This is a genomic window from Streptomyces sp. NBC_01622 (genome assembly GCF_045209635.1).
In the GTDB taxonomy this organism is placed as follows: Bacteria; Actinomycetota; Actinomycetes; order Streptomycetales; family Streptomycetaceae; genus Streptomyces.
The window spans coordinates 10462172-10519531 of sequence record NZ_CP109293.1; the positions used below are offsets into that span (position 1 = coordinate 10462172).

Consider the following 57360-nt stretch of genomic DNA (forward strand, 5'->3'; position numbering starts at 1 on the left):
AGCGGTAGTCCTGGACGACCTTCACGAACTGGTTGAGCCCGGTGAACTGGCCCCGGTCGTTGGTGAGCGACAGATAGAACGCGTACCCGGTGGGGAAGACGCCGAACGCGAGCAGCAGCAGCGCGTACCCGGCGACGAAGAGATAGCCCGCGCGACCGCGGCCCGTGCGCCGCGGCGTGGTGCCGCGGCGCACGGGGGAGACGGCGACGCGCTCGGTCTCCAGCAAGGTCACTGATCGACCACCTTGTAGCCCTGGGTCTTGGCCTCGCCGGCGATCTCCTGCTGCCAGGCCGGCAGCGTCCCGGTCAGGCTCTTTCCGGCGGTCAGCGCCGGCAGGACGACGCTGGACCAGGCGGTGGAGTCCGAGAACCTGGTGTTCGACCAGCCGGTCCACACCTCGTTCGCGGCCTGCTCGAACGGCCCGCTCACATCATTGGCGAAGTAGTCCTTGTTGGCCGGGTTCGCCAGCCACGCCTTCGCGGCCTGGGTGTAGGCCGGGTAGGTGGGCGCGGTCGCCTGGTTCGCGTCGGAGGTGGTCAGCCAGGTGACCAGATCCGAGGACGCCTTGAGGTTGGCGCTGTGCGAGGACACCATCCACACGCCGCCGCCTACGTTGCCCGTGGCGGTCGTGCTCTCTCCCTCCCAGGCGAGCGGGGGTGCCGCGGCGATCTGCTTGGCCGGGGTCTTGAAGCCGGCCTTGAACAGGTACTGGCCGTACCACGAAGGGCCGTACGCCATCAGGACCTTGCCGCCGCTGTTCTTGGCGAAGCCCTGGCTGAAGAAGCCCTGGGTGGCGACGGCCTTGGCGCTGATCAGGTTGTCCAGCAGTGTTGCCATCCGGGTGCACTTCGGGTCCTGGAGGTCCGTGCGCAGGGTGTCCGGCTTCACCAGGTCGAACGCGGGGCACTGGCCCGACCAGAAGTACGACTCGTGGGAGTTGGTGTCGCCGACCGAGCCGACCAGATAGCCCGGGTGCTCCTTGGCGACCTTCTTGCCGAGGGCCTCGTACTCCTGCCATGTCGTGGGGACCTGGTAACCCCACTTGTCCATAAGGGACTTGTTGTACCAGAGGAGGACCTGCGCGATGTCATTGCGCATGCAGTAGGTGTGGCCGCCGAACTGACAGGGCGTCAGGGATCCCTTGGCGAACCCGTCCAGAGTGCTCTGCGGTACGAGCTTCTCGTCCAGGGGCGCGGCGAAGGGCCGTGCGCCGGGCTTGGTGGCCTCCGACGCCCAGGTCACGTCGGTCGGATTGCCGAACACCACGTCCGGCCAGCCGCTGCCGGTCCGGTCGAACAACTGCACCTTCGACTGCAGATACGTCGATCCGTCGGCGCCGCCGTCGTACGTGACGATCTTCATCTTCACGTCGGGGTGCGACTTCTGGTACGCCTGCACCGACGGCAGCCTGGTCGAGTCGGCCCACACCGTTATCTGCGAACCCGCCTTCTGTGCGACCGGCTTGAACGCCGACGTGCCGGAGGCGGAAGGGGTGGTGGTGTCGGCGCCGGCGCAACCGGTCAGGGCGGCCGCGGTGGCCAGGGACAGCGTGATGGCCGCCGCGCGGAGCAGCGAGTGCCGCCGGCCGGTTCTCGGAGATCGGGAAGACTCCATCGTCTTGCCTTGCCTTTCTGTTCTTGCGCCGCTCAGCGCCGTTGCTCGACGAACGGCAGGAGTTGGCCGCCGTAGCCGAAATCGAGGGGGAGGGCGATGCCGGGCCCCGTGGGGGCGTGCACCAGGCCCTGGTCGTCCACATGGCGTTCTCGGACGACGTTCACCGAGGTCACCAGGGACTCGTAGTAGGTGGTGTTGGAGATGGCCATGCACAGGTGGTGGTTGGGAATGTCCGAACCGTGCACCTCCGCCCGCAGCCGATAGGCGTCGGCGAGATGCGCGGTGCGCATGGCGCCGGTGATGCCGCCCCGGAGGGTGGTACCGGCCCGGACACCGAAGGTGGCGGCACCGGCCCGGATGAAGTCCGCCGCGTTCATGTGCGCGCCGTCGGAGGTCTCCGCCACCAGCAGCGGTACGTCGACGGTCTCGGCGAGCCGCTGGTAGGCCGAGATGCTGAACTCGCGGATCGGCTCCTCGTACCAGAGATAGTCGGCCTCGGAGAGCGCCCGCCCCAGCCGGATCGCGTCGGGCAGGTCGAAGCCCGCCGAACCGTCGTACATCAGAGGGACGTCGGGACCGACGTGCTCGCGCAGGGCCAGGCACAGTTCCGCGTCACGGCGGGCGTCGCCCCAGGCGTGCAGTTTGATACCGCGATATCCGAGGGCCAGACACTGGTCCGCCACGTCGAGGAACTCCGCGACGCCGGCGAACGTCGAGGTGGAGGCGTAGGCGGGGATGGCGTCCCGGAAACCGCCGAGCAGACGCCAGACCGGTTCGCCGTGGTAGCGGCCGGCCAGGTCCCACAGGGCGATGTCGATCAACCCCAGGGTGGGGAGCGGGAGTTCGTGGATACGGTCCAGCTCCCACACCCGGTGCCACAGCCATTCGCGTTGGAACGGATCGGCTCCGACCAGTTCCGCGCGGAAGACCCGGTCCACCAGGTCCCGCAGGACGAGGTGGGCGCCGGGGCGGGCGAACAACGCGACGCCCTCGGCCCCCTCGTCCGTCCCGATGTGCAGGACCGCGCCGTCGCCCACCGGAGCGCTGCCGCTCAGCCCGTCGCGCCAGCGGAAGGGCGGACTGGCTGCCGGAACATCGATCCGGTGTACTTCGACATGGGTGATCTTCATCCTGGCTTTCGTCTTCTGTAGGGAGATCTGTACGGAGAAAGGTTTCGGCTCGGAAGCGGAGTACTCGGCAGCGGGATGCTCAGAAGCCGCCGTACGCCTGGAGCGCGTAGATGCTGCCGCCGTTGCCGCTGGAGCCGGTGACGGTCAGGCGCAGGTAGCGCGCGGTGACAGGGGTGTCGGCGAAGGCATAGTTGGTCCGCGCGGTGGTGTTCGCGGCGGTGTGGTCCTCGAACGTCGACCAGTTCTGGCCGTCGGTGGAGTACTCCAGGCGGTACCTGTAGCCGCTCGTCAACTCGAAGGTGGTGACCACGGCGGAGACGGCGGTGTCCTTGCCGAGGTCGACCTGGAGCCAGGACGGGTCGGGCAGTCCCAAGCCCTGCGCCCAGCGGGTCGACAGATCGCCGTCGACCGCCTTCGCCGGGGCGTAGCCGTCCGACTCGGAGGACGCGGTCGCCGTCCTGTCCAGGGCCAGGTCGTTGTCCGCCGGGGTGGTCACCTCCTCCGCCGCGCTGGACGCGGAGGCGTTGAGCGCCTCGTCGCGCGCTACGACGGTGAACGAGTACTGCGTGTCGGCGGTCAGGCCGGAGACCCGCAGGGTCGTGGCGTCGGTGACACCGATCCGCTTGCCGTCCTGGTAGACGACGTAACTGGTCACGCCGGTGTCATCGGTGGCCGCGGGCCAGCTGACGTCCACCAGGCTGGGCAGCAGCGGCTTGACCGTGGGCCGGCCGGGGGCGGTCGGGGCTGTGTGGTCCGTGACGGTCCTGGGGGTGCCGTAGACCTGGAAGTCGTAGCTGCTGCCGCCGTTCCAGTTGGAGCCGGTGACGGTCAGCCGTACGAAGCGGCCCGCGACCGGGGTGTCCGTGTGGACGTAGTCGGTCGCCGCCGTGGTGTTCGCGGCGGTGCGGTCCGCGAGGGTCTTCCAGTGGACCTCGTCGGGGGAGACCTCGATGCGGTACTTGTAGCCGCTGGCCTTCTCGAAGGTCGTGATTGCGCCGTTCACGTCGTACGACGCCCCGAGGTCGACCTGGATCCAGGACGGGTCGGGCAGGCCCAGGCCCTGCGCCCAGCGGGTGGAGAGGTCTCCGTCCACCGCCTTGGCCGGGGTGTTGTCCTCCGAGTACGACGAGGCGGTGACCGGCTTCTTCAGCGCGAGGTCGGAGCCGGACGGCATGGTGACCTTGAGCGCCTGGCTGGGCTGGGACTCGTTGCCGGCGGCGTCGCGGGCGGTGATCTTGAAGGTGTACGTCTTTCCGGCGGTCAGGCCCGGAAGGCGCACCGAGGTGCTGCCCGTGGCGCTGATCAGCTTGTCGTCGCCGTAGACGGAGTAGCCGGTGACGGCGGTGTCGTCGGTGGACGCGGCCCAGGTGAGGTCCGCGATCGTCGGGAAGTCGGTGACCGCGCTCGGCGTGCCGGGCCTGCTGGGCGCCTGGTGGTCGGTGACGGCGGGGCCCGGGTCGAGGTGGCGGTAACTCGCTTGCAGGCCCGCGTTGTTGACGATGGAGGCCGGCAACTGGGCGCAGGAACCCACGGTGGTGTTGCCGCTGATGGTGCTGCCCGTGCTGTTGGCCTGGGTGGAGAAGGCGGGCTGGGTGGTGAAATTGCCGGTGGCGTCGATGTCCATGCCGTGGTTGAGGAACAGCCACTGGTAGGCGACGTCGCACAGGGCGTTGCCGGTGTTCGTCCAGTACCTGCTGCCCTCGTCGTGGTAGATCGCGCCGTAGGCGGGCGGTGGCGTGCCGTGGATGTAGTTGCCGGACACCACACCGCCGGGGTCGGAGCTCAGCGTGTAGATGGCGCCGCCGTCGGCCTGCGACTTCATGATGTCGTAGATCTCGTTGTCCGTGACCTTGGTGTCGCGGCTGGTCGTGGGGGTGTCCCAGACCGGAACGCCCAGATTTCCCGGGTAGTTGGTGTCGCCGCCCTGGTCGGTGAGGCCCCAGCCCCAGCCGACGGAGATGCCGGTGTAGGGCAGGTCGTAGACCTTGTTGTGGGTGATGGTGGTGTGGTCGGTGTAGCCGGCCAGGATGCCGATGGAGCCGTTGTACTGGTCGGCGACCTTGGTGACCACGTTGTTGGCGACCTGGGTGTCCTTGGTGATGTCCCGGGGGTCGTCGGGGTGGGCGTCGATCACGTCGACCCCGCCGATCTGGATGCCGGTGGCGGCGATCTGACGGAAGACGTTGCCCGTGATGTCGGTGCCCTGCGTACCGGTGTTCAAGTTCAGCCCGACCGCGCCGAGATGGGTGAAGGTGTTGCCCTCGAAGCCGATGCCGTGGCCGTAGTTGACGTTGACGGCACCCGGCGTTTTCTGCCACTTCAGGCGGGTCGCGTCGAAGTCCGGGTCGTTGCCGACCATCCGGAAACCGGCCTGGCCCTCGATGAGACCCTCGGACGAACTGGGCGCGAGCCAGGTGGAGTAGGAGAAGACGATGCCCTGGAAGGACACGTTGCTGACCGGAGCGGTCCTGGTGCCGTTGAGGTCCACCAGGTCCTGCACGAGCGGCACGGTGACGTTCGCGGTGGACAGGTCCTGGCCGGCCCTGGGCATGTAGTAGATCTCGCCCGCGCCCTTGTCCAGGTACCACTCACCGGGTGTGTCCAGCAGCTCGCGGGCGTTCTCCAGCCAGGTCGGGTTCTGGATCTCCTGGCCCTGCTGGAGATGCGCGTTGTGCCAACAGGGCTGCTGCATGGTCATCTTGAAGTCGGAGATCGACTGCACGGGGCAGCGCATCAGCTTCCAGCCCCAGGAGCTGACGACCTCCAGGTCCGAGGGACGCTTGTAGGCGTTGAGACTGGAGTCCGTGAAGGCATAGCCGGTGGACGTCTGGCTGAAGCCGGCGGGGTTCTTGCCGCTGCGCGCCCGGGTCTCCAACTCGCCGTCCACATACAGCTGTCGGGTGTCGAAGTCGCCGACCTTGGCCTTGTAGACCTGTCCCGCGCTGTCGGCCGGAACCCAGCCGGATATGCGTTGGCCTCCGCTGACCACGGGATGCGCGCCGGGGGCGGCCTCGTAGAAGATCCTGTGCCCGTTGGTGCCGGAGTCCCGGGCGGTCAGGGCGAACGTACGGCTGAGTTGGTAGGTGCCGGACAGGAGCCGGACGTGGATGTCGCCCTTGGCCTTCTGCTTGACGCCGCGTACGTAGTCCCGCGCGTGGTCGAGGGTCTTGAAGGGGTGTGCGGCGCTGCCCGAGCCTGTGTCCCGGCCGGTCGGGGAGACATAGACATTCAGGTCCGGCGGCGGGGGAGCCGCGTGGGCCGGCCCGGCGTTCAGCAGGGCCGCGGCCACCGCGGCCACCGAGAAGGCGGCCGTGAAACTTCTTCGCAGCGGCGTGAAGGCGCCCCTGCGCGCAGACGGATGAGACACACGTATCCAATCGCCTGAGGGAGGTTGATACCTGCAAGTCCCGGTCGTCCACCGGGACTTGAGGGCGTCGGGCGGCCCGATCACTGTGCCGCGGCACACGCGGGGTCGGCCGGTTCTACGAGGCCGGTGCCTCCGGGGCGCCGGGCGGTTGAGCCCCGGGACTGAACAGCCGGTCGCGAATCTTGTTCTCGAACTGGCTCTGGGTGGTGCCGATGTGCTCCACCATCAGCCGCTCGGCGAGATCGGCCGCCCCCGCGGCGACCGCCTCCGCTATGGCCACATGCTGATGCGCGGCGACTTCCAGCGATCCGGGCACGTCACCGTGGAAGAGCAGTACGTCGGACTGGGACGCCAGGCGCCGTACGCCGGCGACGCTCGCCCTCAGGAACACGTTGTGCGAGGCGGCGCCGACCGCGTCGTGGAACGCCGCGTCCGCCTTGGCGAAGGTGTCCACGTCGTTCATCGTGGCCGCCGTCAGGGAGCTCTCCGCGCTCTCCCGTATGGCCCGGACCTCGATCGGGGTGGCGTGGGAGGCGGCACGGCGCGCCGTCTCCGACTCGATCACCTTGCGGTAGTCCAGGAGCATGCGGACGTCTTCCATGCCGGTCGGCCGGAAGTGCGAGAGCTCGTCGTCCAGCAGCCCGCCGACCGAGGCGGCGACGAAGATGCCCGCACCGCGCCGCACTTGGAGCCGGCCGATCGCGGCCAGGACCTTCACGGCCTCCCGGGTGACATTGCGGGATGCTCCCAGGATCTGGGCCAGGCCCTGTTCGGTGGGGAGGCGGTCGCCGGGCCGCAGGTTCTGCTGGGCGATGTACTCCAGCAGTTGCTCCGCGACCAGTTCATATCCCGGACGGTAGGCCGGTGTTGAGTCGCCCAAGGCAGGTCCCCTCTTGCGCCACGAATGAATCAGGTTCATTTTCCGTGGCCAATATCGCACTGCCGTTGTGAGTTGGGAAGAGATCGGACAGATCTCGATCCGAAGCCCCGTAGAGACCATGATGAAACACCACGAACCACGCATATCCATCAGTGTGTTGCGTGAAATGGATCCCATCCTTAAGGTCCTGCCTGCCAGATGAAGCAGATCCTTCTCTATGCGGCGAGGGCCGTGGAAGCGGGAACCTCGTGAGGGCACGCCCACTCGGCCGTACGCGCGCCCGGGTCAGCACGCTGGGATTCGGTGCCGCCCCCCTCGGCAACCTCCACAGTCCGGTCGACGACGGCCAGGCACGGGCCACCCTTGAGGCAGCCTGGGAAGTCGGGGTGCGCTACTACGACACCGCCCCGCACTACGGCCTCGGACTGTCCGAACGGCGGCTCGGCGACGCCCTCGCCCACCGTCCACGCACGGAGTTCATCGTCTCCACCAAGGTCGGCCGACTGCTGGAACCCCACCCGGCACCCACCGGATCCGACCTGACGGCAGGAGGCTTCGCCGTACCCGACACGCTGCTCCGCCGCCCCGACTACTCACGGGACGGCGTACTGCGAAGCCTGGAAAGCAGCCTGGACCGCCTGCGCCTGGACCATGTGGACATCGTCTACGTCCATGATCCCGACGATCACCTGGACGTCGCCCTCGACCATGCCCTGCCCGCGTTGGCGGCCCTGCGCGACCAAGGAGTCATCGGTGCCGTCGGCGTCGGCATGAACACGGTCGCCCCGCTGCTGCGCGTCGTCGAGGAGGCGGAGATCGACGCCGTGATGGTCGCCGGGCGGTGGACCCTGCTCGACCGCACCGCCCGCCCCTTGCTGGACGCGTGCGCCGGACGCGGGGTCGCGGTGGTCGCCGCCGCACCGTTCAACTCCGGTCTGCTCAGCCGCACTTACCCCGCGGGCGACGCCACCTTCGACTACGGTCCCGCCCCGGAATCGGCGCTGCGCCGCGCCCGGCTCCTCGCCGAGGTGTCCGCGCGACACGGCACCGCACTCCCGCACGCCGCCCTGCGCTTTCCGCTGCGCGACCCCGGTGTGGCCTGCGTGGTCGCGGGCTTCCGTACCCCGGAGGAGGTCGTGTCCGCTGCCCGCTGGACCGCCGCCGATCTGACCGCGGAGGCATGGCGGGACCTCGACACGGCAGCGGAGAGCGGAGCGGCGGAGTGGGCTTGAACAGTCGTTTGTTTCGCCGCAGTTGATGTATGAGTACGCTCGCGGCACCCACGGTGTTCGTGTGAAGGGGGCTGCGATGGACGACGAGGAAACAGCCGTACCCGCTCACGGAACCGTCGTGCTGTCACGGGTGCGGGGCGGCTATCGCGACATGCTCCGCGGCTACGACGTTCTCATCGACGACACCCGAGTGGGCAGCATCCAGCGAGGTAAGACGGTCCGCTTCCAAGTGCCACCGGGAGAACACCGACTTCAGCTGAAGATCGCCTGGTGCAGCAGCCGGCCCCGCACTGTCCTGGTCGAAGAGGGCGGGACGGTTGGCTTCATGTGCGCTCCGGGCGGCGACGCGTCCGACGCGCTCGCTGCCGTCAGCGTCGACAAGGATGACTACATCAGCCTGCGACAGACGTCGTGGCCGGCAGTCCCCTGAGGTCCTTGCGGAGGATCTTCCCCGACGCCGACTTCGGGATGGCGTCGACGAACTCGACGAGCCGGACCTTCTTGTGCGGGGCGACGCGTTCGGCGACGTACGACATGATCTCGTTCGCGGTCGGGGCGGTGCCGTCCTGGAGGACGACGAACGCGCGGGGGATTTCGCCGCCCTCCTCGTCGGGATGGGCGACGACCGCCGCGTCCGCGATCGAGGGATGGGTCAGCAGCACGGCTTCGAGTTCGGCCGGCGGGACCTGGTAACCCTTGTACTTGATGAGTTCCTTGAGCCGGTCGACCACGTAGACCTCGCCCTTGGCACCGATCTCGATGATGTCCCCGGTGTGCAGGAACCCGTCCGGATCGATGGTGGCCGCGGTCGCCGCGGGGTTGCCGAGGTAGCCCCGCATGACGTTCGGGCCGCGCACGAGCATCTCGCCGGCGGAGCTGCGCCGGCCCGGTGTCCAGGGGATGTCCTGGCCGGTCGCCGGGTCGACTGCCCTGAATTCCAGGTTCGGCACAGCCACACCGATCGAGCCGACGGACATGTCCGGGTCGTCGAGCGGGGTGAGATGCGAGACGGGGCTGAGCTCGGTCATGCCGAAGCCCTGCATCAGCCGGACGCCCAGTCGTGCCACGAGGCGGTTGCCGAGCGCCTCGTCCAGCGATGCCGCGCCGCTGACCACCATCCGGAGGCTCGACAGGTCGTACTGCTCGACCACCGGGTGCTTGGCCAGGGCGACCGCCACCGGCGGGGCGATGTAGAGGAAGGTGCAGCGGTGCTCCTGGACCCTGGTCAGGAATTCCGTCAGGTCGAAGCGGGGCATCGTGACCAGCGTGCCGCGTGCTCTGAGGGTCAGGTTCAGCAGGACGTTCATGCCGTAGATGTGGAAGAACGGCAGCACCGCGAGCACCGTGTCGCGCTCGGTCACCCGCAACATCGGTTCGCACTGGGCGATGTTGGCGACAAGGTTGGTGTGGGTGAGCATGACGCCTTTGGCGAGGCCGGTCGTGCCCGAGGAGTACGGCAGCACCGCGAGGTGGGTGGCCGGGTCGACGGCGATGTCCGGTGCGGGCGCGTCCTGGCCGAGCAGGTCGGGCAACGACGGGTAGCCCTCGGTCGGGTCCAGCACGATGAACGCGTCCCGGCCGAGCCCCGCCTCTTCGGCGCCCGCGAGCGCGCCCGGCAGGAGCGACGAGACCGTGACCTACGTCGACGCGCCGGAATCGCGCAGCTGGTTGGCGATCTCGTGCGGGGCGTACATCGCGTTGAGCGCCGTGGCGGTGGCTCCGGCGCGCAGGATCCCGTGGAAGGCGATCGCGAAACCGGAACCATTGGGCGCGTGCAGCCCCACGACGTCGCCCGGCGCGACCCCGCGAGCGGCGAGCGCGCCCGCGAACCGGTCCACCGCCTGTCTGGGTTCGCCATAGGTCAGCGTGCGGTCGCCGTCGACGACCGCCGTCCGACCGAGGTCGGTCTCGCTCAGCGAGCCGAATATGTAGTCGTAGACGCTGATCGACGGGATCTCCACGTCGGGATACGTGCTCTTGATGCTGGTCACGGAGGGCTCCTTCGCCGGTTGTCCGGGTGCGGAGAGTCAGCCGCGGAACGCGTCGGCGAAGATTCCGGGGAGCTTGAGCCAGCCGGGCTTCGCCGCGAACGCGGACAACTTGGCCCCACTGCGGTGGGCCGTCCTGGCCGTCACGAACCACGGCGGTCGCTTGAACAGCGAGTTCTCGCCGTGCAGCACCGAGCGCGGGAAGGTGCGGAAGGGGCCGTGGACGACCGAGCGTTCGGTGTTGTCGATGAGGTGGGCGTTGTGGACGACCCCGATGCCGGAGCCCACCTGCTCCAAGGTGTTGCCGGGGAACGCGCCCCAGGTGAAGGGGGCGCCCAGGAACGCCACCGCGCTCCAGGCGTTGACTCCGATGGAGCCATAGCGGAGGCCGGCGAGGATGTCGTCGAAGTCCTTGATCGCCCGCTTGTCCTTCGGGGCTACGGCGATGCTCGCGCCGAGAGTGCCGTCGAGCTCGGTGTTGGCGAACTCCACCGCGGCCCGGAAGAACTCCGCGCCCGTTCCGGGGAGGGAGGTGTGGCCGAGGACGGGTGAGAAGTACTCGGTAGCGAAGAGGTCTCTGCTCGTGGCGTCGGACACCTCGACCAGCAGGCGCCCGGAGTGGTCCTCGGCTTCGGGGTAGGAACTGCGGGCGGCGTCCATCTTGTGGTCGGAGCCGGGGTACCACGGCTCGCGTGGGGGCAGGCGGTCGAAGACGCGGCGCAGCTCGGCGAGGAACTCGTCCTTCTGCTGCCACTCCGCGGACAGGATCAGCGTCTGGGTGGCGATGCAGTTGTGCCCGGAGTTCTGCAGTCGCTGGGTGGCGATCTGCTCGGCCTGGAACCTGAGGTCGGCCCTGCTCCACTTGCCGGGGATGACGATGGTCGGCGAGACGCCCCCGAGCTCGGAGCTGATCGGCTTGTCCAGGACGGGTGTGCCGGCCGCGCGGTTCGCCGAGGCGGTGTCGCCGGTACCCCACACGATCGCGTCGTGGGTCACGGCCGAACCGGTGATGTGCACGTGCGCGATGTCCGGATGCCGGGTGAGGTAACCGCCCACCTTTGCCGCGCCGTTGACGATCCGCAGCAGGTTCGCGTCGATCAGCGGCTTGAACGCCGCGTTGTAGGCCTCGGTGAGTCCTGCGAACGTCGGGTTCAGCTTGAGTACGGACGCCCGGTTGAAGGCGACCATTTCGTAGAGTACGTCCAGCGGCCCGATCGAGGCGATGTTGCCGGCGCCGAGCACGAGCCCGACGCCACCGTTCTCTCCGATACGCAGCGCTCCGAGACCGGCCTCTCGCCGTGCCTGATCCTCCGTGACGCCCGGCTTGAGCCAGACCTCGCCCGTGAAGCCGTGGAGGAGGGTGTGTTCGAGCAGGTTCGACGGCAACACCTTGAACCGGATCCGGCCGCCGGGTGCGGGCCGGGCCTTCACACCGCTGAGCGGTGACTCGCCCTTCGCCATCAGGGTCAGGCTGTGCGCGACGCGACCGAAGCCGGCCAGCGACGCGTACGGCCCGGAGATCCACTCCTCCCCTTCCATCGGGCCCGCGTGGGTTTCCTTGGCCGCGACCGCCGCCGCGACCCAGTCGTTCGCGTGCCGGGCGATCGACGCCTGCGTCTCCGCGATCAGGGCGGCCCGTCGGTCCAGACCGAGCCCCGACCAGGCCTCTGCCCCCACGGTGAGATCCGCTATCGCCCTGTCGAGGTTCGCTCGGACTTCCTCGGTGATCTCGTCGTCGACAGGGGGTATCCGGGTCGCGCTCATCTCTGGTTCTCCTCGGGCGGGTTGACGCGGCGGCGTCGGCGAATCGGGGGCTGGTCGTGCCGGTGGCGGGCCTTCTCGTCTCAGGCTTGCTGCGGAGCGGAGATGTACAGGGCGGTCGACGCGACCTCGAACCCTGCCGCGTGCTTTCCGGCCTCTGTGAACTCGGCGGACTGCATCGCTGTGGCCACGGCGTCCTCGTCGGCGAAGGACATCTCGACCAGCAGATACGGCGTCACACCCCTGAGCCCGCGCGGGTGGGAGAGCTGGAAGTCGACGAGGCCGGGGATGGCCTTCACCAGCGCGACATGCTCATCGCGGTACCGGGCGTCGAAGGCCTCGGGGTCGGCGGGGTCGAAGTACTGGACGACGAGGCGGTGCATGGGTGTCTCCTTGGCTCGGTTCAGTAGCCGTCGTTCGGTCTCGTAGATGTCGTTCTGTCTAGTAGCCCTCGCGGACGACAAGGGGTTTGCGCAGGCCCTGGGCCAGGGCGGTCGGGGCGTCCTCGAAGCTCACGACGTCGGAGAACACCGGGAGCGGGTCGACGGTGCCGTCGGCGATGAGGGCGAGTACGTCGGGGATGACCGGGCCGACGTTGGGTCGGCCCGTCGTGAACGTCACGCCCTGCATGTACATCGAGAGCACGGGCACGGCGACGTCCTGCCAGTAGATGCCGAAGCTGTGACAAGTGCCGTTCCGGGCAACCGCGTTGAGGGCCGCGTACAGCCCGTCGGGACGGCCGGACGCGTCGAACGTCACCTGGAACTCGCGGCCACGGGGCACTTCGTCGAGGATCTCGGCGCCCAGTCCGCGGGCGAGTTCGACGCACTCGGGGTCGAAGGTGTCGACGTAGCAGACTGAGGAGGCGCCGAGTGCCTTGGCGAAGCCGACGGCGAAGACTCCGACCGAGCCGGTTCCTCCGATGACGAGGACGTCGGCGCCCGGCGCGTTGCGCAGCGCCGGGGCGACCGCGCTGTAGGTGTCGGAGAGGTTGTCGCCCACGGATGCCGCCGCACGGGCGCTGACACCTTCGGGCAGCGGCGCCAGCCCGTAGCCGGCGAACGGAACGCGGACCGCCTCGGAGAAGAAGCCGCCGAAGTCACCGCCGGTGGGCAGGCCGAACATCGCGTTCCGCGGCACGGTCGTACAACCGGTGGGGCGACCGGACGCACACGCGGCGCAGGTGCCGCACGCGACATGCCAGGCGGGGACGACCAGTTGACCGGGCTGCACGTGCGTGACGTTGTCGCCGACTTCGAGGACCTTGGCCACGGTCTCGTGCCCGAGGGCGAACGGGCCCTCGAATGGCGCCAGTCCCGCGATCATGAAGCGGTCCAGGTCGCAGGTGGTCGATACGACCGGCTGGACGATCGCGTCGTCGTCGGACTGGAGCACCGGCATCGGAACGTCGACGTATCGCAGCTCGCGCTTCTTGACGTACTCGAATCTCTGCATGGGTAGCCCTCCTCAGGACTCGGTAGTGCGGGACCGGAAACCGACGCGTGTCGGTCGGGGGCTCCGGGTTGGTGAACGCGTCGCGGCTCCTGGAGGCGATACGCGTCAGTCGATGTGCGGCGTACGGCCGGGAGCGGGGTCGGCGTCGGGGCGGTTGCCCAGCGCGAGGACCAGCAGGTCGTGGATCTCGGCGGCGACCGCCTCGATCGGGGCGCTGCTCTGCTGGGCCCGGGACACGACAACCGCTCCCTCCTCCGCGGCGACGATGAGCGCGGCTAGCCGACGGCTTCGGTCCTCGGCCAGGCCGTGCCGCCGCAACATGGCTGCCAACGCCTCCTGCCAGCCGGCGAAGACCGCGCCTGCGGAGCGGGCGAGGTGGGGGGCTTCGTCGTTGGTCTCGACGGCCACCGCCACGATCGGGCAGCCGGCCCGGAAGCGGCTCTTCACGAGCTGGTCGCGCCACACGGTGAAGAACTTGTCGATGGCCGCCACCGGATCGTCGGCCTGCATGGCGGCCTCGATCACACCGGCCATGAAGTCACCGGCCAGCGCCACCGCCTCTTCGACCAACTGCGTCCGCCCGCCGGGGAAGTGGTGGTACACCGAGCCGCGCGGTGCGCCGCTGTGGGCCAGCACCCGGTCGATGCTGGTCGCGCTCGCGCCGTACTCGCGCAGCAGGGCCACGGTGCTGTTGACCATCCGCTCGCGGCTGTCGCTCTTACGAGGGCTCACGAAACCACCACCTCAGTTGCTTGTCCAAGCCGAAATTAATCTATGGTCTATGGCATAGAACATGCAATGAGGCTGGTGCGCTCCTCCGGTTTCCCGCCACCGCCACCGTCATCGCCGTATGCCTCCGTACGCCTTCGTACGACAGACAGGAACCGATTCACATGCCCACGCAGCTCAACGTCAATGTCTTCACCGCCCCGGAGAAGCCGATGGTGGGAGAACGGCCCCGGCCCTTCGGGGCGCCGCTGGCCTGGGACCCGATGACCTCGACCCTCATCCACGGCGAGCGCGACGCCGTCCTGGTCGATCCGCTCACCACCGAAGTCGAGGCCGAGGCACTGGCCGACTGGGTCGCGCTGCACCACCGCAACCTGACCACGATCTACATCACCCATGGCCACCTCGACCACTTCGGCGGCCTCGGCGTGCTGCTCCGGCGCTACCCCGGGGCCCGCGCCATCGCGACACCGGGCTCGATCGAACTGGCACGCGAGCACGGCCGGGCGCTGCCGGCCTTCCGCAAGTGGTTCCCGGGACAGATGTCGGCCGCGCTCACCCTGCCGCAGCCCTACGAGGAGGAGACCTTCACCCTGGAGGGCCACGAGCTGCGGATCATCGAGCAGGGCCACACCGACGGCAAGAACACCACCTCGTTGTACGTCCCGTCGATCGACCTCGTCGTCGGAGGTGACGTCCTGTACAACCAGTGCCACGCCTACGTCGCCGACACCACCCCCAAGATCCGCGAGAACTGGATCGCCGCGCTGGACCGCCTGGCGGCACTGAACCCCAAGACAGCCGTGGCCGGCCACAAGAAGCCCGGCGCCCCGGACACCGCCGACTGCATCGAGTCGACGAGGCGCTACCTCACCGACTTCGGACGCCTCCAGGAAAAGGCCTCCGCCGACCGCGAGTTGTTCGACGCCATGCACACCCTCTACCCCGACTTCGCCGCCAAGCAGGCGTGGCTGATGTTCGGTCTGTCCTGACGGGGCGGCCGCGTCATCCGCCGGACGGGCCATGGCGCAGTGCGGTGGCCATCCACTCGCGGACTGCCGCCGCCCGCTCCCGGTCCGGCTTGGGGGTGCCGTTGATCGTCGCGACCAGGGAGTGGTACTTGGTCAGCAGCCGCAGGCCGGTCGACTTGGCCAGTGTCTGTGCCGACCTGCCGCTGCGGTCGAAGTCGACGATGCCGCGCCGGGCCTTCTCGACATCGTGTCCGTGGTCACCGGTCATCGCGGTGACGAGCCTTGCCGAGTCGGCGGCCACACGCTCGGCGATGTCCCGGGCCTGCGGCGAGTCCGCGGGTACGCCCGCCTGTTGGGAAGTCTGCGCCTCCAGAAGGAGCTGCCGATGCCTCTCGATGTGGGCCATCATCTCCGGCGACGCGATCAGCCTGCCCTGCTCGGTGCCGAAGGTGCGGTGGAAGAAGTCCCGCAGCGCCGTGCGGAACTCCAAGTCCCGTACGATCTCGGCGAGTTCGATCCAGGCCTCCAACTGCTCGGTGGACGGCTCCTCGGGCAGCTGCGGCCGTCTGCTGCGCAGTTGCTCGATGTAGGCGGGATGGACGTCCAGACCCTCGGTCACGTGGTCCCAGAACTCGCCGATGAGTCGGTCGCGATCGTCGTCGGACATCGACACCAACTTGTGCATCAGGCTCACCTGTTCCGTCGTGGTGTGCTGCCGCACGATGGTCCGCAGTACGGCCGAGCGCGCCCGGAACTGCCGTAACTGGTCCTCGACCAGCCGCAGATGAGTGACCGCCAGGTCGTGCAGGGTGGTCTCGGCCCCGAGTACCCGGCGGATGTCGTCCAGGCCGGCACCCAGGTCGCGCAGGGTCCGCACGAGTTCGAGCCGGGCGATGGCGTGCACGTCGTACTGCCGGAAGCCGCCCCCGGTGAGGCCGGTCGGCGTGACGACGCCCGCGTCGGCGTAGAACCGGATCGCGCTCACGCTCAGGCCGGTGCGGCGGGCGACGTCTCCGATGGAGTAGAGCTCGTTCATGCCGATCACTATGGGATCTCAAGGGACTTGAGAGTCAAGGGGGAACGGGCGGAGCGCGCGGCTACGTGGATGGATAGATGGGCCGCTGGAATTTGCATATAATGCTTGGACTGGCTGTCTAGGTTCGAGAGAGGGGGGAAGCGTGGACAGCGACCCTGCCCTGGACGCCCAACGGGACGCGATCATCGGTGCGTTGGGGTCCGTCGTCGAGGGGATCGCGGCGACCTTCGGGCCGGTGTGTGAGGTGGTGTTGCACGACTATCGGCACCCGGAGAAGTCCGTGGTCGCCGTCGCCGGAGCTGTCACCGGGCGCTCGGTGGGCGGTGCGATGAGCGAGATCGGGCTGCGGGTGCTGGCGCAAGGGGACGAGGCCGGCGACGAGTTGAACTACCTCACCCGGACCAAGGGCGGCCAACTGCTCAAGTCGTCCACGATGGTGCTGCGGGACTCGACGGGCACGGTGTTCGGCGCGCTGTGCGTCAACGTCGACGTCACCGCCGTACAGCAGGCGCAGGCCGTGCTCACCGGAATCGGCGGGGGAGTCGGGACCGGGACGGGTGAGGCGTCGGGTACGACCACCTTCGGCAACGACATCGACTCCGTGGTCGAGGCCATCGTCGACGCCCATCAGCTGCGGCAGAGCAGGACCTGGGTCCAACTCGGCCGCGCCCAGCGGCTGGAACTGTTCCGCAGCCTCGACGAGCACGGAGTCTTCGCCGTGCGCCGGGCCGTCGAGCAGGTCGCCGCCCGGCTGGGCATCTCCCGCGCCTCCGCCTACAACTACCTCTCCCAGGCCCGGACGGCGACGGGCACACCTACCGATGCCGGTTCCGCTTCCACCGGAGGAGACGAGTGACGACCACCACCCCGCCCATCACCCTCGACGACGTCCGTGACGCCGCCGCGCAGCTCAAGGGCATCGCCCACCGCACACCGGTGCTGCGCTCGCGCACCCTCGACGAACTCGTCGGCGCCGAGGTGTTCCTCAAGTGCGAGAACTTCCAGCGGATCGGCGCCTTCAAGTTCCGCGGCGCCTACAACGCGGCCTCCCGGCTGACCCCGGAGCAACTGGCCCGGGGCATCGCCGCCTACTCGTCCGGCAACCACGCCCAGGCCGTCGCCCTCGCCGCCCGCGAACTCGGCACCACCGCGGTGATCGTCATGCCCGAGGACACCCCGGCCTCGAAGCTGGCGGCCACCGCGGGGTACGGCGCCGAGATCGTCACGTACGACCGCTACACCGGCGACCGGGTGGCCATCGGAGAGGCCCTGGCCGCCGAGCGCGGGCTCTCCCTCATCCCGCCCTACGAGCATCCGCACGTCATGGCGGGGCAGGGCACGGCGGCACTCGAACTCACCGAGGAAGTGGGGGAGTTGGACGCCGTGCTGACGCCCGTGGGCGGCGGCGGACTGATCGCCGGGACGGCCACCGCCGTCAAGGGGCTGCACCCGGGCACCCGGGTGATCGGCGTCGAACCGGAGGCCGGGGACGACACCAAGCGGTCCCTTGAGGCGGGCCGGCGCGTGTCCGTCCCGGTGCCGCGCACCATCGCCGACGGGCAGGCGGCCGAGACGCCCGGTGAGCTCACCTTCTCCGTGAACCGGCGGCTGGTCGACGAGATCGCGCTGGTGAGTGACGAGGAGATCAAGGACGCGATGCGGTTCGCCTTCGAGCGGCTGAAGATCGTCGTCGAGCCGAGCGGCGCCACCCCACTGGCCGCACTCCTCGCCGGGCGCGCGGGCCGGGTCACCGGCCGGGTGGGGATGATCGTCTCGGGCGGCAACATCGGCGCCGAGCGGTTCGCGCAGCTGTGCGACAGCGGTTCGTCATAGCCCTGGCCCCGTAGTCGTTCCCCCGAATGGCGCTCCCGGGTGGACAGGAAGACGATGGAGTGGTGGGGCGCGGCCCCCGCCGGAGCGCCGGTGCCGTCCGTGGCCGCCGGGAGGCGGAGACCGGCCCCGGCCGTGCTGTGCGCGGCCGGAATGGAGGCAGCCGTCATGCTGGAAGTGAAGACGGTCGAGAAGCCGGACGAGCGGCGTGACTTTCCCCGTGGCCACCTCGAAGCGGTCCACCTGACCGGACTCGACTTCGCGGTGGGCACGTTCGAGCCGGGCTGGCGCTGGTCCGAGTCCGTGGCCCCGATCGCGGGCACCAAGAGCTGCGAGATCCATCACAACGGATATGTGGTCAAGGGGCGGATGCATCTCCTCATGGACGACGGCGGCGAGGGCGAAGTGGGCCCCGGAGACGTCTTCGTGTGTCCGCCGGGACATGACGCATGGGTCGTCGGCGACGAGCAGGTGATCGTGTACGACTTCGCCGGCGCCATGGCCACGGACTACGCGAAGGCTCCGTAGCCCTCCGGACGTACGCGCCCCGCGGCACCGTACCCGCCGGGCGCGTATGTCATGCCCGGTACTCGACGACCTGCCCCTCCGCGTACGCGACGCCCTCCCCGTGTCCGAACAGGCCGGGCAGCCCGCCCGTGTGCACGAACACGGTCCGCTCGCCCGGCCTGATGTCACCGTCCCGGACGGCCGCGATCAGACCGGCCATGGCCCGTCCCGTGTACGTCGGGTCGAGGACGAGCCCCGCGGTACGGGCGGCCAGGGTGAGCGCTTCGGCGGTCGGCGCGGTGAGCGAGGCGTAGCCGTCGCCGACCTGGTCGCGTCGGATCCGCAGTCCCTCCGGTGTGGTCAGACCGGTGAACTCGCTTACGGCGGCGGCCGGTTCGGGCAGTGCTCCGACGTCGACGCCGAGCACCGACGCGGCCCCGAGAGAGGTCACCAGCCCCGCCATCGTGCCGCCCGAGCCGAGCGCGACCACTGCGGTACGGAGGTCGGGGAGCTGCCCGCGCAACTCCTCGCCGCAGCGCGCGTAGCCGCGTGCGCCGAGCGCGCTGGAACCGCCGAACGGGATCAGCGCGGGCTGGGCACCTCCCTTGCGCAGCTGCTCGCACACCTCGGCCGCCGCCCGGTCCAGTCCGGCCTGGTCCACCTCGCCCGCCCAGGCGATGCGGGCGCCGAACAGCCCGTCGAGGGCGAGGTTCCCCGAGCGCGACACACCCGGCGATCCGCGCAGCACCAGTACCACGGAAAGTCCCAGCCGGGCTCCGGCGGCGGCCGTCAGGCGGGCGTGGTTGCTCTGCGGGGCGCCCGTGGTGACGAGGGTGTCCGCGCCCTCGGCCAGTGCCGCGCCCACGGTCCACTCCAGCTTGCGGATCTTGTTGCCGCCGCCTCCGAGGCCGGTCAGGTCGTCGCGTTTGATCCACAGGTCGTCCGGGCCGAGCCCGATCGCGGTGGCCAGCCGGGGCGCCGGTTCGACGGGGGTGGGGAAGGTGGCCAGTTCCACGCGGGGGTCGCTCATGCCGTACATCATCGCGTGCTTCGGAGGCACGCCCGCTTGTGGGCCGGCCTGCGGGCTTGCTCATGGAAACCGATCGGTTTACTGTGGTCGAGACAGGTAAACCGATCGGTTTCCACCGCGCTCCATGCCGCGTCCCACGCGGCTGCTCCCAGCTCCAGGAGATTTCCATGACAAGCATCGAAGGTTCCGTCGTCCTCGTCACCGGCGGCAGCCGTGGTATCGGCCGCGCACTGGTGGAGGCCCTGTACGAGCGCGGTGCCAAGAAGGTGTACGCCACCGCCCGCGACCCGAAGACCGTCACCCACCCGGACGCCGTACCGCTGGCGCTGGAGGTCAGCGACCCCGCGTCCGTCGCGGCGGCGGCCGCGCAGGCGCAGGACGTCACGATCCTGATCAACAACGCGGGCGCGGCCGTGAGCGCGAACTTCCTGGACTCGCCCATCGAGGACATCCGCCGCGAGTTCGAGACCAATTTCTACGGCCCGCTGCTCGTCACGCGCGCTTTCGTGCCGATCATCGAGCGCAACGGCGGGGGCCACATCCTGAACTTCCACTCGGTACTGTCCTGGGTCGGCATCGCCGGCTCCTACAGCGCCTCCAAGGCCGCCTTCTGGTCGCAGACCAACTCCCTGCGCCTGGACTTGAAGCCGCGCGGCATCGAGGTCACCGGACTGCACGTCGGCTACGTCGACACCGACATGGCCGCGCATGTCGACGGACCGAAGTCCACTCCCGAGAGTGTGGCGGCACAGGCCCTCGACGGCATCGAGTCCGGCGCCTTCGAGGTGCTGGCCGACGACCTGACCCGCCAGGTCAAGGCAGGGCTGTCCGCCGAAGGCGGCGCGCTCTACCCGCAGTTGGCGACCGCCTAGTCAGATCGGCAGCAACCGGCCCACCAGCGCGCTGAGTTGCTTCGCGTTCCGGCACTCGTGCATCTCGACCAGTTCCGCGTAGCCCGGCGCGGCCGAGTCGCCGGTGCCCCACTGGGAGCGCTGCTCGGGGTTCAACCAGTAGACACGGCGGGCCCGTTGGGCGATGTGCCGGACGGCCGGGAGATTCGGGTCGCTCATGTTGGTGCGGGCGTCGCCGAGGACGAACACGGTCGTGCGCGGGCCGACCGCGTCGCCGTAGCGCTCCGCGAACTCGCCCAGGGCAACGCCGTAGTCGCTGCTTCCGTGCCAGCCGGTGAGGGTCGCCTCGGCGCGGATGCGGGCGCCCAGGCCCTCGGGGTCGGCCGTGCCGTGCGCGAGCAGCGGGGTCACCTCGTCGAGGCGGTTGACGAAGGCGAACACGCGGACCTTGCTGAACTGGTCGTGCAGCGCCTGCACCAGCAGCATCGTGAAGTCGGAGAAGCCCGACACCGAGCCCGACACATCGCACAGCAGCACCAGTTCGGGCCGGACCGGCCGACGCCTGCGCAGCACCGGCCGCATTGGCACCCCGCCCGTGGACAGCGAACCGCGCAGGGTGCGGCGCAGGTCGATGGTACCCCGGGAGGCGCGGCGCCGGCGGGCGGCGAGGCGGGTGGCCAGCTTCCGGGCCAGCGGCTGAACAGCCCTGCGCAGTTCGGCCAGTTGGGCCCGTCCGGCGAACAGGAAGTCGACGCGGTCGGCCGTCGGCGCCACCGCCCGCCGGGCGATCTCGTCCCGGCCGCGCCGCTCGGCGACCCGGCGCCGCGCCTCCCCGGCGACCTGCCGCCGGAAGCCCTCGATGCGCTGCCGGATCTCGTCGTCCAGCAGCCGGCCGGTGAATCCGGTGTCCCCGCCCCGCGCCCGGATGCTCGTCCGCACCCGGGCCAGCAGTGTCTGCGGGCGCAGCCACTCCAGGGTCTGGTGCGAGGACCAGCCGTCCGACGTGGGGGAGTTGCCGTAGCCGCCGAAACCGTCGACGGCCTCCGCCGCCAACTGCCCCATCAAAGCCTGGTCGTTGGCGGCCAGCGCCGCCGCGAGCCGGTCGCGGAGGTCGTCGCGGCCGGTGGGCTCGCCCCGCGGTGCTCCGATGCCGCGCGGGAAGTAGAGATCGAAGACCGGGTCGAACACCGGGCGTTGGGACGTGCCGTGCAGCAGTGTCGCGGCCAGTCCCTCGCGCAGCAGCTCCCGGTCCGTGAACCCGAGCGCCTCCATCGCCAGCGCCGCGTCGACGGTCTCGCCGGTCCCGATCCGCAGACCGTGCCCGCGCAGCGCCGCGACGAGACCCGTCAGCCGTTCGGCGACACCGGCGGCACTCACACCGCGTCCAGATCGAGCTTCGCCGCCGCCCTGAGGATGTCGTCCTGGTGCTTGAGGAGCACGCCGAGGGTCACCCGTACGACCGTCTCGTCGAGCGTGTCTGCGCCGAGGGCCAGGAGGGTGCGGGCCCAGTCGATGGTCTCGGCCACCGAAGGCACCTTCCGCAGCTCCATCTCCCGCAGCGCCCCGACCACCCGGACCACCGACTCGGCCAGCGTCTCGCCGAGCCCCGGTACCTTCAGCCGTACGATCCGGCGCTCCAACTCCTCGTCGGGGAAGCCGATATGGAGGAACAGGCAGCGGCGGCGCAGCGCCTCGGAGAGTTCGCGGCTCGCGTTGGAGGTGAGGACCACGAAGGGGCGGCGGGTCGCGGTGATGGTCCCCAACTCCGGGACGGTGACCTGGAAGTCGCTGAGCACCTCCAGCAACAGGCCCTCCACCTCGACGTCCGCCTTGTCGGTCTCGTCGATCAGCAGGACCTTCGGGTCGTCGCCGCGGATCGCCGTGAGCAGCGGGCGGGGGAGCAGGAACTCCTCGCTGAAGATGTCGGTGCGGGTCTCGTCCCAGCTCTCGTCGCGGCCCGCGCTGATGCGCAGCAGCTGCTTGGCGTGGTTCCACTCGTACAAGGCCCGGGACTCGTCGACGCCCTCGTAGCACTGGAGCCGGACCAGCTCCGCCCCGGCGACCTCGGCGACGGCCTTGGCCAGCTCCGTCTTGCCGACGCCGGCCGGGCCCTCGACGAGCAGCGGCTTGCCGAGGCGGTCGGCGAGGAAGACGGTCGTGGCGACCGCGGGCGAGGCCAGGTAGCCGGTCTCGGCGAGGCGCGCGGCGACTTCGTCGACGGAACGGAACAACGGGGCCTCCGGCGGATCGAGGGCGGTGCATCGAGGACGGCGCATCGACATCCAGCTCATCCCGCTACATGTCTAAGCGCTTGTTCACCTCCACTGTCACCCGCGAGCGGGTCGCCGCGCAAGCCTGTACACCGATCGGTTTCCTCTCGGCTTCCAGCGCGGTAACCTCGCAGTATGGCCACGAAAGACAAGGCGTCCCCCCGAGACCGGCTGCTCGACGCGGCGGCCGAGCTCTTCTACCGCGACGGCGTCTCCATCGGCGTCGAGGCGCTGTGCCGGTCCGCCGGGGTCTCGAAGCGGTCGATGTACCAGCTCTTCGACAGCAAGGACGAGGTCCTGGCCGCGAGCCTGGAGCGGCGTGCCCCCGGCTACGCGGCGCGGCTCATGCCGGGCCCGGACGACGCCGGTACGCCACGCGAACGGATCCTGTACGTCTTCGAGCAGGCGGAGAAGGCCTCGACCCAGCCCGAGTACATGGGCTGCCCCTTTCTCGCCGCACTGGTCGAGCTGAAGGATCCCGAGCACCCGGCGAGCGTCGTCGCCCGCGCCGCCAAGGAGACCTTGCAGGACGCCTTCCGCGCCCAGGCCGAGCTGGGCGGCGCACACGATCCCGCCCTGCTGGCCCGCCAGTTGATGCTGATCTTCGACGGCGCGAGCGCCCGCGCCGGAGCGAAGGTGGAGACACTTGACGACGGGCTGATGACACAGACCGTGGCGATCCTGCTGGACGCGGCGGGCGTGAAGTAGACGTGCGGCAGGGGCAGCCACCGTAGCGACTGCCCCTCACCCGTCCGGCAGGACTCACGCGGCCAGTGCCACCGACTCCACCGCCGGTGTACGCAATACCCGCCGTGCCGTCAGCAGGCTCGTCCCCAGTGTCACCGTCGCAGCCACCGCGACGACCGCCAGCCAGCTGCCGAGGCCCTGGTGGGGCAGCACCGAGTCCGTGCGGACCATGGTGAAGGGAATGATTCCCGCCAGCGCGGCCACCGTGCCGGACAGCACTCCGGTGACCGTGAGGATCGCCGTCTCGGTGCCCACCGTGCGCAGCACCTGCCCCGGAGTCGCGCCCGCCAGGCGCTGCCCGCCGAACTCCCGGGCGCGGTAAGTCGTCGCCGCGTACAGCGAGTTGACCAGCATCACGCAGACGAAGACGACGATGATGCCGACCACTGTGAAGTTGAGCGTCTCCAGGTTCTTCGCGTCCACCGACTTCCTCAGCCCCGAAGCCTGCACCGCGTCGCTCTCCACCGCCTGCATGTAGAGCGTCGCCGTGGACACCGCCGTGAACAGGATCAGCGACATCAGGATCCCGGCCGGCTGGTCGGCCCGCTCGCGCAGATTGCGGACGGCCAACCAGCCGCTCGCGCCCGCCAGTTGGAGCCGATCGAGCAGGCCCTTCAGCAGCCGCGGGGCCAGCAGCGCCAGCCCCACCGAGAGCAGGATCGCCCCGTACGCCGGTGCCGCCATCAGCGCCGCGGCCGTCGCGGAGAACGCGAAGGTCGCCGATACCGACACCACACCCGCGGCCAGCGCGCCGTACGCGAGCAACGTCCGTGCCCGGCCCGGCTGTCGGCGTCCGCGCGTCGCCCGCCGTACGGCCAGGAACGCGGCGCCCGCCGAGGCGAGCAGGGTGATGCCGAGGCCGGACTGGAGGGCGTAGGGACCGAAGGAGTAGTCGACGGACCGCGCCACCTGACCGCTGTCCTGGAACACCCCGAGCAGTGCCCGTCCGCCGAGCATCGCCGGACCGACGGCGAGGATCGCGCCCAGCAGGGCGACCGCCACGGCCTCACCCACGACCATCCGCTTGAGCTGTGCCGGGGTCGCCCCCGAGCAGCGCAGCGTCTCCAACTCCCTCGACCGTTGCCGCACGTTGACAGTGAGCGTGGAGGCGACGGCGAAGAACACCAGCAGGGTGCCATAGCCGCCGACGACACTCGCCGACGTGGACAGCGTCTCGGCGCTCACCGAGTCGATGCCGTGCTGTGCCGCCGTGTCGTGCAGCGAGTTGAACGTCATGATGATCGCCGCGCCCAGGAACGCGGCCAGCAGGGTCGCCAGGAACCGCCCCGGCCGCTGCCGGATCGAACGCATCGCCAGTACGAACATCGCTCACACCCCCACCGTCACGTCGTCGCCCAGGTGCGCCAGCCGCTCGGCGACCGCGTCGACGGTCGGCGCGTGCATCCGGCCGGCGAGCCTGCCGTCCGCGAGGAAAACCACCGAGTCGGCGTACGAGGCCGCGACCGGGTCGTGCGTCACCATCACCACCGTCCGGCCGTGCACCCGCACCGCCTCCCGCAACAGCAGCAGCACGTCCCGCGCGCTGCGCGTGTCCAGGGCGCCGGTCGGCTCGTCCGCGAAGATCACCCGGGGTTCGGTGACCAGCGCCCGGGCGATCGCGACCCGCTGCCGCTGACCGCCGGAGAGCTGGTCGGGACGGTGGCCGAGCCGGTCCCCGAGACCGACCGCGGTCAGCACCTCCCAGGCCCGCTCACGGTCGACGCGGCGGCCGGCCAGCTTCAGCGGCAGCACGGTGTTCTGCGCCACGGTGAGCGTGTCGAGGAGGTTGTACTGCTGGAACACGAACCCGATCCGCCCGCGCCGGAACCTCGTCAGCTCCGCCTCGCTCCCGCCCGTCATCTCGACGCCGTCGACCATCACGATCCCGCTGTCCGGCCGGTCAAGACCCGCCGCGCACTGCAACAGCGTCGACTTGCCGGACCCCGAAGGCCCCATCACCGCCGTGAAGGTGCCGCGCTCCAGGCTCAGCGTGACCCCGTCCAGCGCGGTCACCGCGCTGTCGTCGTGGCCGTAGGTCCTGCTCACCTTGACCAGCCGCAGCGCCTCGGCGGCGGGTCCCTTGTCGTGCGTCCGTCGTGCGGTGCGAAACATCGCCATCACCCTCCGTGCGGCACGCCCTGTGCCTCGACCACGACGCTACGGAGAGGGCGCGCGGCGCACATTGCGCGCAGAACCCGTATCGAGGGGTGTACTCAGCGACACCCCGTACGGGTCACCAGAACGGGCCGCCCCACGGCCCACCCGATGCAATGGTGACGTGACCGCGCCCCCGGACGAGTGGGGCGAGGGGCCCACGGTCGTCGCCCTCGTCCTGTTCGCCGTACCACCGCTGCTCACCAACGCGTACGTCGGCATGCGCGAGGTCGACCGCGATGTGGTGCGGGCCGCGCGAGGCATGGGGATGACGGACCGTCAGATGCTGTTCCGCGTCGAACTGCCGCTCTCGCTCCCACTGTTGATGAACGGCGTGCGGATCGCGGCCGTCCAACTCGTCGCGACCGCCACGATCGCCGCACTGGCGGGCGGCGGCGGACTCGGCCGCATCATCACCGCCGGCTTCAACCTCGCCAACACCGCACAGGTGGTCGCCGGAGCGGTCCTCGTCGCTGTGTTCGCGCTGCTCGTCGAGGGCGTCTTCGAGGTCGCCGAGCGACTGGCGCCCCGCTGGGCGAGGGGAGCGCGATGAGGCGGCACATCGTCGCGGTACTGCTCCTGGCAGCCACCGGCTGCTCGACCGGACCCTCCCTGGAGAACAAGGGCGCCGTCACCGCACCGCCCGGCGACAGCCACCACCTCACCATCGGCTCGGCCGGATTCACCGAGAGCGACCTGCTCGCCCAGATGTACGCGCTGCTCCTGAAGCAGGCCGGCTACAAGACCTCCCTGCTCACCGTCGCCAACCGCGAACTCTACGAGCCCGCCCTGGAATCCGGGCAGATCGACGTCGTACCCGAGTACGCGGCCACCTTCGCCGACTGGCTCAACGCCAAGACCAACGGCCCCGCCGCTCCGGCCGTCGGCTCACCCGACCTCGCCACCACGATGAAGGCACTGCGCCAACTCGCCACCCCACGTGGGCTGACCGTCCTCGACCCCGGAAAGGCCGTCGACCAGAACGCCTTCGCGGTGGCCCGCTCGTACGCCCGCGAGCACCACCTCAAGACCCTCAGCGACCTCGGCGCCTCGGGACTGAAGGTGCCGCTCGCGGCGGGCGACGAGTGCGTTCAACGGCCGTACTGCGAACCGGGGTTGGAGAAGACCTACGGCATCGACATCACCGCCGTCGACCCCAAAGGTGTCGGCACGACCCAGGCCAAGAGCGCGGTGCAGAGCGGTCAGGACCAGATGATGCTGACCACGACCACCGACGCCACCCTCGACGAGTTCGGCCTGGTCCTCCTCGCCGACGACAAGCACCTCCAGAACGCCGACTACGTCGTCCCGGTCGTCAACCGCTCCCGTGCGGGGAGCCCCGGCGTGACCAAGGCGCTGGGGAAACTCGACGACGTCCTCACCACGGCCGACCTGGCATCGATGAATCAACAGGTCGACAGCTGGCGGCGGTTGGCGCAGGACGTGGCGCGGACGTATCTGAGGGACAAGGGTCTGTTGACGTGAGGTTCGGGGGATTGTCAGTGGTGGCTTGTACCGTTCGGGCATGGGTGTCTATCTGATCGATGTCGATGCGGGAGAGTGGCTGCGTGAGGACACGGGGGAAGGGGGAATGGGGGCGATCGCCAAGGGGCTCGACGCGGAGCTGGCCCGGCGCGGGCTGCCGCCGTACGTACCCGCGCCGGAGCGGGACGGTGCCCTGGGCTTCGAGGAGAAACTGAGCCCTTCCATGAAGGGTTTCGACGCGCTGTGCCGTGCTCGACTGACGCCTGGGGAGCGTGAGTTGATCGGCGACTGGTCGGTACTGGTGCCGTTCGCGCTCGACGCGGAGATACGTCTGCCGATCGGCTCCGCGTACACGGACGAGACCGTGATCGCGGGGGCACCCGAGGTGCTCGCCCTCGCCGAACGCCTGGCGGCGGCCCTGGAGCTGCCCGCCGAGATACCGGAGGCGACCGAGAACCTCGCGCTCACCTTCTGGTTCCTGGAGGGCGAGGCGGAGGAACTGGCCGCCACCCGCCCCGGCCGCTGGAGCGAGGACCTGGACACGGCCTTCTACGTGGCCCTGTACCTGCGCGCCGCCCAGCACTCACTGCGACAGGGCTGCCCCATCACCTATTCCTGAGCCGCGAAGCGACCCTCACGCGTCCGCCACCGAGTCGAAGTCCACCTGCCCGCGCGGCACTCCGAGCGCGTCCGCGTCCACGGACCGCCGCAACGCCTCGTGCAGCTTCGCCGGAGTCAGCACACCGAGGAAGCGCGCCCCGTCCAGCACGGCGACCCACCCGGCGTCGTGCTGGAGCATCACACCGAACGCCTGCTTCAGCGGGGCGCCCACCGGCACCCACGCGTTCATCCGGTGCGCGAGTTCACCGACCGTGCCGCCGGCCGTGAGTTCGTCGGCCTTGACCCACCCCTGCGGTTCACCCTGCGAGTCGAGGACCACGGCCCACCGCGCGCCCTCGACCCGTAGCCGCTCGGACGCAGGCTGGGCAGGTTCGTCGGCCCGGGCCACCGGCGGCTGCTCCAGGTCGTCGGGCTCGATCACGGTGACGGACAGCCGTTTCAGACCCCGGTCCGCGCCCACGAACGACGCGACATACGGCGTCGCCGGCTTGCCGAGCACCGCGCCCGGTGTCGTACTGCTCGATCCGCCCCTGCCCGTACACGGCGATACGGTCACCGAGCCGTACCGCCTCCTCGATGTCGTGCGTGACCAGCAGCACCGTCTTGCGCACGGCGGCCTGCATCCGCAGGAACTCGTCCTGCAACTGCTCCCGCACCACGGGGTCGACGGCGCGAACGGCTCGTCCATCAGCAGCACCGGTGGATCGGCGGCCGGCGCCCGCGCCACCCCGACCCGCTGCCGCTGACCGCCCGACAACTGCTCCGGATAGCGCGACCCGTACGTCTTCGGGTCCAGGCCCACCAGATCCAGCAGTTCGGCGGCCCGTGCCCGCGCCTTCGCCCGCTTCCAGCCGACCAGGGACGGCACGGTCGCCGTGTTGTCGAGCACCGTGCGGTGCGGGAAGAGCCCCACCTGCTGGATGACGTATCCGATACGGCGGCGCAGCTGCACCGGCATGGTCGTCGTCTTGCCGCAGCCGGAGGGGCCCACGAGCGTGACGAGTTCGCCCTCGGACACCTCGAAGGACAGCCCGTCCACGGCCGTCGTACCGTCCGGATACCGCTTGCTGACCTGCTCGAACCGGATCAAGACCTCACGCTGACGGCGTCCGTCGGACACCGCCCATCAACGGGGGCCCACTGGCTGGTGAGGTACCCGTTCCGGTTTTGAAATGTTTCAAATCCTGTGCTGTCCAGGAGGTGGACACACACCTTTAACCCCACTATTTTCGACCATCGGGCGGACTGAACCGATACAACTCCACCTCTCGGCGGGCCGAAGGGACAGGGCATGAACGACGGAGTCGCCGTTTCCGGCACCACGGTGTCGGGCCTCACGGTGGAGCACCGCGCCGATCCGCTCGGCGTGGACGCGGAACACCCGAGGTTCGGGTGGCGCATGGCATCCGCGGAGCGTGGCCGGCGTCAGACGGCGTACCGCATCCAGGTCGCCTCCTCCCCCGCGCACCTGGCCGACGACCGGACCGACGTCTGGGACAGCGGTCGTGTCGACTCGACGGACTCGGTCGCGATCCGCTACGCGGGCCCCGGACTCCAGGCCTCGACCCGCTACCACTGGACGGTGACGGTGTGGGACGAACACGGCCGAGCCACCCCCGCCACCGCCTACTTCGAGACCGGCCTGCTCAGCACCGACGGAGTCACCGGCTGGGACGGCGCGCGGTGGATCGGCATGGCCGGCAAGCGGACGAACGGCGCGGGCGCGCCGCTTCTGCGCCGCCAGACCGCGCTGACCGGCGAGCGGGTGAGCGAAGCCCGGCTGTATGTGTCCGCACTCGGCGTGTACGAGGCCTACGTCAACGGCCGACGGGTCGCGGTGCCGCACGGCGACGGCACGACCCACGAACTCCTGACCCCCGGCTGGACCAACTACGAGACCACCGTCGACTACTTCACCTATGACGTCACCGACCTGCTGACGGACCCGTCACAGGTCACCCTCGCGGCCGTGCTCGGCAATGGCTGGTACAACAGCCGCATCTCCGAGAACAGCCCCTGCTACGCGGCCGAGGGCAACCCCCTGGCCCTCAGGGCCAAACTCCTCGTCCGCTACACGGACGGCTCGACCCAGACGATCGTCACCGCACCCGACGAGGGCTGGCGAGCCACCGACACCGGCCCCTACCGCGCCGACGACATCTACGACGGCCAGACCTACGACGCCCGCCAGGAACTCCCGGGCTGGACGGCGAACGGGTTCGACGCCACCACCTGGGCCGCCGTCGAGGAGCACAACCACCCTTTCCCCGAAGCCCGGCTGGTCGCCCATTCCGGTGAGAGCGCCCGCCTGGTGCCGAGTTGGGACCGCAAGCCATGCTCGGTCACCGTCTACACCGGTGTGACCGACGAGGAGGGCAGCGCGAACGGCAGGGGCCGGATCGTCGTCGACCCCGTCCGCACGGTCACCGAGCCCGGCCCGGCGGCCACCGCCTCCGTCACCCTGCACCCCGGTGACACCGCCGTCATCGACCTCGGCCAGAACCTGGTCGGTGTGCCCCGCTACAGCGTGCGCGGCCCGGCGGGCGCCCAAGTGGTCTGCGAACCGGGGGAGATGCTCAACGACGACAGCGCGGGCGCCGACGGACCCGTCGGCTCGGTCTACCGCGCCAACCTGCGTACCGCACAGGCCACCAGCACCTACATCCTCAAGGGCGACCCGGCCGGCGAGACCCATCAGGACTCACTGACCTTCTACGGCTTCCGCTATGTCTCCGTCACCACGACCGACACCGTCACCCTCTCCGGACTCACGGGCCGGGTCGCCACCTCCGCACTCCGCGACATCGGTGGCGTCACCACCGACGACGCCGACGTCAACCAGCTGATCAGCAACGTTCGTTGGGGCCAGCGCGGCAACTACCTCTGGATCCCCACAGACTGCCCCCAGCGCGACGAACGCCTCGGCTGGACCGGCGACACCCAGCTCTTCGCCAACACCGGCCTCTACAACGCGGATTCGGTCACCTTCCTCAGCCACTTCCAGGACACCCTGATCGACTCACAGCGCCGCTACGGCGCGGACGGCGCCCAGTTCCCCTGGGTCGCCCCCGGCCACCGCTACAGCCAGCCGCTTCCGGCGAGCGGCTGGGCGGACTGCGGAGTGGTCGTGCCCTGGACGGTGTGGCAGATGACCGGCGACACCACGATCATCGACCGCAGTTGGGCGGCGATGACCAAGTACGTCGACTGGATCCGGCAGCGCACCGACGACACCTACACCGGCCAGGGCGCGGTCTTCGGCGACTGGCTCGCCTTCCAGATCACCAGCACTCAGCTCATCAGCGACGTCTACTACGGCTACAGCGCCCGTCTCATGGCCGACATGGCCCACGCCACCGGCCGCACCGCCGAAGCCGCCACCCACGAAGAACTCTTCACCCGCATCAAACGGGCCTTCATCACCAAGTACCTTGCCACCGACGCCGGTTCGGGCCGCATCACCGTCCGCTCCAGCCTCGGCGACCCACCGCCGTACACACCCGGCAACAGTGCGGGCAAGACCGAGGACGACACCCAGACCGCCCTGCTCTGGATCCTCAAACTCGGCTTCTACGACACGGAGGACCAGCACCGCCAACTGGTCACCCTGCTCGCCGACAACATCGGCAACAACGAGGCCTACAAGGCGGCCCACCCCGACAGCACCCGCGTGCAGTACGCCGAGAACACCCTCTCCGTCGGCTTCCTCGGCGTGAACGTCATCGCGCCCGTCCTCACCGACGAGGGCCGCGCCGACCTCGCGTACCGGCTCCTCCACCAGAACGCGATGCCGTCCTGGCTCTACTCGGTGGCGAACGGCGCCACAACCGTCTGGGAGCGCTGGAACTCGTACTCCGAGGAGGACGGCTTCGGCCCGGTCGACATGAACTCCTTCAACCACTACTCCTACGGCGCGATCATGGAGTGGATGTACGAGAGCATGGCCGGCATCGCCAAGGACCCGGCCCACCCGGGCTTCCGTCACTTCTTCCTCCGGCCGCACCTCGACCCCACCGGCAGGATCACCCGGGTGACCGGATCGCATCTCTCGCCCTACGGCGAGATCGTCAGCGAATGGACCGTGCGGGAAGGGGAGTTGACGTACCGGACGGTCGTTCCCGCCAACAGCACCGCGACCCTGCGCATCCCCGCCGCCGATCCGTCCACCGTCCGCGAGCACGGGACACCCCTCGCCGAGGCAGAGGGTGTTCAGTTCCTCGGTTTCGCGGACGGCACCGCCTCTTTCGAACTCCCCTCGGGGCGCTACAAGTTGACCTCCGAGCTCGGCTGATCGCTCACCAGCACCACCTCCAGGGTGCGCGGACCGTGCACCCCCTCGACCCGGTCCAACTCGATGTCACTGGTCGCCGACGGACCGGAGATCCAGGTCAACGGGCGAGTGGGATCGAGGCGTTGGAGCGCCTGGGGCACCGAGGAGACCACCTGGTCCGGCACCCGTACGACACAGATGTGGTGGTCGGGAATGAGCGTGATCCGGCGACGGCCTTGGTCGGGGCTGCCGTCCAGGACGATGGTGCCGGTCTCGGCGATGGCGACTGCGCAGCCCGTGACCACGCTCCCGACCTTGTCGAGTTCATGAGCCGTGCTCACGGCGCGGTCGTGGACACGGGTGGGGTCGGCGGCCGACATCCACTCCGGCGGGAGCCACGGGGGAACGAGCACGTACTGGGGTCCCTGCATGGCGAGCAACCGCATGATGAGGTACGGCAGTTCCTCCGGGTCCGTACGGTGCACGATGGCCCGGTAGTCCGCCAGGTTCTCGGCCAGCAGATCGACCGTCTGCTCGACACTCCGGTCCCCGTGCTCCCGCAGATAGTCCCGCCGAACCGCCTGCTCGTACGGCGGGTCGTCCTCGCGCACATCCGCGAGCGCGCGCTGCACGCGGCCCAGAACCCGTTCCCTGCTGCTCACTTGGCACCGTCCTTTCCGCCGTGCGTGCGCTGCCACCAGTCGCGGAACGGCTCCGCGGGTACGGCCGGCAGGTCCCGGGTACCGCTCCACGCCCTGCCGGGGCCGGGCAGTGTCCGGGGATGGAAACGGCGGGTGCGTGAGGCCAGCCGCTGGCCGGTGCGCAGGGCGCCCGGGTGGGTGAACGTCCAGCGCGCCGCCCGCATGGCGGCCCGCTCGGCGGCATGCCCCTTGGCGGGCTGCAGCACGACCCTGTTCCCCTCACGGGTCACCGGCCCGCCCTCCACGACCCGCTCCCGCAGATGCACCAGCACCTCGGGGATGTCGATCGCGACCGGGCACACCTCGTAGCAGGCACCGCACAGCGACGAGGCGTACGGCAGCGAGGCGTCGATCTCGCTTGCCGTGCCCCGGAGCTGGGGGCTGAGGATCGCGCCGATCGGGCCCGGGTAGACCGAGCCGTAGGCGTGGCCGCCGGCCCGCTCGTACACCGGGCAGACGTTGAGGCAGGCCGAGCAGCGGATGCAGCGCAGGGCCTGGCGGCCGACCTCGTCGGCCAGGGTGTCGCTGCGGCCGTTGTCGAGCAGCACCAGGTGGAAGACGCGCGGGCCGTCGCCGTCGGTCGTACCCGTCCACATGCTGGTGTACGGGTTCATGCGCTCGGCGGTCGAGGAGCGGGGGAGGGTCTGCAGGAACACCTCCAGGTCCTGCCAGGTGGGCACGATCTTCTCGATGCCGACCACCGAGATCAGTGTCTCGGGGAGGGTGAGGCACATCCGGCCGTTGCCCTCGGACTCGACGACGACGAGCGTGCCGGTGTCGGCGACCATGAAGTTGGCGCCGGAGACACCGACCTTGGCGCGCAGGAACTTCTCACGGAGGTGCAGGCGCGCGGCCTCGGCGAGTTCGGCCGGTGTGTCCGTCAGACCCTCCGGGGCCGGGCGCCCCCACTCGCTCATCTCGCGGGCGAAGATCTCCCGGATCTCACCGCGGTTGCGGTGGATCGCGGGGACCAGGATGTGCGAGGGCCGGTCCTTGCCCAACTGCACGATCAGCTCGGCGAGATCGGTCTCGTAGGCGCGGATGCCCTCCGCCTCCAAAGCCTCGTTGAGCCCGATCTCCTGTGTGGCCATCGACTTGACCTTGACGACCTCCGACTCGCCCGTCTCCTGGACCAGTTGGACGACGATCCGGTTGGCCTCGTCCGCGTCGGCGGCCCAGTGGACGACACCGCCGGCCGCCGTCACCGACTCCTCCAACTGGACGAGATAGCGGTCGAGATGACGGAGCGTGTGGTCCTTGATCTGCTTGCCGGCCTCGCGCAGGGCGGCCCAGTCGGACACCTCGGCGACGGCCTTGGCGCGTTTGGCGCGGATCGTGTGGGTGGCGTGCCGCAGATTGCCGCGCAGGGTCTGGTTGTTGACGGCCTCGTGCGCGGCCACGGGGAAGGCCGGGAACGCGGGCATACCGACGAACGTGCCGCTCATGCGCTCGGCTCCTCTTCGCTGGAGGTTTCCGTGGCGGCCAGGATCTCGGCGATGTGGACGGGCCGCATGTCGGTGTGGAGCCGGGCCATCGTGCCCCCGATGTGCATCAGACAGGAGTTGTCCGCCGCGCACAGCACCTCCGCCCCCGTCGACTCGGCGTTGCGCACCTTGTCGGCGCCCATCGCCGCCGAGACATCGGCGTTCTTCACGGCGAACGTCCCGCCGAAGCCACAGCACTCGTCGGCACCGGGCAGCTCGACCAACTCCAGCCCCTTGACGGCCTGGAGGAGTCTGAGGGGCCGGTCACCGAGCCCCAGGCTGCGCAGCCCGTGACAGGTGGGGTGATACGTCACCTTGTGCGGATAGTAGGCGCCCACATCCGTCACCCCGAGCACGTCCACGAGGAACTCGGTCAGTTCGTACGTCTTCGGTACCACCGGCGCCAGCGTAGCCGCGAGGGTGTCTCCGCGCCCCTCCGCCCGAGCCCTTTCCCCCATACGGGGATACAGTTCCCGCACCATCGCCCCGCACGACCCGGACGGCGTGACGATCGCTTCGTACTCCCCGAAGACATCGGAGAAATGCCGGGCGAGGGGTTCGGCTTCATGGCGGTAGCCGGTGTTGTAGTGGGCCTGTCCGCAGCAGGTCTGCGCCATCGGGAAGTCGACCTCGACGCCCAGTCTGGTCAGCAGTTTCACCACGGCGCGCCCGGTGTCCGGATACAGCGTGTCGTTGACGCAAGTCAGGAACAGGGCGACACGCATCGCGGCTCCTTAGTGGTCGATCATCGGATGAGTGCAGCGTAGTCGGAGGTCACCGTCTGGGGGAGCCCCTGATTCACCGCGCGGCGAGCCGGGCCTCCGCGGCCCGCCAGCGGGCGGTGTCGCCCTGCGGTTCGTAGCGCGTCGACGGCTGGGTACGGGCGAGCAGCCCCCGTATCCCGGCCAGGTCACCGACGAGCCCGTGGGCCCGCGCCTGAACGAGTACATTGCCCAGCGCGGCAGCTTCCGTAGGACCCGCCACCACTGGCAACCCGCAGGCGTCGGCGGTCAGTTGGCACAGCAGGGCGTTGCGGGTGCCGCCCCCGACGATGTGCACGACGTCGACCGGATGATCGGCGAGGACCTGAGCGTCGTCGACCGCCCGGCGATGGGCGAGCGCGAGCGAGTCGAGGATGCAGCGCGTGATCTCGGCCCGGGACTCCGGCACCGGCTGCCCCGAGCCACGGCACGCGTCCGCGATCCGCTCCGGCATCCGCCCCGGCGCCAGAAACACCGCGTCACCCGCGTCCACCACCGACCGCAGCGCCGGCACCCTGGCCGCCCCGCGCAGCAACTCGCCCAACTCCGGCTCGCCCCAGGCCCGTACACACTCCTGAAGCAGCCACAGCCCCATGATGTTGCGCAGATAACGGACCGTGCCGTCGAGCCCCAACTCGTTGGTGAAGTTGGCGGCCCGGCTCGCCTCGGTCAGCACGGGCGCGTCGAGCTCCAGCCCGGCCAGGGACCAAGTGCCGGTGCAGATATAGGCGAACCGCTCCGCCACGGCGGGAACGGCGGCGACGGCGGACGCGGTGTCGTGCGACCCCACCGCCGTCACCGCCACCCGCCCCCGAAGCCCCGTCTCCTCCAACACCTCGGCCCGCAGCACGCCCGCCGGATCCCCCGGCTGTCGCAGGGGCGCGAACAGCCCGAGGTCGATACCCAGACGCGAGGCGATGTCGTACGACCAGTCGCGCGTCCGGGGATCGACGAGCTGGGTCGTGGAGGCGTTGGTCAGCTCGGTGCCCTGCTCCCCGGTGAGCCAGTAGGACAGCAGATCCGGGATGAGCAACAGCCGCTCGGCGTGCGCCAGTTGAGCCGAGTCGCGGGCCGCAGTCAGCTGGTACAGGGTGTTGAAGGGCGCGTACTGCAACCCGGTCGACGCGTACAACTCGCCCGCCGGCACGGTCGCCCACACCTTCTCGGCGACCCCCTCCGTGCGGGCGTCCCGATAGTGCACGGGATTGCCCAGCAACGCCCCGTCCGCGTCGAGCAGCCCGTAGTCCACGGCCCAACTGTCGATACCGACGGAGTCGACCCGGCCACCGGTGGCCGCGCCCGCCGCCCGGAGCCCGTCGAGAACCCCCGCATACAGCGCGAGGATGTCCCAGCGCAGCCCCTCCGGAGTGCGGACGGGCCGGTTGGGAAAACGGTGGGCCTCCGCCAACTCCAGGGAGTCCGGCCCGACACGGCCGACCATGACCCGCCCACTGGAGGCGCCGAGGTCGACCGCGGCGTACGCCTTCACGTCGGCGCTCACCGAAGGAAGGCTGCCGCAACGCCGGCGTCGACCGGGACGTGCAGCCCGGTGGTGTGCGTCAAGTCCCCACCCGTGAGGGCGAAGACGGCGTTGGCGACATGCTCCGGCAGCACCTCCCGCTTGAGGATGGTGCGTTGGGCGTAGAACTCGCCGAGCTTCTCCTCCTCGATCCCGTAGGTCGCCGCCCGCTGCGCACCCCAGCCACCCGCGAAGATTCCCGAACCGCGCACGACACCGTCCGGGTTGATCCCGTTGACCCGGATCCCGTGCTCGCCCAACTCGGCTGCCAGCAGCCGCACTTGATGGGCCTGGTCGGCCTTGGTCGCCGAGTAGGCGATGTTGTTGGGCCCGGCGAACACGGCGTTCTTGGACGCGATGTAGAGGATGTCGCCACCGAGCCCCTGCGCGATCATCGCCCGCGCCGCCTCACGCGAGACAAGGAAGGAACCACGGGCCATGATGTCGTGCTGCAGATCCCAGTCCCGCGCCGAAGTCTCCAAGAGAGGCTTGGAGATGGAGATGCCCGCGTTGTTCACGACGAGATCGACTCCACCGAAGGCGAGTAGAGCAGCCTTGAAGGCATCAGCGATCTGCCCTTCATCCGTCACATCAACAGTCACGGCGACAGCCTTGTCCGGCCCACCCAACTCCTCCGAAACGGCCTGCGCGCTCTCGGAGTTGAGATCCGCGACGACAACGCACGCGCCCTCGTCGACCAACCGCCGCGCGATCGCCTTTCCGATCCCACTCCCCGCACCCGTGACGAGCGCGACCCGCGTGGCGAGCGGCTTGGGCTTCGGCATCCGCTGCAACTTGGCCTCTTCCAGGGCCCAGTACTCGATGCGGAACTTCTCCGACTCCTCGATCGGCGCGTACGACGACACCGCCTCGGCGCCGCGCATCACGTTGATGGCGTTGACGTAGAACTCGCCGGCCACCCGCGCCGTCTGCTTGTCCTTGCCGAAGGAGAACATGCCCACGCCCGGGATCAGCACGATCGCCGGGTCGGCGCCGCGCATCGCGGGGGAGTCGGACACGGCATGCCGCTGGTAGTAGGCGGCGTACTCCTCGCGATAGACGGCGTGCAGCTCCTTAAGCCGCGAGATCCCCTCGTCCAGCGGAGCGGTGGGCGGCAGATCGAGAACGAGCGGCCTGACCTTGGTCCGCAGAAAGTGGTCGGGGCACGAGGTGCCGAGCGCCGCGAGCCGCGGATGCTCGGCCCGCGCGAGGAAATCAAGCACGACCTCGGAGTCGGTGAAGTGCCCGACCTGCGGCCGGTCTTGGGACGCGACGGCACGGACGTACGGCGCGAGGGCGGCGGCCCGCTCCCGTCGCTCACCGTCGCCGAGCGGACCGTACCCCTCGACGACGGGCCCGAAGGGCTCCGCCTTCCCCCGCTCGGCGAGGAACGCCTCGGCGGTGCGGATGATGTGCAACGAGTTCCGCTCGCACTCCTCGGAACTGGCACCCCACGCGGTGATCCCATGCCCCCCGAGCACACACCCGATGGCCTGCGGATTGGCCTCCTTGACGGCGGCGATGTCCAGCCCCAGCTGAAACCCGGGCCGCCGCCACGGCACCCACACCACGGAGTCCCCGAAACACTCGGCGGTCAGTTTCTCCCCGTCAGCGGCACAAGCGAGCGCGATACCGGAATCGGGATGCAGATGATCGACATGAGCCGCGTCCACGAGCCCGTGCATGGCGGTATCGATGGAGGGCGCCGCACCCCCCTTCCCATGCAGGCAGTAGTCGAACGCGGCCACCATCTCGTCCTCGCGATCGACCCCCGGATAAACGTCGACAAGCGCCCGCATCCGATCAAGCCGCAACACGGCCAGCCCACCTTCGGTGAGCGTCCCGAGATCCCCTCCGGACCCCTTCACCCACATCAACTCGACATCACCCCCGGTGACGGGGTCGATGTCAGTCCCCTTCGCAGACGTATTACCGCCGGCGTAGTTGGTGTTGCGAGGATCAGCGCCAAGCCGATGAGAACGGGCGATGAGGTCGGCGGCTTCGTGGTGCGGTGCCATGAACTCGGGTCCTTACTTGAGAGAGGGGACTATCAGGGGCGCGGGGCTGTATCTATATGCGGCTCCGCCGCGTGGGCGCGACCAGCCACATCCGGCCCGCACCCCGCAAACGAACGGATCCAGGCAGACGCTCAGGCGCCCCACCCCGCCTGCTGCCCCCCAACCCGCTCAGCAACAATCCGCTCCTGCCACCCACTCGCCCGATACGCCACGATCGGGTCAGGGGCAAGCCCCTGCTCCTCGCGCAGTTCCCTGAGCAACGGCCGCACATCCGTGTTGTACGCGTCCATCACCACGGCATTGGCCTCCAGCACTTCCCCAGCCCGCTGCGCAGCAGCCAACGCATCCCGGTCCACGAGCAACGCCTTCGCCGTAGCCTCCTGCACATTCATCACCGACCGGATGATCGCCGGAATCTTCGCCTCGATGTTGTGGCACTGATCGAGCATGAACGCCACATCGGCCGTGAACCCCCCACCCCGAATCACCTCGTACATGATCCGGAACAACTGGAAGGGATCCGCCGCCCCCACCATCAGATCGTCGTCCGCGTAGAACCGCGAGTTGAAGTCGAACGCCCCGAGCTTCCCCTCCCGGAGCAGCGTCGCCACGATGAACTCGATATTCGTGCCCGGCGCGTGATGCCCCGTGTCGACCACGACCTGCGCCTTGGGCCCGAGCTTCAGACAATGGGCGTAGGCCGTCCCCCAGTCCGGAACATCCGTCGCATAGAACGCCGGCTCGAAGAACTTGTACTCCAGCAACATCCGCTGCCCGTCCCCGAGCCGCGCGTACACCGCGGCCAGGGCCTCGGCCAGCCGATCCTGGCGCGCGCTCAGATCGTCCTGCCCCGGATAGTTCGTACCGTCCGCGAACCACAGCTTCAGGTCGGCGGACCCCGTCGCGTCCATGATGTCGACGCACTCCAGCAGATGGTCGAGCGCCTTGCGCCGCACCGCCGCGTCGGGATGGCAGACGCTGCCGAGCCGGTAGTCGTCGTCCTGGAAGGTGTTGGAGTTGATCGCGCCGAGCTTCAGCCCGTGGTCGTCCGCGAACTTGGCCAGCGCCCCGAAGTCGTCGACCCGGTCCCAGGGAATGTGCAGGGCCACCGTCGGCGCCACGCCCGTGAACTCGTGGACCTTGGCCGCGTCCTCCAGTTTCTCCTGCGGGGTCCGCGGTACACCCTCCTGGGCGAACACCTTGAACCGGGTCCCCGAGTTCCCGTACGCCCACGACGGCGTCTCGACTGCCTGGGTCCTGAGCGCGGCCTTCACCGCGGCGAGATCGGTCACTTGTGGGCTCCTGTGACATGCGACGAAACGATGTATGTATGAAACGATTCAGAGAGCGAAGCTATGAGCCTCCCGAAGGGGTGTCAAGCCCTGCGGCGAAGCCTGTGCTCCGTGACTCCAATGTGACCTTTGGCTATCGAAAGTTTTTCGATGCGGACCCATTGACGTGACAAGGCTGGCGCGCCTAACGTCCCGGCAACCAAGTTGAAACCTTTCACGACGCCTGGACGGCTCCCCGCCGACGTCGTCGAGGAGCCCCTCATGACCCACCCGTCAGACGCGGGTCCGGCCCCGGTGCTCGCGCTCAAGGGCATCTCCAAGTCCTTCGGCGCGGTACGCGCCCTGCGGGACGTGTCCCTCGAACTGTTCCCCGGTGAGGTGCACGCACTCGCCGGTGAGAACGGCGCGGGCAAGTCCACTCTCATCAAGACCCTCGCCGGTGTGCACCGGCCCGACGCCGGCCAGGTGCTGCTCGACGGCGAACCCGTCGTCTTCCACGGCCCCGGTGACGCCCGCGACGCGGGAATCGCCGTGATCTACCAGGAACCGACCCTTTTCCCCCATCTGTCGATCGCCGAGAACATCTTCATGGGACGCCAGCCCCGCCGTGCCCTCGGCCGGATCGACCACAAGGCCACACACGCGGCGACCGCCGACCTGATGAAGCGGCTGGGCGTGGAACTGGACCCCGACCGCCCGGCGCGGGGTCTGTCCATCGCGGACCAGCAGATCGTGGAGATCGCCAAGGCGCTCTCCTTCGACGCCCGGGTCCTCATCATGGACGAGCCGACGGCCGCCCTCACCGGCAGCGAGGTGGCCCGCCTCTTCGGCGTCGTCCGCACCCTGCGCGAACAGGGCGCAGCCGTCCTGTTCATCTCGCACCGCCTGGAGGAGATCTTCCAGATCTGCCAGCAGGTCACCACCCTCCGCGACGGCGCCTGGATCTCCAGCGAGCCGGTCGAGGGAATGACCGAGGACGATCTCGTACGACGCATGGTGGGCCGCGATCTCGACGAGCTGTACCCCAAGCAGGACGTGGAACCCGGCGAAGTCGCCCTGAGCGTCAAGCGGTTGACCCGCGAGGGTGTCTTCGCCGATGTCTCCTTCGACGTACGGCGCGGAGAGATCGTCGGTCTCGCCGGGCTCGTCGGCGCCGGCCGCACCGAGGTGGCGCGAGCCGTCTTCGGCATCGACCGGTGGGACGCCGGCGGCGTCGAGGTCGACGGGAAGGCGCTGACGAACGGCGCCCCCTCCACCGCGATGGCCGCGGGCCTAGCCCTGGTCCCCGAGGACCGGCGGGCCCAGGGCCTGGTGATGGACATGTCGATCGAGCGCAACATCGGACTGACCGGCCTGCGTACGACCGTCAAAGCCGGTCTCGTCGACCGGGGCGCCGAGCGCAGCCGTTCCCTCGACTGGGCGGTGAAGCTGCACGTCAAGTACGCGCGGATCGCCGACACCGTCAACACGCTCTCCGGCGGCAACCAGCAGAAGGTCGTCCTCGCCAAGTGGCTCGCCACCGGGCCCAAGGTGCTGATCGTCGACGAGCCGACCCGTGGCATCGATGTCGGCACCAAGGCCGAAGTGCACCGGCTGCTCAGCGAGTTGGCCGCCGACGGCGTCGCCGTCCTGATGATCTCCTCCGATCTGCCCGAGATCCTCGGCATGGCCGACCGCGTGCTGGTGATGCACGAGGGCCGGCTCACCGCAGAGATCCCCCGTTCCGAAGCCACCGAGGAATCCGTGATGGCCGCAGCCACCGGGAGGACCGCCGCATGAACAGGTCCTTCATGACGGCAACCCCGTCGAGCGCAGCTTCCGGGAGGGCCGCCGTATGACGGTCACCGCGCCCAATCCCGCACCCGCCGCCGAGGTGCCCGAGTCGAGCGGCACCCGGCTGGTCGACCGGGTCTTCAAGATGCGCGAACTCGCCATCCTGGTCGTCTTTTTGGTGATGATCGGCATCACCCAGGCGGGCAACAGCCAGTTCCTGTCCGAGCAGGGCATCAAGGACCTGCTCCTCAACGCGACCATCCTGGTCCTGGTCGCCACCGGTCAGTCACTGGTGGTCATCACCCGCAACGTCGACCTGTCGGTCGGCTCCACGCTCGGCATCACGGCCTTCGCCACCGGCGACTACCTCCACAGCGGCGGCAACGCGGTCGTCGCGATCCTCCTCGCCGTGCTGCTCGGCATCGGCCTCGGGCTGGTCAACGGGCTGCTCGTCAGCCTCGGTCAGGTGCCCGCCCTGGTCGTCACGCTCGGCACGCTCTACATCATCCGGGGCGTCGACTCCATCTGGGTCGGCTCACGGCAGATCACGGCCGCCGATCTCCCGGGCGGATTCGTGGACTTCGGCTCCGGCGGCCTGTCGGCGGTGCCCTGGCTGGCGCTGATCGCGCTCGCCGTACTGATCGTCACCGCCTACTACCTCAAACACTTCGGCAGCGGACGGGAGTTGTACGCCCTCGGCTCCAACCCCGAGGCCGCCCGGCTCGCCGGCATCCCTGTCCGCAAGCGGATCCTCGCCGCGTACACCTTCTGCGGCGGGCTCGCCGGACTCGCCGGCGCGATGTACCTGGCCCGCTTCGGCAACGTCGACTCCGGCACCGGAACCGGCTACGAACTCACCGTCGTCAGCGCGGTAGTTGTCGGTGGTGTGGTCTTCACCGGCGGCTCCGGCAGCGTCTACGGCGCGGCCCTCGGCGCCCTCCTGCTGACCTCCATCAACAGTGTGCTGCCCGCCCTCGGCGTCAGCTCCGTCTGGGTGCTCGCCATCAACGGCATCCTGCTCATCCTCGCCATCGCCGTCGACCGGATCGTCGCCCTGCGTGTGGCCACCGCACTGAAGAAGAGGAACGCCCGCCATGCCTGAGTCGTTGACGCGCGCGATCCGCTGGGACACGGTCGTCGGCGCCCTCCTCGTCGTCCTGCTGCTGTTCTCCTTCACCTCCGTCGACGGCTTCGGCAACGCGCTGAACCTGTCGTTCCTGATCGGCAACACCCTGCCCATCGCACTGATCGCGCTCCCGATGACCCTGTTGGTCGTCGCCGGCGAGATCGATCTGTCGGTCGCCTCGACGGCCGGCCTGTCGGGTGCGGTGATGGGCAAGCTGTGGAACGACGGCATGGCGATCGAGACGATCATCCCGATCTGCCTGCTGCTGGGCCTGGTCTGCGGACTGGTCAACGGGCTGCTCGTCACCCGGCTCGGACTGCCGTCCCTCGCCGTCACCATCGGCACGCTGGCCGCGTACCGGGGCATCGCGCAGATCGTGCTCGGCTCCAACGCGGTGACCGATTTCCCCACGCAGTACCTGGACTTCGCGGCCGGTCGGCTCGGGGGCACCTTCCTTCCGCGGGCCTTCCTGCCCTTCCTCGTGCTGCTGGCGATCGCGGTGGTCGTTCTGCACGCCACGCCGTTCGGGCGGTCGTTGTTCGCGATCGGGGCGAACGAGGAGGCGGCGCGGTTCGCGGGCCTCCGCGTCAAGCGGCAGAAGCTGATCCTGTTCACGGTGACGGGCCTGATGGCCTCGCTCACCGGGATCTTCTGGGCGCTGCACTACGCCAGTGCTCGCTATGACAACGCGACCGGGCTCGAACTGTCCGTCGTCGCCGCGGTGTTGCTCGGCGGGATCGACTTCGACGGTGGGAAGGGGACGTTGGGAGGTGCGATCGCCGGTGTCTTTCTGCTCGGGGCGCTGCAGAACGTGATGAGTCTGCTGAACGTTTCGGCACAGTCGCAGATCGTCGTCACCGGTGTGCTGCTCGTTGTTTCGGTGCTTGGCCCTCGGGTCGCACGCCAGATTGCCATCGCGAGGGCCGCCGCGCGCGCCGTCGGATAGGTCGTTCGAAAGCTGCCGGCCCGGCTGTGGCTGGTCGCGCAGTTCCCCGCGCCCCTATAGGGCGCGTCGTACTCACCTTCGTCACAAAGGAACCGACATGCGCAAGTCATCCCTCCGTCGTGCCTGCGCGGCCCTCGCCGCCGTCACCTCCCTCACCCTCGCCGCGACCGCCTGCGGTGGTACCACCAAGAAGGATGTGAAGGACGAGAACACCGGGTCGGCCGTCACCGGGGGCAAGGCGGACCCGAACGCGGCCCTCAAGAAGGGGCTCACCGTCGGGTTCCTGCCCAAGCAGGTCAACAACCCGTACTTCACCACGTCGGACAAGGGCGGCGAGAAGGCCCTCACCGAACTGGGCGAGAAGTACAAGGAGGTCGGCCCGAGCAGCGCCACCGACACGGCGGGACAGGTGAGTTACGTCAACACGCTCACCCAGCAGCAGGTGAACGCGATCGCCGTCTCCGCGCAGGACCCGGGCGCCCTCTGCACCGCGCTCAAGCAGGCCATGAGCAACAAGATCAAGGTCGTCACCTACGACTCCGACACCAACCCCGAGTGCCGCAACGCCTTCGTCTCGCAGGCCAGCGCCGAGGACCTCGGCCGCACCCAGGTGCAACTGCTCGCCCAGCAGATCGGCTACAAGGGCGAGATCGCGATCCTGTCCGCCGCGCAGACCGCGACGAACCAGAACACCTGGATCGGCTTCATGAAGGACGAGCTGAAGGACCCCAAGTACAAGAACATCAAGCTGGTCAAGGTCGCCTACGGCAACGACGACGCCCAGCAGTCCTTCCAGCAGACGCAGGGCCTCCTCCAGGAGCACCCGAACCTGAAGGGGATCATCTCCCCGACCACCGTCGGCATCAAGGCCGCCGCCCAGTACCTGTCCGGCTCCCAGTACAAGGGCAAGGTCAAGCTCACCGGGCTGGGCACCCCGAACGACATGCGCAAGTACGTCAAGAACGGCACCGTCGACGGCTTCGAGCTGTGGGACCCGGCGAAGCTCGGCGCCCTCGCCGCGCAGACGGCAGTGGCGCTGGTGTCCGGGCAGATCACCGGCAAGGAGGGCGAGACCTTCAAGGCCGGCGGGACGTCGTACACCATCGGCAAGGACGGTGTGATCAACCTCGGCAAGCCGACCGTGTTCGACGTGAAGAACATCGACCAGTTCAACTTCTAGCAGCTACAGGGGTGTTGATGCAGCGCGTGTGTTTCCTGCTGAAGGTCCGGGCGGACCGCCTCGACGAGTACCGCGAGCGGCACGCCGCCGTGTGGCCCGAGATGCTCGACGCACTCTCGGCTGCCGGCTGGCACAACTACTCGCTCTTCCTGCGCGAAGACGGCCTGCTGGTCGGCTACTTGGAGACCGAGGACTTCGCAGCCGCCCAGGCCGGCATGGAAGTCACCGACATCAACTCCCGCTGGCAGGCGGAGATGGCGCCGTTCTTCGAGTCCCTGGACGGCGCCCGTCCCGACGAAGCGATGAAGCCCCTCACCGAGGTCTTCCACCTCGCGTGATCCCCCCACAGGAGCCGTTCATGAGAAGACGCGCCGTGCTCACCACCGCCATACTTGCGGCCGTGGCAACGCCGGGCATCGCACGGGCGGCCGTCCCCGGCCCCTCCGTCACCAAGAAGAGCACCACCCAACTGGACGCCCAGGCCGTCTACTTCGTCTCCTACGACGGCCTGGTCAACAACAACTCGTTCCAGAAGAACGGCCTGTTGACCTACAAGGGCTACCAGTACGCCGCCTGGTACACGTCCACCAAGTACGCCGTCGTCGCCCGGCGAGTCCTCGGCGGCACCACCTGGTCGACGATCGCTCTCTCCCACCAGCTCAAGAGCGACGACTCCCACAACGTCATCTCCATGGGCGTCTCCAAGGTCGACGGCCGTCTGCACCTCAACATGGACTCCCACAGCGACGGCTTCTTCTACGTCAAGTCGATCGCCGGTCTCCTCGACAACCCGGCGTCCACCGCCTGGACTTCGGCCGTCCTGGGCGCCGTACAGACCTCGCTGGACGGTGTGGCACTCACCTCGCAGTTCACCTACCCCCAGTTCATCGCCACCCCCGAGGGCAAGCTGCAGCTCAGCTACCGTGTCGGGATCTCCGGCAACGGCCGCAACGCCCTTGCGGAGTACGACGGTTCGGCCTGGACCGCACTGGGGGAGTGGAGTGCCTCGAGCGGCACCTACACCAGCACGCACGGCTCCAGCACGGCCCGCAACATGTACCTCCACGGCATCGACTACGACGTCAACGGCCGGCTGCACTCCTTCTTCACCTGGCGCGAGCAGTCCGCCGCAGTGATGTGCAACAGCGGCGGCATCACCAACCACGACACCGGCTACGTCTACTCGACCGACCGGGGCCGCAGTTGGCGCAACGACGCCGGAACTGTCGTAGGAACAACGGGTAGTTCGGACACCGTGGCCGTCACGGACGGCGGACTCGTCGTCGACTCCCTCAACCCCGACCACTCCCTGATGAACCAGGAGAGCCAGTCCACCGACTCCACCGGCCTCCCGCACGCGATCATCAGCTACGTCCCCGGCCGCTTCGGCCAGTGCACCACGAACTACGTCACCGACCGCACCGCCAACGGCCGCGCCTTCCACGTCCGCAGGAACTCGTCGGGCAGCTGGCAGAAGACCGAGATCCCGATCGCCCTGAACTCCAGCCAGCGCACCAAGCTGGTCCTGGACAAGTACGACAACGCCTACGCGGTGCTGCCCTACGGCCGTATCGCCGGCGCCTCGAAGGCGTCCGGGTACTCCGACTGGGCGCTGCTGTACGACGCGGGCGACCTGAACGCGTTCGGCGAGGTCGTCATCGACGAGCCGCGCGTGAAGGCGGACAACGTGCTGTCGGTCATGTACCAGGAGAAGTCGAGCGGTACGACCCCCTCGGCACTCCACGTCGTCGACTTCGCCCTGCCCGCGTGACCGGGGCAGCCGCCGGAGTCGGCAAAGGTCATGACGGTAATGTGAAGGCCTTCCCGCCGCCCCACGTCACCCTGGAGGTCTCCGCCTGATGGCCCAGCCGGTGGGTATCAAGGACGTCGCCCGTGCCGCCGGAGTCTCCGTCGGCACGGTCTCGAACGTCATCAACCGCCCGGACACCGTCGCCACGGAGACCCGGGCCCGGGTGCTGTCCGCGATCGACCGCCTCGGCTATGTCCGCAGCGAGTCAGCGCGCCAGCTGCGCGCGGGCCGCAGCCGGATCATGGGGCTGCTCGTCCTCGACATGGGCAACCCGTTCTTCGTGGACGTGGCCCGCGGCGCCGAGCGGGCCGCGCGCGAGTCCGGGCTCGGCGTGATGGTCTGCAACAGCGCGCAGAGCCCGGGCGAGGAGGCCGAGTACCTGTCGCTCTTCGCCGAACAGCGGGTGCGGGGCGTGCTGTTGACCCCGGCGGACGCGACCGGACGCAACATCGAGTCGTTCCGCCGGCACGGCATTCCCTTCGTGCTCGTCGACCGCGTCGCCGAGGGCACCACGGAGTGCTCGGTCTCCGTCGACGACGTCGCCGGCGGCGCGCTCGCCGTGCGGCACCTGGTCGACGCCGGGCACCGCTCCATCGCGTACGTCAGCGGCCCGCCCGGCTTCAACCAGGTGCGGGACCGCCGTACAGGTGCCAAGAACGCGCTCGTGGAGGCCGGTCTCGACCCCGGCACGCTGCGCGAGCTGCCCACCGACCGGCTCGACGTGGCGGCGGGACGTGATGCAGGTGCTCGGCTGCTGGGCCTCGCCGACCGGCCCACCGCCGTCTTCTGCGCCAACGACCTGCTCGCCCTCGGCGTGCTCCAGGCCATGTTCGCGGCTGGGGTCGGCGTCCCGGACGACCTCGCGATCGTCGGCTACGACGACATCGAGTTCGCCGCGGCGGCGGCCGTCCCCCTCACCTCGGTCCGGCAGCCGGCCGTCACCATGGGCGCCCTGGCCGCCGAGCTGCTCCTGGAGGAGACCGAGGCGGAGACCGCGGCCCGCCCGCACGAGCACCGCCGGGTCGTGCTCCAGCCGGAACTGGTGGTGCGCCGCTCAAGCCTCGCCGCCCGCTGATCGGCCGGTCAGTAGGATTTCATGATCCAGGGGGTCGGATATCGGACGCACATGTGCTGGACTGTGACGCGGCCCGTCATTCGTCCGTACCAGGAGTCCCGTTGTCCGTCAGCTACCGCCAGTCCGGCGTCGTCCTCACCGACCGCCGTTTCACCGTGCCCCTCGACCACGAGGACCCCACGGGCGAGACCATCGAGCTCTACGCCCGTGAGGTCGTCGCGAGCGACAAGGCGGACCGGGAGGACCTGCCGTGGCTGCTCTACCTGCAGGGCGGACCCGGATTCGGGGCGAATCGTTTCGTCGGTAGACAGGCCTGGCTCGACCGCGCGCTCGACGAGTACCGCGTGCTCCTCCTCGACCAGCGCGGCACCGGCCACTCCACCCCGCTCAACCGCCAGACGCTCCCGCTGCGCGGCGGCCCCGCCGAGCAGGCCGAGCACCTCGCGCACTTCCGCGCCGACTCGATCGTCCGGGACTGCGAGACCATCCGCCCGGCCCTCACCGGCGGCGCCCCCTGGACCGTCCTCGGCCAGAGCTTCGGCGGCTTCTGCACGGTGAACTACCTGTCCACCGCCCCCGAGGGCCTGCGCACCGCCCTCCTGACCGGCGGCCTGCCGTCCCTCGACGCCCACGCCGACGACGTCTACCGGGCCGCCTACCCGCGCATCGAGCGCAAGGTCGCCGCCCACTACGACCGCTACCCGCAGGACGTGGAGCGCGCCCGCCGCATCGCCGAGTACCTCCTGCGCCACGAGCCGGTCCTGCCGAACGGCTACCGGCTCACCGCCGAGGCCTTCCAGTCCCTCGGCATCATGCTCGGCGGCAGCGAGGGCAGCCACCGCCTCCACTTCCTCCTCGAGAACGCCTTCGTCCGCACCCCGCAGGGCTTCGAGCTCTCCGACGCGTTCCAGGAAGAGGTCCAGAACTCCCTCTCCTATGCCGGCCACCCGCTCTACGCCCTCGTCCACGAGGCGGTCTACGCCCAGGACGCCCGCCCCACCGCCTGGTCGGCCGAGCGCGTCCGCACCGAGTTCCCGCAGTTCGACGCCGCCAAGACCCTCGCGGGCGACGGCCCCCTCCTCTTCACCGGCGAGACGATCCACCCCTGGATGTTCGACTGCGACCCCGCGCTGCGCCCGCTCCGCGAGACCGCCGAACTCCTCGCCGCCCGCACCGACTGGCAGCCGCTCTACGACCCGGCGCGCCTCGCCGCCAACGAGGTCCCGGTCGCCGCGGCCGTCTACCACGACGACATGTACGTCGACGCGACCCACTCGCTCCAGACAGCCCGCTCCATCCGGGGCCTGCGCACCTGGGTGACCGACGAGTTCGAGCACGACGGCGTACGGGCCGGCGGCACACGTGTCCTGGACCGCCTGCTGGCCCTCACGCGCGACGAGGCCTGAGTCCGCCGACGGGAGGCGAGCCCGGCGACGAGATGTGACCTCGGAAGTTCCGACATAAGGTTCATTTCGATGAATATCAAGTCACTCCGCCGGGCCCGCCCGGCCGCCCTGGTCCTCGCCGTCGTCGCGGCGAGCACGGTCGCGCTGGTCTCCTGCGGCGACGACAACAGCTCCGGCAGCAGCTCACAGACCCCGACCCCGGACAAGGCCTCCTTCTCCGGTATGACACCGTCGGCCCTGAAGTCGGCCGCGTCCTCGGCGATCGCGTCGGCCCGCGCCCAGGCCTCCGCCGCGGCGTCCTCCGCCGCGGCGTCCTCCGCCTCGGCCGCCGCGTCCTCCTTCGAGGCCTCCGTGTCGGCCGAGGTCGCCCGCGCGAGCAAGGACGCCCAGAACGAACTCAAGAACGTCACGGGCCAGGGCAACGCGATGTCGGACGTCGCCATGACCGGCAAACCGCGCGCCCAGACCGGCGGGCTCCTCGCCGTCCTCGTCACCATCACCAACAAGACCGACAAGAAGGCGTCCTACGCCGTTCAGGTCGACTTCCTCGACTCCTCGGGGAAGGTGGTGGAGACGCGTTACGTCGGCGCCGAGAACCTCGCACCCGGAGCGAAGGCCCAGCCGGTCGCCATCAGCACGAAGCCGCCGGAGCCGGTGCTGACCCCCAAGTTGGCCAAGGCGCAACGCTATTGACCAACAGGCGGTTCAGCGCTCGGAGTTGAGCGCCGCCACCGCTCCGCCCGCGTCCCCGATCGTCGTGTAGTCCACGGCGACGAAGTTCACCGGCCGACCGCGTTCCCGCTCGCAGCGGTGGACGCGGTCGAGCACGAATGGGCGGGCGTTGACCTCGCCCGCGTCCAGGCGGCTGCCGCCGTCGATGGTGATGAAGTGATCGAGCAGGAACAGGCGTTTGTCGCTGCCACCGCGATGCGGTACGCAAGTCATCGTGTCCGGCGTGCGGAACGCGAACGGGGTCTCCATGCCGTTGTCGTAGAAGTTGCGGCACCAGGGCGCCGGACCGTCGGCCTGTTCGGCGAAGACGACGAGCCGGCGCCCACTGTCGATCAGGTCGCCCAGCGTCGGCCACGGCTTCGCGGGATCGGGGTCCGGAGTGTGCACCAGGTCGCTCAACCCGGCCTGTGCGAAGGCCCGTTGGGTGTCCTCGCCGCTGATCGCGTCCTGCACGATCAGGGTGATCACCTCGGTCGGATGGGCGCGCATCCAGTCGCCGATCTCGCGGAGCGCGGGCACCAGGGCGATGGCGCCGGCCCGGCACACCGAGTGGCACAGCCACAGCCCCTCGCGCGGCGGGTTGACCTTGTTCACGGCCGCGGTGATGAACTTCCGCTGTTCCGGGGTGAAGTCGGACTCGGCGAGCCGCGCGGTGATCTCGTCCGGGCGTTCCCACCGGTAGGTGTCGATCTGCAGGGCGCGCACCCCGTCGTCCAACTGGGCGGTGATTCCCGGGTCTTGGAGGGGGCCGAGGAACCGGTCGACGGTGGTCGACATCGCGTTGTGCGAGGTGAGGTAGGCGACCTCGTCGTAGGACCGGTCGCAGAGGTCGGCGCGGCCCTCGCAGGTGCGGGACGTGGTGGGCGTGACGGCGTACGGCACCAGCAGGAGGCCGGCGACGGCGGCGCCGCCCGTGGCGAGGGCCAGCCAGCGCCGGTTCTGCACGGAGGCGACGAGATCGCCGAAGTAGATCTGCGCGAGGTCGTTGAGGTTGGCCAGCACCGGCCGCAGATCGACCTTGAGGACCAGCGAGTCGCGCTCGCCGCCCAGATAGCCCACCACGGCGTCGATCTGCTGCTGGGTGAGATCACGGACCGTCTCCGGCGGCAGCACCAGCTTGAGGTTGGAAGTGACCTGCGCCTCCGGCACCGGCAGCCGGGCCAGCAGCCCCCGGGTGACCGCGGCCGTCCGCGGATCCACCAGCACCTGGCTGTAGAGCCGGTCGTAGGCCTTCTCCTCGTCCAGTGCGGACCGGTAGAAACCGTGTGAGACCACGGTGGAGCGGGCCGTGGCTGCGAGGGTGAGGACCGCCGTCGCGAGGACGGCCAGGACCAGGGTCGCGACACTCGGCAGTCTGCGGGACGCGATGCCGACCGGGTCCATGATTTCCCATCGTCGTCCTGCCCCTCTCGCCCCGCAAACGGACCTGGGGTGCCGAAAAATGGCATGCTCGTGGCGGGGGTGGACGTGTTGGGTGGACGGTATGAACGACACGGAACTCCTGGCGGACCGCTTCGAGGAACACCGGGGCCGGCTGCGCGCGGTGGCCTACCGCATGCTCGGCTCGCTGCCGGAGGCGGAGGACGCCGTCCAGGAGACCTGGCTGAAACTGAGCCGCACCGATGCGGACGCGATCAGGAACCTCGGTGGCTGGCTCACCACGGTCGTCGGCCGGGTCTGCCTCGACCTGCTGCGCTCCCGCACCGCGCGCCGCGAGGACCCCATCGACGAGACCTTCGTCCCGGACCCGCTGCTCAGACCCCTGACGGACCTCGACCCCGAGGAGGAAGTGCTCCAGGCCGACTCGGTGGGCCTCGCCCTCCTCGTCGTCCTGGAGACCCTGGAGCCCGCCGAACGGCTCGCGTTCGTCCTGCACGACCTGTTCGCGGTGCCCTTCGACGACATCGCCCCGATCGTGGAACGCACCTCAGCCGCGACCCGCCAACTGGCCAGCAGAGCCCGCCGCCGGATCCAGGGCGCCGCTCCTTCCAACGACCCGGACCTCGGCCGGCAGCGCGAGATCGTCGAGGCGTTCCTCGCCGCCGCACGCGAGGGCGACTTCGACGCCCTCGTCGCACTCCTGCACCCGGACGTGGCACTGCGCGCCGACTCCGGGGCCCTGGTGCGGGGCACGGCGGCCTCCAAGGCGATGCGCGGAGCGCGCGCGGTCGCCGAACAGGCCCTGATGTTCGCCCCGTTCGCCCGCCTCGCCCAACTTGCCCTGGTCAACGGCTCGGTGGGCGTCGTCAACGCCCCCGAAGGACAGCTCCGCTCCGTCATGGGCGTCACGATCGCCGACGGCCGGATCACCGGGATGTACATCCTGTCCGACCCGGAGCGGCTGGCCCGCCTCGATGTGAACGGGTCAGTACGCTGAACGGCATGGAAGATCACATAGTGGACCGGGCCGATCTGCGCGGAGACTGCGAGCGGTGTTTCGGGCTGTGCTGTGTCGCGCTGCCCTTCGCCGCCGCGACGGACTTCGCGATCGACAAGGCCGCGGGGACGCCGTGCCCGAACCTCCGGGGTGATCACCGCTGCGGAATCCACGCGAAGCTCCGGCAGACCGGCTTCACCGGCTGCACGGTCTACGACTGCTTCGGCGCCGGGCAGAAGGTCTCGCAGGTCACCTTCGGCGGACGGGACTGGCGCACGGCCCCGCAGGCGGAGTCCCGTCGGATGTTCGACGTGTTCCCCGTCGTACGGCAGCTGCATGAGCTGCTCTGGTATCTCGCCGAGGCGCTCACCCTGTCGGCCGCGGCGCCGGTCCACCCCGCGTTGCGCGAGGCGCTGGACAGGACCGACGCACTCACGCGCGGCACGCCCGAAGAGCTCGGCGCGCTCGATGTGGCCGCCCACCGGCAGGAGGTCAACGTGCTGCTGCTGCGGACCAGTGAGCTGATGCGGGCCGGGGCGAAGGGCAAGAAGAAGGACCGGCGCGGTGCCGATCTCATGGGGGCCCGGCTCAAGGGCGCCGATCTGAGCCGGGCCAATCTGCGCGGTGCCTACCTCATCGCCGCCGATCTCACCGGGGCCGACCTGCGCGGCGCGGATCTGATCGGCGCCGACCTGCGGGACGCCGATCTCACGGACGCCGATCTGACCGGCGCGTTCTTCCTCACCCAGCCCCAGGTCAACGCGGCCCGGGGCAGCGCGGGCACCAGGCTGCCGGGGTCAGTCGTCCGCCCGGTGCACTGGGCAGCGGGCCTCTGAGGTGCCGTCGTCCGGGACCGCGACCGGTGTGGTCACCGGCCCGGACCGAGTGCGCCGGTCCAGGTGGAGCCGTAGACCCTCCGGCATCAGCGTCAGGCGCTCGGCCACGCGCAGCTGGTAGGCGGGGTCGGGGCGCAGTTCGTAGCGGCGCAGCAGCAGGCCCAGGACGAGCGTCGCCTCGTGCAGCGCGAACTGGCGGCCGATGCACGCCCGCGCTCCCGTCCCGAACGGCTTGAAGGTGTGCGGGGCACGGGAGCGGACGGCCTTGGCGTCGAAGCGGTCCGGGTCGAACTCCTCGGCGTCCGCACCCCACACCTCGGGGTCGCGGTGCAGCATCGGCGTGAGGATCAGCGCCCAGGCGCCCCGCCGCACCGGGTGGACCCCGGCGACCTCGGTGTCACGGGAGGCCTCGCGGGCGTAGGCCGGCGCCGTCGGCCACAGCCGCAGCGACTCGTCGAGCACCCGGCGGACGTAGCGCAGCTTGGCGATCTGCTCGTAGCCGGGCACCTCCGCGTCGCCCCACACCTGGTCGATCTCGGCGCGGGCGCGGGCCGCGACGTCCGGGTGGCGGGCGAGGTAGTGCAGCGCGAAGGACAGCGAACCCGAGGTCGTCTCGTGGCCGGCGACCAGGAAGGTGATGACCTGGCGGCGGACGTTCTCGGCGGAGAGCCGCTCACCGGTCTCCGGGTGGGTCGTCTCCAGCATCCGGTCGAGCAGGTCGCCGTCGCCACCGTTCGTCGTACGGCGGGTGCGCACCATGTCGTCGACCGTGCGGTTGAGGTAGGCGATGTCGGCCTCGTTGCGCCGGGTCGCGGTACGCAGGAGCAGTGGGGCCAGCGGGCCGGGTACGGAGTTGAGACGCTGCGCGTAACTGAGGGTGCCCACCATCGAGGTGACGAAGGGGTGCGGACGGTCGCGTTCGAAGGAGCCGAAGTCATGGCCGAAGCCGGTGCGCGCGATCGTCTCCAGGGTCAGCTTGGTCATGTCGCCTGGCACGTCCACCGACCGTCCGGCGGCCAGCTCGCGGTCCCAGTGGTCCGTCAGGCGTTCGGCCACGGCCAGCATCATCGGGTGGTAGCCGGCCATCGCCTCGCGGCTGAAGCCGGGGGCCAGGACGTCGTGCGCCAGCTGCCAGTTGGGCTCGTGGTTGTAGGCCGTGAACAGCCCGTCCCCGGCGACCGGCCGCAGATTGGCGATGCCGAGGCCGACGTGCTTGGCGAACCGCGACTCGTCCGCCATGTCGGCCACCAGGTCGGCGCCCCACACGAACACGAACTCCTTGCCGAAGGCCTTCCGGCGGAAGATCGGGCCCAACTGGCGGGCGAAGCGCAGCGAATCCTGCAGGGGAGTGCGCCGGTCGGCGCCGATGACGTCACCGAGGAACGGGAGCCGGCGCGGGGGATGCGGGATCCGGTCCAGCTGGGGCCAGCCCTGCTCGGCGCCCCGGAATCCCTTCGGCAGTGCGGTCGGCGTCACCGTCGTCGTCTCCGCCATGACGCGATCTCCCTTGATCCACTCGTGGGTTCAGCCTGTTGTACGTGGGTTCAATAGCGCGTTTCAGTGTGATCCCACTGTTGAACCGACGTCAAGTAAAGTGCGGGAATGGCCGCCAATCAGGGAGAGCGCACACGCCGCCGGCTCAGCACCGGTGAGCGTCGGGAGCAACTCCTCACGGTGGGCGCGCGGTTGTTCTCGGAGAGCCCCTACGACGAGGTGTGGATCGAGCAGGTCGCCGAGATCGCCGGGGTCTCGCGAGGGCTGCTCTACCACTACTTCCCGACCAAGCGGGACTTCTTCGCGGCCGTCGTCGAGTGCGAGAGCGAGCGGATGCTGCGGATGACTGCGGCCGTACCGGGGGTACCGGCCCGCGAACAGCTCGCCGCCGCCCTCGACACATATCTCGAGTACGTGCACGCCCACGCGCACGGCTACCGCGCCTTCCATCGCGCCGACGCGGCCGGGGACCAGACCGTACGGCGGGTCTATCAGCGGGCGTTGGCTGCGCAGGAGCGGCAGATTCTGGCCGCACTCGCCGCCGATCCCGAGTTCGGGCCGGCCGTGGAGCAGCGGTCCGACACAAAACTCGCGGTGCGCGGCTGGCTGGCCTTCACCGCCGCCGTCTGTCTGGAGTGGCTGCGCGGACCGGAGTTGAGCCGCGAGCAGGTGCGCGATCTGTGCGCGCGGGCCTTGTTGGGCGTCATCTCGCCCTGAAGAACCGTCGTGGAAATCGCGTGGCGTGGTTGCCCGCGTGCCCCGATCTTCGGTAAGTTAGGCAAGGCTTACCTAAGGAGGTTCAGGGATGGGTGACAGCCAGACGTGGGCGGCCGTGCCTGCCGCGGCCGAGCGGGCCCGCTCGGTGCTCGCCGCCGCATGGTCCTGCGCGGTGACCGCGGAGGGCGGTCGCGAGGAGTTCGTCGGTGCGCACAGCGTCGACGACGACGGCCGGGTGCTGCTTCAAGTGCCCGAGGACAGCGCCCTGTTGGCCGCCGCGATCTGCGCGCCGCGCGGCGAGCCGTCCGCGGTGCTTGAGTTCGCCGACGTCGCGCCCGTTCCCGTGCGCAACCGCATCCGGGCCCGGGTGTGGCTCGCCGGCTGGTTCGTCCCCGAGGACGGCCGACTCGCGTTCCGCCCCACGCGCGTGGTGCTGCGTCCGGCGACCGGCGCGGTGGTCATCGACCTCGACGAGTTCGCCGCCGCCGAACCCGACCCGCTGGCCCTGGCCGAGGCCCAGCTGCTGACCCACCTCGCCGACTGCCACTCCGACGCGGTCGAGCGGCTCACGCGCCTCGTCGAGCCCGACAGCCTGCACGGCGCGGTCCGCGTCCAGCCCCTCGCCGTCGACCGGCACGGGCTGACCCTGCGCATCGAGCGCGCCCGCGCCCACGGCGACGTACGACTGCCGTTTCACGCGCCGGCGGACACGGTCGCCCACCTCACCGAACGGATGCATGCGCTGCTCACCCAGGCCAGCGCCGCGTCCTGCCCGCGTCCCCTACAGCGGCAGCGCACAGACGGCGACCGGTGAGGCGAACGGCGCGCCCGCGAGCCGCAGTTCACCACTCTCCCCGTCCACCAGGAACACGCTGACCGTGCTCGACTTCTGGTTCGCGGCGAAGAGCAGTGTCCCGTCCGGCGAGAAGGCGATCTGCCGGGGGAAGTCACCGCTCACCGGCACGGTGTCGAGCAGTCGGAGCCGGGCGCCGCCCCCCTCGACGGCGTACCGCGCAAGGGTGTTGTCGCCCCGGTTGGCGAGATAGGCGTACGAACCGTTCGGCGTCACCAGGATCTGCGCCGGGTAGTTGGTGGTGTCGCCCGTGCTCCCGCTGGACTGCGGGTCGCCGATCGACAGGGCGCCCGTCGACGGGTCATAGGCGCAGACCGCGACGGTGTCGTCGACCTCGTTGGCCAGGTAGGCGTACCGGCCGCCGGGGTGGAACGTCAGGTGGCGCGGGCCCGCGCCCGGGCGGGTGTGCGCCTGGGAGGCCTCGGTGAGTGTGCCCTTCGTGGTGTCCAGGCGGTAGGTGTAGACCGTGTCGGTGCCCAGGTCGACGGCGAGGACATGGCCGCCGTCGGGACTGGTGACGAACTGGTGCGCGTGCGGGCCGTCCTGGCCCGGGCCCGGCTGCGGACTGGAGTGCTGGACCAGAGCGGTGCGCTCGCCGAGCGCACCCGACGTGCCGATCGGGTGCACGGCCACGCTGCCGGACGTGTAGTTGGCGCTGAGCAGCCAGCGCCCGGTGGGATGCACGGACAGATGGCAGGGGCCCGCGCCGCCGGTGCTCCGCGAGCCGAGGATCCTGCGGTCCGCCAGACGTACGGCGGTCACCGCGCCGGACGTCTGCTCGTCGACCGCGTACAGCGTGCGGCCGTCGGGGTGCACGGCGAGGTACGACGGGTCGGCGACTCCGGTGAGCGTTCCCGCGCTCGTGACCTGGCCGGTCGCCGGGTCGTAGGTGGCCAGGCCGATGCCCGTGCCGCCGCCGTCGACCGAGGTGTACGTGCCGAGGTAGAGGGGGCGGGGGCCGGCGGCCTTGCCGGTGCGGCGGGTGCTGGGGGCCGGTGCCGGGGTCGCCACGGGAGTGTATTCGGGGCCGGCCGGGGCCGAGGCCGGTGCGGGGACCGCGACCACGGCCGCGGTTCCGCCCAGGGCGCCCAGGAAACGGCGTCGACTCCAACCGCTCTGTGACGCGTCCGCACCACTGCTCATGCCCACACCCTCAGGTCGTCGCTTGCCCCGGTCGTCACAGCAACCTTGGCGTGGACGGCCCGTCGAGCGCAAGACCGGCAACGAGCGTTGCGCAGGATGCAATGAGCGGATGGCTTACCAGTCGCCGTCCCGCACCGGCTTGCCCTGGGCGTCCTTGAGGGGCTGCACCTGGCCGGGCGCGGGCTGCTG

At 69.7% G+C, this 57360-nt stretch carries 51 protein-coding genes and 2 pseudogenes (2 of these 53 only partly in view); 25 read left to right on the forward strand and 28 right to left on the reverse strand.

The features are described 5' to 3' along the window. The 5 genes from OH768_RS48335 to OH768_RS48355 form a co-directional block, all read right to left on the reverse strand. Window positions 1-232: the 5' portion of a carbohydrate ABC transporter permease gene (locus tag OH768_RS48335; RefSeq protein ID WP_406463460.1), read on the reverse strand. The gene continues 701 nt to the left of window position 1, outside the view; 232 of the gene's 933 nt are visible here — the first part of the coding sequence; the start codon lies at window positions 230-232; its stop codon lies off the left edge, out of view. Continuing rightward, entirely contained in the window at window positions 229-1614 is a 1386-nt protein-coding gene (locus OH768_RS48340) for an ABC transporter substrate-binding protein (protein WP_406463461.1), read from the reverse strand. Before OH768_RS48340 ends, OH768_RS48335 begins: the two co-directional genes overlap by 4 nt. Before the next feature lie 32 nt (window positions 1615-1646). Further along, complete coding sequence (locus tag OH768_RS48345) at window positions 1647-2744, reverse strand: enolase C-terminal domain-like protein (protein WP_406463463.1); 1098 nt, start codon at window positions 2742-2744, stop codon at window positions 1647-1649. 79 nt (window positions 2745-2823) lie between these two features. Continuing rightward, a complete protein-coding gene (locus OH768_RS48350; RefSeq protein WP_406465738.1) occupies window positions 2824-6033 on the reverse strand; it encodes a discoidin domain-containing protein in 3210 nt (1069 codons plus the stop codon). A gap of 193 nt (window positions 6034-6226) precedes the next feature. Continuing rightward, window positions 6227-7030, reverse strand: a complete 804-nt coding sequence (locus OH768_RS48355) for a FadR/GntR family transcriptional regulator (protein ID WP_406463464.1) — start codon at window positions 7028-7030, stop codon at window positions 6227-6229. A gap of 209 nt (window positions 7031-7239) precedes the next feature. Between OH768_RS48355 and OH768_RS48360 the strand changes: the two genes are divergently transcribed. Both OH768_RS48360 and OH768_RS48365 read left to right on the forward strand, forming a co-directional pair. After that, window positions 7240-8223: an aldo/keto reductase gene (locus OH768_RS48360; RefSeq protein WP_406463466.1), complete on the forward strand. Its 984-nt coding sequence runs from the start codon at window positions 7240-7242 to the stop codon at window positions 8221-8223. Between the two features lie 76 nt (window positions 8224-8299). Beyond that, on the forward strand, window positions 8300-8653 hold the full coding sequence (locus tag OH768_RS48365) for a hypothetical protein (RefSeq protein WP_406463468.1): 354 nt from the start codon (window positions 8300-8302) through the stop codon (window positions 8651-8653). On the opposite strand, the gene OH768_RS48370 is transcribed toward OH768_RS48365, so the two are convergent. The 6 genes from OH768_RS48370 to OH768_RS48395 all read right to left on the reverse strand — a co-directional run bounded on the left by OH768_RS48370 (window position 8616) and on the right by OH768_RS48395 (window position 14159). Then, on the reverse strand, window positions 8616-9785 hold the full coding sequence (locus OH768_RS48370; RefSeq protein WP_406463470.1) for an AMP-binding protein: 1170 nt from the start codon (window positions 9783-9785) through the stop codon (window positions 8616-8618). The two genes, OH768_RS48365 and OH768_RS48370, sit on opposite strands and share 38 nt — an antisense overlap. Before the next feature lie 75 nt (window positions 9786-9860). Next, the gene (locus OH768_RS48375; protein ID WP_406463471.1) at window positions 9861-10214 is read right to left on the reverse strand and encodes an AMP-binding protein; all 354 of its coding nucleotides are present in this window, start codon (window positions 10212-10214) and stop codon (window positions 9861-9863) included. A gap of 36 nt (window positions 10215-10250) precedes the next feature. Beyond that, complete coding sequence (locus tag OH768_RS48380; RefSeq protein WP_406463473.1) at window positions 10251-11975, reverse strand: aldehyde dehydrogenase family protein; 1725 nt, start codon at window positions 11973-11975, stop codon at window positions 10251-10253. Window positions 11976-12055: 80 nt separating this feature from the next. Beyond that, the gene (locus tag OH768_RS48385) at window positions 12056-12355 is read right to left on the reverse strand and encodes an EthD family reductase (protein WP_406463474.1); all 300 of its coding nucleotides are present in this window, start codon (window positions 12353-12355) and stop codon (window positions 12056-12058) included. A gap of 58 nt (window positions 12356-12413) precedes the next feature. Then, a complete protein-coding gene (locus OH768_RS48390) occupies window positions 12414-13427 on the reverse strand; it encodes a zinc-binding dehydrogenase (protein ID WP_406463476.1) in 1014 nt (337 codons plus the stop codon). 105 nt (window positions 13428-13532) lie between these two features. Beyond that, window positions 13533-14159 (reverse strand): TetR/AcrR family transcriptional regulator, encoded by a 627-nt coding sequence (locus OH768_RS48395; protein ID WP_406463478.1) that lies wholly within the window; start codon window positions 14157-14159, stop codon window positions 13533-13535. 161 nt (window positions 14160-14320) lie between these two features. Here OH768_RS48395 and OH768_RS48400 point away from each other — a divergent pair, with 161 nt between their 5' ends. After that, window positions 14321-15148 (forward strand): MBL fold metallo-hydrolase, encoded by an 828-nt coding sequence (locus OH768_RS48400; protein WP_406463479.1) that lies wholly within the window; start codon window positions 14321-14323, stop codon window positions 15146-15148. A gap of 13 nt (window positions 15149-15161) precedes the next feature. Here OH768_RS48400 and OH768_RS48405 read toward each other — a convergent pair whose 3' ends face one another. After that, window positions 15162-16163 (reverse strand): MerR family transcriptional regulator, encoded by a 1002-nt coding sequence (locus OH768_RS48405; RefSeq protein WP_406463481.1) that lies wholly within the window; start codon window positions 16161-16163, stop codon window positions 15162-15164. 142 nt (window positions 16164-16305) lie between these two features. Between OH768_RS48405 and OH768_RS48410 the strand changes: the two genes are divergently transcribed. The 3 genes from OH768_RS48410 to OH768_RS48420 all read left to right on the forward strand — a co-directional run bounded on the left by OH768_RS48410 (window position 16306) and on the right by OH768_RS48420 (window position 18521). Next, the gene (locus OH768_RS48410) at window positions 16306-17019 is read left to right on the forward strand and encodes a transcriptional regulator (RefSeq protein ID WP_406463482.1); all 714 of its coding nucleotides are present in this window, start codon (window positions 16306-16308) and stop codon (window positions 17017-17019) included. After that, on the forward strand, window positions 17016-17996 hold the full coding sequence (locus OH768_RS48415) for a pyridoxal-phosphate dependent enzyme (protein ID WP_406463483.1): 981 nt from the start codon (window positions 17016-17018) through the stop codon (window positions 17994-17996). The genes OH768_RS48410 and OH768_RS48415 overlap by 4 nt, the downstream gene beginning before the upstream one ends. A gap of 165 nt (window positions 17997-18161) precedes the next feature. After that, window positions 18162-18521: a cupin domain-containing protein gene (locus OH768_RS48420; protein ID WP_406465740.1), complete on the forward strand. Its 360-nt coding sequence runs from the start codon at window positions 18162-18164 to the stop codon at window positions 18519-18521. A 49-nt stretch (window positions 18522-18570) separates the two neighbouring features. Here OH768_RS48420 and OH768_RS48425 read toward each other — a convergent pair whose 3' ends face one another. Next, complete coding sequence (locus tag OH768_RS48425) at window positions 18571-19530, reverse strand: D-cysteine desulfhydrase family protein (protein ID WP_406463485.1); 960 nt, start codon at window positions 19528-19530, stop codon at window positions 18571-18573. Window positions 19531-19697: 167 nt separating this feature from the next. Here OH768_RS48425 and OH768_RS48430 point away from each other — a divergent pair, with 167 nt between their 5' ends. Continuing rightward, window positions 19698-20402, forward strand: a complete 705-nt coding sequence (locus OH768_RS48430; RefSeq protein ID WP_406463487.1) for an SDR family oxidoreductase — start codon at window positions 19698-19700, stop codon at window positions 20400-20402. On the opposite strand, the gene OH768_RS48435 is transcribed toward OH768_RS48430, so the two are convergent. Beyond that, a complete protein-coding gene (locus OH768_RS48435) occupies window positions 20403-21758 on the reverse strand; it encodes a vWA domain-containing protein (protein ID WP_406463489.1) in 1356 nt (451 codons plus the stop codon). It lies immediately after the preceding gene. Further along, on the reverse strand, window positions 21755-22612 hold the full coding sequence (locus tag OH768_RS48440) for an AAA family ATPase (RefSeq protein WP_406465742.1): 858 nt from the start codon (window positions 22610-22612) through the stop codon (window positions 21755-21757). Before OH768_RS48440 ends, OH768_RS48435 begins: the two co-directional genes overlap by 4 nt. A 174-nt stretch (window positions 22613-22786) precedes the next feature. On the opposite strand from OH768_RS48440, the gene OH768_RS48445 reads away from it, so the two are divergent. After that, the gene (locus OH768_RS48445; protein WP_406463491.1) at window positions 22787-23359 is read left to right on the forward strand and encodes a TetR/AcrR family transcriptional regulator; all 573 of its coding nucleotides are present in this window, start codon (window positions 22787-22789) and stop codon (window positions 23357-23359) included. Between the two features lie 54 nt (window positions 23360-23413). Here the strand turns inward: OH768_RS48445 and OH768_RS48450 are convergent, their stop codons facing one another. Both OH768_RS48450 and OH768_RS48455 read right to left on the reverse strand, forming a co-directional pair. Beyond that, on the reverse strand, window positions 23414-24724 hold the full coding sequence (locus OH768_RS48450) for an FtsX-like permease family protein (protein WP_406463493.1): 1311 nt from the start codon (window positions 24722-24724) through the stop codon (window positions 23414-23416). 3 nt (window positions 24725-24727) lie between these two features. Continuing rightward, window positions 24728-25510: an ABC transporter ATP-binding protein gene (locus OH768_RS48455; RefSeq protein ID WP_406463495.1), complete on the reverse strand. Its 783-nt coding sequence runs from the start codon at window positions 25508-25510 to the stop codon at window positions 24728-24730. Between the two features lie 175 nt (window positions 25511-25685). Here OH768_RS48455 and OH768_RS48460 point away from each other — a divergent pair. The 3 genes and pseudogenes from OH768_RS48460 to OH768_RS48470 form a co-directional block, all read left to right on the forward strand. Beyond that, window positions 25686-26105 (forward strand): annotated as a pseudogene (locus tag OH768_RS48460) (ABC transporter permease); the annotation flags it as partial. Next, a complete protein-coding gene (locus OH768_RS48465) occupies window positions 26102-27037 on the forward strand; it encodes an ABC transporter substrate-binding protein (protein WP_406463497.1) in 936 nt (311 codons plus the stop codon). The pseudogene OH768_RS48460 and the gene OH768_RS48465, both read left to right, overlap by 4 nt. Window positions 27038-27077: 40 nt before the next feature. Then, entirely contained in the window at window positions 27078-27656 is a 579-nt protein-coding gene (locus OH768_RS48470; protein ID WP_406463499.1) for a hypothetical protein, read from the forward strand. Between the two features lie 15 nt (window positions 27657-27671). On the opposite strand, the pseudogene OH768_RS48475 reads toward OH768_RS48470, so the two are convergent. Then, window positions 27672-28748: pseudogene (locus tag OH768_RS48475) on the reverse strand (ABC transporter ATP-binding protein). Window positions 28749-28949: 201 nt separating this feature from the next. On the opposite strand from OH768_RS48475, the gene OH768_RS48480 reads away from it, so the two are divergent. Next, on the forward strand, window positions 28950-31949 hold the full coding sequence (locus tag OH768_RS48480) for a family 78 glycoside hydrolase catalytic domain (protein ID WP_406463501.1): 3000 nt from the start codon (window positions 28950-28952) through the stop codon (window positions 31947-31949). On the opposite strand, the gene OH768_RS48485 is transcribed toward OH768_RS48480, so the two are convergent. The 6 genes from OH768_RS48485 to rhaI form a co-directional block, all read right to left on the reverse strand. Further along, window positions 31922-32590: a lactate utilization protein C gene (locus tag OH768_RS48485; RefSeq protein WP_406463503.1), complete on the reverse strand. Its 669-nt coding sequence runs from the start codon at window positions 32588-32590 to the stop codon at window positions 31922-31924. The genes OH768_RS48480 and OH768_RS48485 overlap by 28 nt on opposite strands. After that, the gene (locus OH768_RS48490; RefSeq protein ID WP_406463505.1) at window positions 32587-34074 is read right to left on the reverse strand and encodes a LutB/LldF family L-lactate oxidation iron-sulfur protein; all 1488 of its coding nucleotides are present in this window, start codon (window positions 34072-34074) and stop codon (window positions 32587-32589) included. The genes OH768_RS48485 and OH768_RS48490 overlap by 4 nt, the downstream gene beginning before the upstream one ends. Continuing rightward, a complete protein-coding gene (locus tag OH768_RS48495) occupies window positions 34071-34838 on the reverse strand; it encodes a (Fe-S)-binding protein (protein WP_406463507.1) in 768 nt (255 codons plus the stop codon). Before OH768_RS48495 ends, OH768_RS48490 begins: the two co-directional genes overlap by 4 nt. Before the next feature lie 73 nt (window positions 34839-34911). Further along, window positions 34912-36375, reverse strand: coding sequence for a rhamnulokinase family protein (locus tag OH768_RS48500; protein ID WP_406463509.1), 1464 nt, complete (start codon window positions 36373-36375; stop codon window positions 34912-34914). Next, window positions 36372-38411, reverse strand: coding sequence for a bifunctional aldolase/short-chain dehydrogenase (locus tag OH768_RS48505; protein ID WP_406463511.1), 2040 nt, complete (start codon window positions 38409-38411; stop codon window positions 36372-36374). The genes OH768_RS48500 and OH768_RS48505 overlap by 4 nt, the downstream gene beginning before the upstream one ends. Window positions 38412-38542: 131 nt before the next feature. Further along, window positions 38543-39703 carry an L-rhamnose isomerase gene (rhaI, locus tag OH768_RS48510; RefSeq protein WP_406463513.1) on the reverse strand — a complete coding sequence of 387 codons (1161 nt, stop codon included), beginning with the start codon at window positions 39701-39703 and terminating at the stop codon, window positions 38543-38545. Between the two features lie 261 nt (window positions 39704-39964). On the opposite strand from rhaI, the gene OH768_RS48515 reads away from it, so the two are divergent. From OH768_RS48515 to OH768_RS48555, 9 genes are all read left to right on the forward strand, one after another. Next, window positions 39965-41482, forward strand: coding sequence for a sugar ABC transporter ATP-binding protein (locus OH768_RS48515; RefSeq protein ID WP_406463515.1), 1518 nt, complete (start codon window positions 39965-39967; stop codon window positions 41480-41482). 55 nt (window positions 41483-41537) lie between these two features. Next, entirely contained in the window at window positions 41538-42578 is a 1041-nt protein-coding gene (locus tag OH768_RS48520) for an ABC transporter permease (RefSeq protein WP_406463517.1), read from the forward strand. Continuing rightward, window positions 42571-43548, forward strand: coding sequence for an ABC transporter permease (locus tag OH768_RS48525; RefSeq protein ID WP_406463519.1), 978 nt, complete (start codon window positions 42571-42573; stop codon window positions 43546-43548). The genes OH768_RS48520 and OH768_RS48525 overlap by 8 nt, the downstream gene beginning before the upstream one ends. A gap of 97 nt (window positions 43549-43645) precedes the next feature. Continuing rightward, a complete protein-coding gene (rhaS, locus tag OH768_RS48530; RefSeq protein WP_406463521.1) occupies window positions 43646-44728 on the forward strand; it encodes a rhamnose ABC transporter substrate-binding protein in 1083 nt (360 codons plus the stop codon). A 17-nt stretch (window positions 44729-44745) separates the two neighbouring features. Further along, the gene (locus tag OH768_RS48535) at window positions 44746-45066 is read left to right on the forward strand and encodes an L-rhamnose mutarotase (RefSeq protein WP_406463523.1); all 321 of its coding nucleotides are present in this window, start codon (window positions 44746-44748) and stop codon (window positions 45064-45066) included. Window positions 45067-45086: 20 nt separating this feature from the next. Continuing rightward, window positions 45087-46499 (forward strand): BNR repeat-containing protein, encoded by a 1413-nt coding sequence (locus OH768_RS48540; protein ID WP_406463525.1) that lies wholly within the window; start codon window positions 45087-45089, stop codon window positions 46497-46499. An 88-nt stretch (window positions 46500-46587) separates the two neighbouring features. Then, a complete protein-coding gene (locus tag OH768_RS48545; RefSeq protein WP_406463527.1) occupies window positions 46588-47613 on the forward strand; it encodes a LacI family DNA-binding transcriptional regulator in 1026 nt (341 codons plus the stop codon). Window positions 47614-47714: 101 nt separating this feature from the next. Further along, on the forward strand, window positions 47715-49019 hold the full coding sequence (locus tag OH768_RS48550) for an alpha/beta fold hydrolase (RefSeq protein WP_406463529.1): 1305 nt from the start codon (window positions 47715-47717) through the stop codon (window positions 49017-49019). Between the two features lie 69 nt (window positions 49020-49088). After that, window positions 49089-49712, forward strand: coding sequence for an FxLYD domain-containing protein (locus OH768_RS48555; protein WP_406463530.1), 624 nt, complete (start codon window positions 49089-49091; stop codon window positions 49710-49712). Window positions 49713-49724: 12 nt separating this feature from the next. On the opposite strand, the gene OH768_RS48560 is transcribed toward OH768_RS48555, so the two are convergent. Further along, window positions 49725-51134, reverse strand: coding sequence for a hypothetical protein (locus OH768_RS48560; RefSeq protein WP_406463532.1), 1410 nt, complete (start codon window positions 51132-51134; stop codon window positions 49725-49727). Window positions 51135-51234: 100 nt separating this feature from the next. Here OH768_RS48560 and sigJ point away from each other — a divergent pair, with 100 nt between their 5' ends. Continuing rightward, window positions 51235-52128, forward strand: a complete 894-nt coding sequence (sigJ, locus tag OH768_RS48565) for an RNA polymerase sigma factor SigJ (RefSeq protein WP_406463534.1) — start codon at window positions 51235-51237, stop codon at window positions 52126-52128. Between the two features lie 5 nt (window positions 52129-52133). Then, complete coding sequence (locus tag OH768_RS48570; RefSeq protein WP_406463535.1) at window positions 52134-52964, forward strand: pentapeptide repeat-containing protein; 831 nt, start codon at window positions 52134-52136, stop codon at window positions 52962-52964. Here OH768_RS48570 and OH768_RS48575 read toward each other — a convergent pair. Further along, window positions 52926-54458 carry a cytochrome P450 gene (locus tag OH768_RS48575; protein WP_406463537.1) on the reverse strand — a complete coding sequence of 511 codons (1533 nt, stop codon included), beginning with the start codon at window positions 54456-54458 and terminating at the stop codon, window positions 52926-52928. The genes OH768_RS48570 and OH768_RS48575 overlap by 39 nt on opposite strands. A gap of 108 nt (window positions 54459-54566) precedes the next feature. Here OH768_RS48575 and OH768_RS48580 point away from each other — a divergent pair, with 108 nt between their 5' ends. Together OH768_RS48580 and OH768_RS48585 are read left to right on the forward strand one after the other, a co-directional pair. Further along, window positions 54567-55175, forward strand: a complete 609-nt coding sequence (locus tag OH768_RS48580) for a TetR/AcrR family transcriptional regulator (protein WP_406463539.1) — start codon at window positions 54567-54569, stop codon at window positions 55173-55175. 88 nt (window positions 55176-55263) lie between these two features. Further along, window positions 55264-55989 carry a DUF2470 domain-containing protein gene (locus OH768_RS48585; protein ID WP_406463540.1) on the forward strand — a complete coding sequence of 242 codons (726 nt, stop codon included), beginning with the start codon at window positions 55264-55266 and terminating at the stop codon, window positions 55987-55989. Here OH768_RS48585 and OH768_RS48590 read toward each other — a convergent pair. Continuing rightward, window positions 55957-57171 carry a lactonase family protein gene (locus tag OH768_RS48590; protein WP_406463541.1) on the reverse strand — a complete coding sequence of 405 codons (1215 nt, stop codon included), beginning with the start codon at window positions 57169-57171 and terminating at the stop codon, window positions 55957-55959. The two genes, OH768_RS48585 and OH768_RS48590, sit on opposite strands and share 33 nt — an antisense overlap. 114 nt (window positions 57172-57285) lie before the next feature. Then, window positions 57286-57360, reverse strand: the end of a protein-coding gene (locus OH768_RS48595; RefSeq protein ID WP_406463542.1) for a hypothetical protein. Its footprint extends 960 nt past the window's final position; only the last 75 of its 1035 coding nucleotides appear in the window; its start codon lies off the right edge, out of view; its stop codon occupies window positions 57286-57288.

Bases quoted from the DNA above. Each gene is read 5' to 3' on its own strand.
- OH768_RS48425 (WP_406463485.1), bottom strand. From the start codon at position 19,530: ATGAGCGACCCCCGCGTGGAACTGGCCACCTTCCCCACCCCCGTCGAA.
- OH768_RS48405 (WP_406463481.1), bottom strand. From the start codon at position 16,163: ATGAACGAGCTCTACTCCATCGGAGACGTCGCCCGCCGCACCGGCCTG.
- OH768_RS48390 (WP_406463476.1), bottom strand. From the start codon at position 13,427: ATGCAGAGATTCGAGTACGTCAAGAAGCGCGAGCTGCGATACGTCGAC.
- OH768_RS48520 (WP_406463517.1), top strand. From the start codon at position 41,538: ATGACGGTCACCGCGCCCAATCCCGCACCCGCCGCCGAGGTGCCCGAG.
- OH768_RS48515 (WP_406463515.1), top strand. From the start codon at position 39,965: ATGACCCACCCGTCAGACGCGGGTCCGGCCCCGGTGCTCGCGCTCAAG.
- OH768_RS48365 (WP_406463468.1), top strand. From the start codon at position 8,300: ATGGACGACGAGGAAACAGCCGTACCCGCTCACGGAACCGTCGTGCTG.
- OH768_RS48495 (WP_406463507.1), bottom strand. From the start codon at position 34,838: ATGCGTGTCGCCCTGTTCCTGACTTGCGTCAACGACACGCTGTATCCG.
- OH768_RS48385 (WP_406463474.1), bottom strand. From the start codon at position 12,355: ATGCACCGCCTCGTCGTCCAGTACTTCGACCCCGCCGACCCCGAGGCC.
- OH768_RS48555 (WP_406463530.1), top strand. From the start codon at position 49,089: ATGAATATCAAGTCACTCCGCCGGGCCCGCCCGGCCGCCCTGGTCCTC.
- OH768_RS48465 (WP_406463497.1), top strand. From the start codon at position 26,102: ATGAGGCGGCACATCGTCGCGGTACTGCTCCTGGCAGCCACCGGCTGC.
- OH768_RS48480 (WP_406463501.1), top strand. From the start codon at position 28,950: ATGAACGACGGAGTCGCCGTTTCCGGCACCACGGTGTCGGGCCTCACG.
- OH768_RS48455 (WP_406463495.1), bottom strand. From the start codon at position 25,510: ATGTTTCGCACCGCACGACGGACGCACGACAAGGGACCCGCCGCCGAG.
- OH768_RS48590 (WP_406463541.1), bottom strand. From the start codon at position 57,171: ATGAGCAGTGGTGCGGACGCGTCACAGAGCGGTTGGAGTCGACGCCGT.
- OH768_RS48535 (WP_406463523.1), top strand. From the start codon at position 44,746: ATGCAGCGCGTGTGTTTCCTGCTGAAGGTCCGGGCGGACCGCCTCGAC.
- OH768_RS48540 (WP_406463525.1), top strand. From the start codon at position 45,087: ATGAGAAGACGCGCCGTGCTCACCACCGCCATACTTGCGGCCGTGGCA.
- OH768_RS48525 (WP_406463519.1), top strand. From the start codon at position 42,571: ATGCCTGAGTCGTTGACGCGCGCGATCCGCTGGGACACGGTCGTCGGC.
- sigJ (WP_406463534.1), top strand. From the start codon at position 51,235: ATGAACGACACGGAACTCCTGGCGGACCGCTTCGAGGAACACCGGGGC.
- OH768_RS48430 (WP_406463487.1), top strand. From the start codon at position 19,698: ATGACAAGCATCGAAGGTTCCGTCGTCCTCGTCACCGGCGGCAGCCGT.
- OH768_RS48355 (WP_406463464.1), bottom strand. From the start codon at position 7,030: ATGAACCTGATTCATTCGTGGCGCAAGAGGGGACCTGCCTTGGGCGAC.
- OH768_RS48340 (WP_406463461.1), bottom strand. From the start codon at position 1,614: ATGGAGTCTTCCCGATCTCCGAGAACCGGCCGGCGGCACTCGCTGCTC.
- OH768_RS48585 (WP_406463540.1), top strand. From the start codon at position 55,264: ATGGGTGACAGCCAGACGTGGGCGGCCGTGCCTGCCGCGGCCGAGCGG.
- OH768_RS48450 (WP_406463493.1), bottom strand. From the start codon at position 24,724: ATGTTCGTACTGGCGATGCGTTCGATCCGGCAGCGGCCGGGGCGGTTC.
- OH768_RS48490 (WP_406463505.1), bottom strand. From the start codon at position 34,074: ATGAGCGGCACGTTCGTCGGTATGCCCGCGTTCCCGGCCTTCCCCGTG.
- OH768_RS48570 (WP_406463535.1), top strand. From the start codon at position 52,134: ATGGAAGATCACATAGTGGACCGGGCCGATCTGCGCGGAGACTGCGAG.
- OH768_RS48470 (WP_406463499.1), top strand. From the start codon at position 27,078: ATGGGTGTCTATCTGATCGATGTCGATGCGGGAGAGTGGCTGCGTGAG.
- OH768_RS48580 (WP_406463539.1), top strand. From the start codon at position 54,567: ATGGCCGCCAATCAGGGAGAGCGCACACGCCGCCGGCTCAGCACCGGT.
- OH768_RS48400 (WP_406463479.1), top strand. From the start codon at position 14,321: ATGCCCACGCAGCTCAACGTCAATGTCTTCACCGCCCCGGAGAAGCCG.
- OH768_RS48545 (WP_406463527.1), top strand. From the start codon at position 46,588: ATGGCCCAGCCGGTGGGTATCAAGGACGTCGCCCGTGCCGCCGGAGTC.
- OH768_RS48420 (WP_406465740.1), top strand. From the start codon at position 18,162: ATGCTGGAAGTGAAGACGGTCGAGAAGCCGGACGAGCGGCGTGACTTT.
- OH768_RS48505 (WP_406463511.1), bottom strand. From the start codon at position 38,411: ATGGCACCGCACCACGAAGCCGCCGACCTCATCGCCCGTTCTCATCGG.
- OH768_RS48345 (WP_406463463.1), bottom strand. From the start codon at position 2,744: ATGAAGATCACCCATGTCGAAGTACACCGGATCGATGTTCCGGCAGCC.
- OH768_RS48560 (WP_406463532.1), bottom strand. From the start codon at position 51,134: ATGGACCCGGTCGGCATCGCGTCCCGCAGACTGCCGAGTGTCGCGACC.
- OH768_RS48445 (WP_406463491.1), top strand. From the start codon at position 22,787: ATGGCCACGAAAGACAAGGCGTCCCCCCGAGACCGGCTGCTCGACGCG.
- rhaS (WP_406463521.1), top strand. From the start codon at position 43,646: ATGCGCAAGTCATCCCTCCGTCGTGCCTGCGCGGCCCTCGCCGCCGTC.
- OH768_RS48380 (WP_406463473.1), bottom strand. From the start codon at position 11,975: ATGAGCGCGACCCGGATACCCCCTGTCGACGACGAGATCACCGAGGAA.
- OH768_RS48575 (WP_406463537.1), bottom strand. From the start codon at position 54,458: ATGGCGGAGACGACGACGGTGACGCCGACCGCACTGCCGAAGGGATTC.